Source organism: Streptomyces sp. NPDC127068 (genome assembly GCF_042724695.1).
GTDB lineage: Bacteria > Actinomycetota > Actinomycetes > Streptomycetales > Streptomycetaceae > Streptomyces.
The window spans coordinates 1-57,350 of record NZ_JBHXEN010000050.1; the positions used below are offsets into that span (position 1 = coordinate 1).

The following is a 57,350-nucleotide window of genomic DNA, read 5'->3' on the forward strand; positions in this document are numbered from 1 at the left end:
CCGGGCGCCCCGCGCGGCCGGCCGAGCGCGCGGCCGGTGCCGCACCCCCGCGGGCCCGGCGCTCCCCCTCGGCCGCGCGACCCCCGCACCCCGCACAGCCCGCACCGCAGCGGGCCCCCGGCCCCCGTCGCCGCACCGTCTGAGCGGTGCCCGGCGCCGGCCGGCGAGCACACCGTCGCTCCCCGCCGGACTGGGGCGGGCACCCCGTAGACTGTGGGATCGGCCCGTGCCCCGGGTACCCCACCGGGGACCAGGAGACCAGGGCCTCCACCCAGCCTCTCGTACGGGAAGTCGCAACGTGTCGCTCACGATCGGAATCGTCGGTCTGCCCAATGTCGGCAAGTCGACCCTGTTCAACGCCCTGACCAAGAACGACGTGCTCGCGGCCAACTACCCGTTCGCCACGATCGAGCCGAACGTCGGCGTGGTCGGCGTCCCCGACCCCCGGCTCGGGAAGCTCGCGGAGGTCTTCTCCTCGCAGCGACAGCTCCCGGCGACCGTCGACTTCGTCGACATCGCGGGCATCGTCCGGGGCGCCAGCGAGGGCGAGGGCCTGGGCAACAAGTTCCTCGCGAACATCCGCGAGTCCGACGCGATCTGCCAGGTCATCCGGGCGTTCAAGGACGAGAACGTCGTCCACGTCGACGGCAAGGTCTCGCCGAAGTCCGACATCGAGACGATCAACACCGAACTGATCCTCGCCGACCTCCAGACCATCGAGAAGGTCCTGCCCCGCCTCCAGAAGGAGTCGCGGATCAAGAAGGACATCCAGCCGAAGGTCAAGGCCGTCGAGGCCGCGAAGGAGATCCTGGAGTCGGGCCAGACGCTGTTCGCCGCGGGCATCGCCCAGGGCACCGAGGCCGCCGAGCCGCTGCACGACCTCCACCTGCTCACCAGCAAGCCGTTCCTCTACGTCTTCAACGTGGACGAGGACGAGCTGACGGACGAGGCGTTCAAGGACGAGCAGCGCGCCCTGGTGGCGCCCGGCGAGGCGATCTTCCTCAACGCGAAGCTGGAGGCGGACCTCGCGGAGCTGGACGACGAGGAGGCCCTCGAACTGCTCCAGTCCGTCGGACAGGAGGAGCCGGGCCTCGCGACCCTCGCCCGCGTCGGCTTCGACACCCTCGGCCTCCAGACCTACCTGACGGCCGGCCCGAAGGAGGCCCGCGCCTGGACCATCAAGAAGGGCGCGACGGCCCCCGAGGCGGCCGGGGTCATCCACACGGACTTCCAGAAGGGCTTCATCAAGGCGGAGGTCATCTCCTTCGCCGACCTGGTCGAGACCGGCTCGGTCGCCGAGGCCCGCGCGAAGGGCAAGGCCCGCATGGAGGGCAAGGAGTACGTCATGCAGGACGGGGACGTGGTGGAGTTCCGGTTCAACGTGTAGTCGTGCACTTGCTGCATGTGAGCTGTTGAGCCAAACGCACACGTCAGAAGGGGTCGGGCTCTGTCGAGCCCGACCCCTTCGTCGTCCCCGTGCCGGATGGGTGCTGGATGTTCTGACGTGTGGTCAGCGGTGGTCAGGTGTCGTAGACGGTGGACCGGTGCCCCACATGAACGACCCAGACCACCAGTTCCCCGTTGTCGATCGTGTAGACGACGCGGTAGTCGCCAACCCGTAGGCGTCGGCGATCTGGCTGGGACACGAGTGCCGTGGTGTTGTAGCCGAGCGGATCGCTTTCCAGCTCGGTCAGCTTGGCCAGGATGCGCAGTGCCATCTCGCGCGGGATCTTCCGAAGCTCGGCCTGCGCCTCGGGGCGGAAGACGGTTCGGTACTCACTCACTGCGCGCCAGCGTCTCCCTCATGATGTCCTCGATCGGGATGCCGGGTGCCGGGTTGGCCATGCGCTCGTCGATGATCCGGTTGATCTCGCGCTCTTCCCACTCCTGGTACTTGCGCAGCACTTCGATGGAGACCACGGCGGCCACTTCCCTGCCTCGGCGAGTGATCACCGTGGGTACGTCGTCGCGGTCGGCGCGCTCCACGACCTCGGCCAGATGGGCGCGCACGTCACGGATGGACTCTACGGGCAGTGGCTGCGTCATGCGCTCAAGTGTACTGAGTGTCCCATGTGTACACAACGGCTGGAGTGCGCGATGATCCTTTGCTGCGCGCCGGGTGAAGTCGCACCGTGCTGGATGTTCTGACGTGGATGCACGCGTACCCCCTTCCCAGCAGGCCGCCGAGGCCGAACTGGTCCGGGCCGCCGACGCAACGAAGTTGAGTACCGGTCTTCGGAGGCCCCCGCCGTGATGCCGGAGGAGGTCGCGGCCGACCTCTCGAAGGTGGAGGCGCTCATCGAACTCGCGGAGAAGGCCGTCCCGAACATGCCGGGCTACTGAGGTCCCGGTCTCCTGTCGGGCCTTCCCTTCAGGCGCGGCGCGGTGGCGTGAGCTTGTCGAGGTCCAGGTCGACCTCGAAGGGCACCGGGCGTTGGAGGGTGCCCCGGAAGATGCCGGCGGGCGCGTAGGCACCGGTGGGTTCGTCGAGCTCGTAGACGTGGACGACTGGTGCCCCGTCCTCGTCCTCGATGCACCAGTAGTGCGGGATGCCGGCCTCCGCGTACTTGCGGAGCTTTACTGTGCGATCGCGATGGGCGGACTCGGGAGAGACGACTTCCACGACCAGCAGCACTTCGTCCGGTGCGAACCAGGTGCGGTCGCCGTCGAAGTCGGCCATCGTCACCAACAGGTCGGGTTCCGGCCGGTTGCGCGGATCGAGCTTGACGGTCATCTCGCGGCTGACTCTGACGCCGGCGGGTGTCTGCTCCATGAGGGCGACGGTGAGCATGGTGACGAGGTGGCCGTGCCACCACCGCTGGGGGGACATCATGAAGACGAGCGCTCCGTCGATCAGCTCGGTGTGGCGGGGTGCCTCGGGGAGGCGGTCCAAGTCCTCCGCGAACCAGCCTTCCGCGCGCGGCGGGCGCATCCAGTCGGGCAGTGCGGTCATGCGTCCACGGTAGCCGCTCGGCTCGTGCGGGTGGTGCCCTCGCCGGTGCTACGGCTGCCGCGGCGGCGGGCGTTCCGGGGCGTCGGCCAGTTCGGCGATCACCTGGGCGTGGCAGGGCAGCGGTACGCACCAGCAGCCCAGGCGGTGACCGCGCAGCCCGGGCAGGAGGGCGAGGAGGTCGGGGCGGGACAGGAGGTGCTCGCGGTACCGGGTCAGGACCTCCTCGCGGCTCCCGTCCGGACCCGGACGGTACGGGCTGGCCAGGGGCGACCCGGCCAGGTGCCAGCCGCCGCGGTGCATCGCGCGTCCCACGTACACGACGTCGTCGTAGGCGGGGTCCCCGCGGTGGCCCTTCAGGTTCACGACCGTGGTGCGCGTCATGGCTCCATCGTGGCGCCCGGACGCGCCCGCCGCCCGCCCCGCGGCACTCCGCCTCAGCTCAGTACCAGTGCCGTGGCGATGCCCGGGCCGATCGCGCCGCCCAGCTGGTACGTCAGGGTGAACAGTCCGATCGCCGTGGGGCGCAGGGGTTCCGGGGCCGCGCCCGCCGCGTGGACCGAGAGGTTCGCGTTGCCCGCCGTCGCGGTGAAGACGGACGCGCCGGCGACCACCAGCAGTGGCCACGGCGATCGGGCGAGCGCGGCCGTCGTCAGGGCGGTGGCCGTCACGGCGAGCAGGAACGTCCGGATCGCCGTGCGGCTCAGCCGGTGGGCCGCCGCGGCCAGCAGCCAGGACAGCGCCGAGCCGGTGACCAGGGCGACGAGCTGTCCCGTGCCGATCGCCTGGGTGGACCAGCCGGCGCGGTCCGCCATCAGTCGGGGCACCGCGAACAGCAGCACGAAGTACTGGGTGGAGAACACCGCGATCAGCGCGCAGGACAGGGTGAACGTACGGCTGCGCAGCACGCTCAGCGGGACGAAGCCGTCGGGGCGGCGCCGGACGTGCACCGCCAGGAGCACCGCCGAAGCGCCCGCTGCGAGGAGGGCGGGCGCGGGGAGGGCCGGGATCAGGGCCAGCGCCGACGCCAGTACGGCCAACAGCGCGGCGCCCCGGGCGTCGAAGGGGCCTTCGGCGCGGGGCGCGGGGCGGGCGTAGCGTGCCACGGCGGGTACGGCGAGCAGGGTGACGGCGGACACCGCGAGGGCCAGTCGCCAGGACACCGCATCGGACAGTTGGGCGCCGACGAGGGGGCCGGCCGCGCCGAGCGAGCCGAATCCGGCGGTCAGGACGCCCATGCGACGGGTGGTGCCGGCGAGGCTCATCGCCACGGTGACCAGTCCGGCTCCGCCCGCGCCCTGGGCGGCGCGACCCGCCAGCACCAGGGGTAACCAGGGGGCCACCGCGATCAGCAGGGTGCCGCCGGCGAGGAGCGCGGCGCTCAGTCGGAGTGCGGCGCGCAGCCCGCGCCGTCTGAGCAGCCCTGCCACCAGGGGGGTGCCCACCGCCATGGCCACGGCGAAGACGGTGACCAGCCAGGCCGCGGTGGGCACGGTCGCGTCGAAGGCGGCGGCGACGTCGGGGAGCGTGAGGACGACGGTGTTGGCGCCCGCCGCGGTGGGGGTGGCGAGCAGCACCAGCCACAGCACGGGCACCGCGCCCCGGTCGGTCGCTCTCGGGCGGGCCGCTGCCGCGGTGTCGCGTCCGTCCGCGTCCCGTGCGGGACGAGTGGAGTGTTCGGGCATGGGTCCACCCCTCATTAGGTCAAGATTGATAATCTTAACGTTGAGATAAAACCTCGCCCGAGTCGACGGCGTCAAGCCCTTCGTGCTGACATGCTCACGGGCACAGCAGCGACACGTGCATGGCAGGAGCGCGTGCATGGCAGGAACGCGGCACAGCAGTACGGGCAGGGCAGGAACGTGGGCGGAACGCCTGCGTGCGAGGAGGGACGCGGCATGGCGGACTGGGTCGACGGGGTCGTGGGGCAGTGGGAGCGGGAGCGGCCCGATCTCACGGCGGCCTACGGTCCGCTGGAGGTCCTGATGCGCATCCAGCGCCTCAACCGCGTACTGGACCGGGAGCTGAAAGCCTTCTTCGTCGAACACGACCTGGAGGTGGGCGAGTTCGACGTGATGGCGTCGCTGCGTCGCGCGGGGCCGCCCTTCACGCTCACCGCCGGCGCCTTCCTGAAGGTGTCCCTGGTGACCTCCGGCGCCATCACCAACCGGCTCGACCGGATGGAGGCCAAGGGCCTGGTCGAACGGGTCCGGGACGGCTGCGACCGGCGGACCGTCCACATCCGCCTCACCGACCGGGGGCGACGCCTCACCGACCGGGTGCTCGGCGCGCACCTCGACAACTACGCCCGCCTCCTGGAACCGCTGGAGGCGGGCGAGCGGGAGCAGTTGGCCACCGCGCTGCGCAAGCTGCTGGAGGCCCACGGGGACACCACGCCCCCCGAGGGCTGAGCCGTACCGGCTACTCGACCACCACCTCGGTCACCGCCGCGTCCGCCGACCCACCGGTCAGCGTCACCCGCACCCACCGCGCCGCCCCGCCCGGGGCGAACGGCTCCCAGTGCCGTCCGTCCGCGGACAGCTCCGTCCGGTGGGCCTCGGTGGCCCGGACGGTCACCGCACTCACGGGGCGTTCCCGGCCCAGGTCCACGGTGAGGGACGCCCCGGCGACCCCGGGCCGCCACGCGGTGGCCGCATTGCCGTCGACGGCCGCCACCGCGTACGCACCGGGCTCCTCGTCCGTGGCCGTCACGGGACGGCAGCGGGCCAGGTCGGAGGTGGGCGTCAGATCGGGGCGACGGGTCGTCAGGACGGCGGGCGCGTCCCGAGTGACGGTGAGCCGGCCCCGAGGGGAGTCCACGGGCAGCGGGGCGCCGGAGCGCAGGCGCACCGTGGTCTCGCGCGGGCCGATCACCACGTCGTACTCCCGGCCGCGCCAGCGCAGCCCGCGCAGGGTCACCCCGCGGTCCCCGTCGACGAGTTGCGGGGGCAGCGTCGGATCGAGGTGCACGGCGTCCGGGCGCAGGCGCATCCCGGTCAGACCGTGGGTGAACACCTGGAGGAAGCCGCCCTTGCCGGTGAGGAAGTCCTGTGCGGGGGAGCCGGACAGCGGGTCGTCGGCGCCCGCCTTGTCCCCGCGGGCCTCGGAGAACAGGGCGAACGGCCCCCGGAAGAAGGGGCGCGAGGCCCGTTCCAGGAAGGTGTACGCGGCGCAGCCGGGTTCGTCGGTCGTGGCGGCGGCGATCGCGTAGACGGAGTCCGTCATCGCGGGACCGTCGGGGTCGGTGCGGGCCACGTAGTAGTCGAGGGTGGCCGCCGCCGCGCCGCGGGGCATGGGCCACTCCAGCGGGTAGACGAGCAGCACCGTGTCGGCCTGCTTGATCCGCGACCCGGTGTACCCGTCGTACTGGAGGAACACCTTCCGCCGCGCGTCGTACGGGATGCGCAGCCCGTCGGCGATCCGCGTCCAGAGGGCGGGCGCCTCGTCGCCCACCTCGCGGGCGGCGTCCACCGCGTACCGCAGGGCGGTGGCCGCGACGGCGTTGGTGTAGGCGCCGTCGTCGACGCCGTTGCTGTACTCGTCGGGCCCCGCCACCTCGTTGACGGAGTACGTGCCGTCGGGGTTCGCGGTCGTCCGGGAGGCCCAGTACTCGGCGGTGCCGCGCAGCAGCGGCCAGCCGTGCGCTCGCAGCCAGGCGCGGTCCCCGGTCGCGAGGTGGTACTGCCACACGGCGAGTGCGATGTCCCCCTGGAGGTGGTTCTGGGTCAGGCAGTGGGGCGGGTTCCAACTCTGGCACTCGGCCCACAGATCGCCGTCGCGGGCGCTGGTCCACGGGTAGAACAGGCCCTTGACCCAGGTCCGTACGGCGTTGGCGGCGGCGGCCGGGCGGGTGCGGTCGCGGTAGTCGACGACGGGTCGGGCGAGTGCGGGGCGGGTGGCCAACAGCCCGGGGTACATCCAGGTCTCGGCGTCCCAGAAGACCATGCCGGCGTAGTCGTCGCTGCTCAGGCCGGTCGGCGCCACGCTGTTGCGGGCGCCGGGGCGCAGCGCGGTGAGCAGTCCGTACTGGGTCGAGCGCAGCCACCGTTGCACCTGTGCGTCGGCCGGTGTCTCGACGTCCGCGGCCCACAGGGCGCGCCAGGCGGCGGTGTGCGCGGCGAACAGGGCGTCCCAGCCCCGTTCGGCCGCGCGCGCGGAGTGCGCGCGGGCGCTTTCGCGCGGTGAACGGGAGGTGAGTCCGGTGTCCACCCCCACGTACTTGGTGATCTCGTAGGTCCGGCCGGCGCGGACGTCCAGGGTGGTGGACTGGCTCGCGGTGAGGTCCCGGGGCGGGGTGGCGGAGCGCGAGCGCCCGGGTGCGCGGAGGGTGGAGACGAGCGCCCCCTCGGTGGGTTCGCGCCCCTTCGCCCCCGCTGCCTCGCGTGCCTCGTGCTCCTCCGTGCGGAAGGCGACGGCCATCGTGTCCGGGGCGAGGGCGCCCCCGACCGCATCGACGGACGGGGCGATCCGGCGGGCGCCCCGTCCGTCGATGCGGTCGGTGATCCGTGCCGTGCCGTCCCAGTGCGGGGTGATGCGCAGTCGGACGGCTCCGACGTGCGGGGAGGTGCGGTCGGTGAGGACGTCGTACACCAGGTCGGTGCGGCGGCCGTCCGGAGCGGTCCAGGTGAGGGAGGTGCGCAGGAAGCCGCAGCGCAGCGAGAGCGCCTGCCGGTAGTCGGTGGTCCCGGAGGTGGCCGTCCCGTAGGTGTGCTGACCTGCCGTCACCTCCAGTCCCGTCCAGGTGGGGAGGGCGACGACGGCGTCCCGGCCCCCGGTGCTCGCCGGGCCCCGGGCGTAGAGGCCGGAGACGAACGCGCCGTCGTAGCGCGGGGTGTACAGCGGCCAGCCGGTCGCGCCGCCCGGCTCCGCGTAGCCGCTGCCGGCGGGCGGGACGCGGACGCCCAAGTAGCCGTTGCCGAGGTGCGGGTGGTACGCGTCGGTGGGCGCGGGGACCGCGGTGGCGGCGGGCGTCCAGTCGGGGGAGTCGAGGGCGCAGTCCCGCTCCCCGGGGCCCGTACCGGGGCCCGTACCGGGGCCCGCGCCGGGGGTGGCCGGGGTGCCGGCTCCGCTCGCCGCCGGTGCCAGGGGGAGCAGCAGGGCGGCGGCGAGCAGGGTGGTGGCGAGGCGCGGTGTGCTGCGCCGACGGCGGCGCGCGGGGGGCCGGCCAGGAGGCCCGGCAAAGGGTGTGGCGACGGGGGCATCGGTGGAAGCGGTGGTCGGGGTGTCCATCGTCCGACCTTGGCCCGGTTCGTGGACGCGGTCGGGTGTGCGCGCCGGGGTGTCCCACGTTCGGGCGGGGTGCGCCGCAGCGCGGTGGCGCGAAGCCGCGCGCGGTGGCGGGGGGCCGTCGCGGGGGGCGGTGAGGTGCAGTGACGGGGGCGGTCGGGTGCGGGCACGCCGGGCCGTGTGTGGTGTGGGTGCGCAGGCCGGGGGTGGTGTGACGGGTGGGGCACGACGGTGGATGAGTTCACGTCATGAAGGGTGCGTGGCCTCAGTGTTACATCCGCGCACAGCCCTTGTGGATTCCTCTGGGTCGTTCAATCATTCCTCGGGCGACGTGGTTGACATGACCCTGTCGCTTGGCGGGCGTCGCTCCCTACGGACGTCCGTCGACCGCCTCCCGCGTGCACCCCGGGCGGGACGGCACCCGAGCGGTACCGCACGACGCACCACCCCCCACCAGCGCTCCATCGATGAGGAGGAACCCTCGGATGGCACTGCAACGTGATGCCGGGCACCGCACCACGAACCCCGTGCGACGCAGAGTGCTCGGCACCCTGGGAGCCGCCGTCACGGCCGCCCTCGCCCTCGGCGCCGTCACCGCGCTCCCGGCCACGGCCGCGCCCGACCCCAAGGAGGGCCGTATCCTGAACGCCGGTGCTCCCGGCACGATCGACAACAGCTACATCGTGACCCTGCGCAGCAGCGAGGCCCGCGCCGGTTCGGCGGCCGGCAAGGCGCTCGCCAAGGAGTACGGGGCGAAGATCCAGCGCACCTACACCAAGGCCCTCAACGGGTACGCGGTCACGCTCTCCGAGGCGCAGGCGAAGAAGTTCGCCGCCGACCCGGCCGTGGCCAGCGTCGCGCAGAACCGGACCTTCACCACCACCGCCACCCAGGTCAACCCGCCGTCCTGGGGCCTGGACCGGATCGACCAGCGCAACCTGCCGCTGGACAGCAAGTACACGTACCCGGACGGCGCCGGCCAGGGCGTCACCGTGTACGTCGTCGACACCGGGGTGCGCATCTCGCACAGCGACTTCGGCGGGCGGGCGGCCAACGGCTACGACGCCATCGACAACGACAACGTCGCCCAGGACGGCCACGGCCACGGCACGCACGTCGCCGGGACCGTCGCGGGCACCGCCCACGGCGTCGCCAAGAAGGCCAACATCGTCGGTGTGCGGGTCCTCAACAACTCGGGTTCCGGCACCACCGCGCAGGTCGTCGCCGGGATCGACTGGGTGGCCAACAACGCGGTCAAGCCGGCCGTCGCCAACCTGAGCCTCGGCGGGGGTGCGGACGCCACCCTCGACGCCGCCGTCCGCAACGCCATCGCCTCCGGCGTCACCTTCGCCGTCGCGGCGGGCAACTCCAACGCCAACGCCTCGAACTACTCCCCGGCGCGGGTCAGCGAGGCCATCACCGTCGGCTCCACCACGAACACCGACGCCCGCTCCTCGTTCTCCAACTTCGGTTCGGTGCTGGACATCTTCGCGCCGGGCACCTCCATCACCTCCACCTGGAACACCGGCGACTCGGCGACCAACACCATCTCGGGCACCTCGATGGCCAGCCCGCACGTGGCCGGCGCCGCCGCGCTGTACCTCCAGGCGAACCCGACGGCGACCCCCGCGCAGGTGTCCGCCGGGCTGGTCTCCGCCGCCACCAACGGGGTGGTCGGCAACCCGGGCACCGGCTCGCCCAACCGCCTGCTGAACGTGGGCGGCGGCACCACCAACCCGCCGGGCGACCGCTTCGAGAACCTCGACGACCACGCCATCGCCGACAACGCGACGGCCGAGTCGCCGATCACGGTCACCGGCGTCTCCGGCAACGCCCCCGCCGCGCTCGGCGTCGAGGTCGCCATCCAGCACACGTACATCGGTGACCTCCAGGTCCAGCTGATCGCCCCCGACGGCACCGCGTACACCCTGAAGGGCTACGGGGAGGGCGGCTCGACGGACAACATCAACACCACGTACAGCGTGAACGCCTCCGCCGAGACGGCCAACGGCACCTGGAAGCTGCGGGTCAGTGACAACGCGGCCCAGGACGTGGGGAAGATCGACTCCTGGGCGCTCCAGTTCTGACGCCCACCACGCGTGAATCCGGTGTGCTGAGCGGGCCCGCCCGCTGACCGGACACCCACCTCGTCCCCGTGACCCGCGGCCCGCGCCGCGCACGGGGACGAGGCACGTCACCCCGCATACCGACTGCCGCCCCTGCCGCACCGCCGCATACGATGCGTGGGCCATGCACCGCCGTCGCCCCCGGGTGACCGGCCGCCCCGGCCCGAACCCAGGAGCACCGCACCCGTGTCCATACCCCCGCCGCCCGGCCCGGGCACCCCGCAACAGCCTTGGCCGCCGCGCTCCGGGGAGCCGGGCGGCAATCCCTTCGCGCCGCCCGTCGCGGGTGGCCCGCCTGGTCAGCCACAGGGCCCGGTGGGGTACCCCGGCGGCCCCTACGGTCCGCCGGTCGGCGTTCCCGGGGCTCCGGGCGGTCCGGGCGGTCCGGGCGTGCCGGGCCCGCCGTACCCGCAGTGGCCGGGCGGGCCGGGCGGTTGGGGCGGCCCGCCGCCGCGTCCCCCGGTGAGCGGGCTCGCGATCACGGCGCTGGTCTTCGGCATCCTGTGCTTCCTGCCCGCGGTCGGGCTCGTCCTCGGGGTCGTCGCGCTCTCCCGCATGCGCCGCACCGGTGAACGCGGCAAGGGGATGGCCGTGTGGGGGATCGCCCTGTCCTGCTTCGGCCTGCTGCTGCACCTGCTGGTCCTGCTCGGCGGCGGCTGGGACGACGTCCGGGCGGGGGTGCGGGACGCGGCGTACCCCGTCTTCGCGGTGGACAAGGGCGACTGCTTCACCACCCCGGAAGGCGGGCTCGAAGGGGTCACCTACGACGTCGACGAGGTGTCCTGCGCCGAGAAGCACGACGGCGAGGCGTTCGGCAGCTACCGGGTGAGCGGCGCGGACGGCGCCTACCCCGGTGACAAGGCGATCTCCGCCGAGGCCGACGTCAAGTGCTACGACCTGCGCTCCGTCTACGCGATGGACCTGTGGGCGCATCCCCCCGACGTCGACGTGTACTACTTCACGCCCACCCCCGAGAGTTGGAAGCTCGGCGACCGCGAGGTCACCTGCATGTTCGGCAGTTCGGACGGCAAGACCCGGCTCACCGGGTCCCTGCGCAACGACGCCGCCATGCAGACCGGCGACCAACTCGTCTACCTCCAGGCGGCGCGGCACCTGGAGGACGCCCTGGAGGCGATCCCCGAGGCCGCCTACGTCGAGGACGACCTGCCGGGCCACCGGGAGTGGGCCGCCGAGATGTCCGAGGCCCTGGTCGCGCAGACCGACCTGCTCCGTGACCGCAGCTGGCCGCAGCGGAGCGCGCCGGCCGTCGCCGCGCTGGTCAAGGACCTCGAAGCGGCGCGCAAGGAATGGGACCGAGCGGCCCGCGCCACCGACGCGGACACCTTCTACCTCCACTACGACAAGGGCATGGACCTGGTCGAGCCCGCCGGCGCGGTGCCGTCCCGGGAGGCGCTCGGCCTGGGGACGACCCCGCCGCCCCACCTCGTGAGCGATCCCGAGGAACCGGGCGACGGAGGGGCCGAGGGAGACAAGGGAGATCAGGGAGACCAGGGGGGTAAGCGGGACAAGGGGGACGCGGGTCCCGGGGTCGGGGCGGCCGTGTGATCCGCGGCCGAACGGCTCACGGCCGGCGGCTCGCGGCGCTATACCCGGGGAAATGACCTGGGTAAAGGCATGTCATCACTTCGGGTGATTCTCTGGCCCTTGGTTGCACGGCGCCACCCACAGTTGCGAATCTGTTGCTGTGCGTCAACCCGTTGGGAGGGGCCAGTGACATTCGGTGACCAGCCGGCGTATCTGCGGGTCGCGGGCGATCTGCGCAGGAAGATCACCGACGGCTCGTTGCCCCCGCACACCCGCCTCCCCTCGCAGGCCAAGATCCGTGAGGAGTACGGCGTCTCCGACACCGTCGCCCTGGAGGCCCGCAAGGTCCTGATGGCGGAAGGCCTGGTCGAGGGCCGCTCCGGTTCCGGTACGTACGTCCGCGAGCGCTCCGTGCCGCGTCGCATCGCCCGCTCCGGGTACCGCCCCTCCGAGGGCCCCACCCCGTTCAAGCAGGAGCAGGCGGACTGCTCGGTGCGCGGCGCCTGGGAGTCCCGCAGCGAACAGACGGACGCCGACCCGGACGTGGCCGAACGGCTGCGCATCGACGTCGGGGACCGGGTGATGCGCACGCGGTACGTGTACCGGGACGGCTGTGACGCGATGATGCTGTCCACCTCCTGGGAACCGCTCGCCCTGACCGGTCGGACCCCCGTGATGCTGCCCGAGGAAGGGCCGCTGCGGGGTACGGGAGTGGTGCGGCGGATGGCCGCGATCGACGTCGTCGTGGACAACGTCACGGAGGAGGTCGGCGCCCGACCGGGGCTGGCGGACGAACTGCTGGCGCTGGGCGGGGTGCCGGGTCACGTCGTGATCGTCATACGGCGGACGTTCTACGCCTCCGGGCTGCCCGTGGAGACGGCCGACCTGGTCGTTCCCGCCGATCGGTACAGGGTGGCCTACCACCTGCCCGTTCGGTAGCGCCCCGGCCGGGCCCGGTCGTGCCCGGGGTCCGGTCGCGGGAGTGGGTGGAATCTGGCCGTTCTGCCGGGGCGCGGCCCGCGGTGGGGTGCGGGGAGTTGTTCGCTGACGCGTGAGGGGTGGGGGGTTTTGTGCGGACGGGCGGCGCGGTGTTGTGGGAGGGCGGTGGCAGGGAAGCGGCGGCTGCCGGGTGTGCAGGGCGTTCGGCATCCGGCAAGGGGGGCGCGCGGACGGAGCCGTGCCCCCTTGTCCATGGCTTGTTGCCTACCTCTTTGTGCAAAGGCATATCCGGTGCGTGAAGGTCGGGCGTAGGCTCGGGCATATGCAGATTGCGGTTTCCTTGGTGGACACGGCACGGATCGAGCCACGGGGAGAAAGGGGAGGGGCGCGATGACCGAAGGCACGGCCACCTTGCCCTGGCTCGTCATACGGGAGGACGACAACGGCAACCGCTACCGCGTGGGCCGGTACGCCACGCGCGCGGAGGCGGAACGGATCGCCGACAGCCTCGGCGCCCCGGGGCACCACCACCTCTACTGGGTGGAACAGGTCGGCCCGAGCAGCACCCCGTAACCCCGGCGCCCGGTGACCCCGGCGTCCAGCAACCCTGGTGCGTCGTCACCCCGGCACCCCGCCCAGCGTGATGCCGGTACCGATACCTCGGTGGAACGCCCTCCCAGGGCGCGGCCCGTCCGCTGCCCCGTGCGTCGCGGCGCGGCCCGCGCCCGCGGATAGGCTCCGGGGCGTGGAGGAACGAGTGGTGGTCGTCGCGGGGGCCCTGTACGCGGGGGAACGGCTGTTGGCGGCGCGGCGCAGCGCCCCGGCCGAACTGGCGGGGCGGTGGGAGCTACCGGGCGGCAAGGTCGAGCCGGGGGAGCCGCCGACCGACGCCCTCGTCCGTGAACTGCGCGAGGAACTCGGCGTCGAGGTCGGGGAACTGACCCGGGTGCCGGGCGAGTGGCCGCTCAAACCCGGCTACGTGCTCCAGGTGTGGCGGGCGCACCTCCTCGACGGTGAACCCCGCCCGCTCCAGGACCATGACGAGGTCCGCTGGCTGGGCCCGGGCGAGGTCTGGTCCGTCGACTGGCTGGATCAGGACGTTCCTGCCGTACGGGAAGTGCTCCGGTTCGCCGGATTCCCCGCTGACCCCACGTCCGTGCGGGCGTCTTGACGGGATTTTTGCCTTTCCGCTCCGGTGCCCGCCGTCGGGAGCCCGGATCGGTGTCCGATGCAGCGTTCCCTCAGGTCCCAGGGGTGCTGTGGGGTGCGCAGACGGAGCACGAGTCCACCTTTGTGCGCCCTGCACGGGCGCTGTTCGCGCTCCTCGACCTTCTGTGCGCCCCGCACGGGATAGAGGTCGGCGCATATCGGGTATGTGCCCACTAAGCACATGAATCCGGACGCGGTCGCGCGGGTGGCCAGGGAAGTGATGCGGCGTGATCGACACCGACCGGGACCGGGGCGATCCGGGTGACCGGAGTGAAGGCGACCGCGTGGAGTGGACGTTCCCCGCCGACCCGGGAGCCGTGCGGGACGCCCGGGCCAGGGTCCGCGGACAACTCGGCGACTGGGGGCTGGAATCCCTCGGCGATCTGACCGCCCTGCTCGTCAGCGAGCTGGTGACCAACTCCCTGCGGTACGCCTCCGGCCCCATCGGCGTCCGGCTCGTACGGCCCCCGCGCCCGCCCGGCGCCCTCCTGGTGGAGGTCTCCGACCCGCTGCCCCACCCGCTGCCCGAACCGCCCCCCGAGCACCACGCCGACGTCGACGAGGAAGGTGGCCGGGGACTGCGCCTCGTCGCCTCCACATCCAGCCGTTGGGGCATGCGTCCGGGCAGGTCGGGAAAGACGGTGTGGTTCGAGTTGGCCCTGCCTGGTTAGAAGGGAGAGAGGGCGCGGACCGGTCACCACCGGTCCGGAAAGTGTCGGGACCGAGCTGTGATCGTGAACACCGTGTTGCGCGGGGCCGTTGTGCTGGATACTGCGGGCAGCCGCCACCGGTGACCGGTACCGGGTGCGGTGAGCTGGAGGGGACGGTTCGCGTGAGCGAGATACCAGCGCAGGCCACTGTGCCCGGTCATTCGTCGGAGGGTGCGATGGGTGAGACGCGCGGCGACGCGATGTGGCAGGGCACGCCACCCGGGTCCATCTACGACTACCTCAAGGTGGCCTCCTTCTCGATCGGCCCGGACGGGCTGATCGAACAGTGGAGCACCCGCGCCGAACAGCTCTTCGGGGTGCCCGCTTCGGTCGCCGTCGGCAAGGACCCCATCGAGGCGTTCGTCCCGCCGGAACTGCGCGCCCGAGGCCAGCGCACCCTCGCGGAGATCCTCGACGGCCGGGAGTGGACCGGCGCGGTGCCCTTCCGGACACCGCCCGCCGAGGGCTCGGCCGCCCGGCCGCACCCCCGCCCGGGGCGTTACGCGCAGCCCGGCCACGACGGTGTGCGGGGCGTCGCCGCCACCGGGCAGCGCGGCGGGAACCCGGACGCACGGGGGGCCGCACCGGGCCGCGGCGCCCGCTTCACGGGCGACCACGGCGACCCCGGGAGCGTCGGCATCGCCGAGCTCTACGTCATGCCCACCGAGAACGCGAAGGGCGAACGCGCCGCCGTCTGCATCGTCGTCGACGTCCGCGCCCTGCGCCGCATCGAGACCGACATCGCCGCCTCGCAGGCGATTTTCGGCCAATCCCCCTTCGGGTTCGTGTTGTTCGGCGCCGAGCTACGCGTGCAGCACGCCAACCGACAGTTCGCCTCCGTGTTCGGCGGGCGGGCCGAGGACCACCGGGGTCGCACCGTCCACGACTACCTGCCCCGCCAGGAAGCCGACCGGATCTCCGCCGCCCTGCGCCGCGTCCTGGAGACCGGCGAAGCCGTCACGGACATGCAGATCGTCGGACCCGCCCCCGGTTCCAGCGACCGCCGCCACTGGTCCATCAACCTCTACCGGGTGCACAGCGGCAGCGGACGCCCCATCGGGGTCGCCGGACTGGGCACCGACGTCACCCGCCGCCACGCCGCCGCCCGCGAGGCCGCCCAGTCCCGCCGCAACCTGGCCCTCCTCAACGAGGCCGGCGCCCGGATCGGCAACTCCCTCGACATCGAGGCCACCGCACGGGAACTCCTCGACGTCACCGTCCCCGGCTTCTGCGACCTCGCCGCCGTCGACCTCTACCAGGGGCTCCTGGACGGGGACGGCGCCGCCCCCGGACAGTGGAGCGTCCCCGACTCCGGCGGCGGCAGCGGCGACCTGCGCCGGGTCGCCTACGCCAGCGCGGTCGCCGACGCCCCCTTCACCGACGGACGGGCCCCGGTCAAGGTCGGCGCGACCCACCACTTCGACTTCTCCTCCCCGTTCGCCGACGCCCTGCGCACCGGACGCCCCCGCCTCATCGACGGCGTGCCCGGGGGGCTCATCCGCTCCACCCTCGCGGTGCCGATGGTCGCCCACGACACGGTCGTCGGGCTCGTCCAGTTCACCCGTACCAAGGGCAGCGAGCCGTTCAGCGAGCGGGACCGCGCGCTCGCCGGTGAACTCGCCGCCCGCACCGCCGTGTCCATGGACAACGCCCGGCTCTACCGGCGCGAACACCAGCGCGCGCTGATCCTCCAGCGCTCCCTGCTCCCGCCCGACAACCCGGTGGCCGCCGGACTCGACATCGCCTGCCGCTACCTCCCCAGCAACGCCGCCACCGAGGTCGGCGGCGACTGGTTCGACGTCATCGAACTCCCCGGGCACCGCACCGCCCTGGTCGTCGGCGACGTCATGGGCCGCGGTCTGCGCGCCGCCGTCGCCATGGGCGAGCTGCGGACCGCCGTCCGCACCCTGGCCCTGCTCGACCTCGAACCCGCCGAAGTGCTCTCCGCCCTGGACGAGGTCGCCCGCGGCCTCGGCACCCCCGGCGGCGTGCAACAGGCCACCCGGGCCGCCCGCACCTCCCGCGACGCCGACCTCTCCGAGGTCTACCTCGCCACCTGCGTCTACGCCGTCTACGACGCCGTCACCCGCCGGGTCACCTTCGCCAACGCGGGCCACCTGCCGCCGGTCATCCTGGAACCCGGCGAATCCGCCCTGATGCTCGACGTGCCGCCCGGCATGCCGCTCGGCGTCGGCGGCGAACCCTTCGAGGAGGTCGAGGTCGAACTCGCCGAAGGAGCCCTGCTCACCCTGTACACCGACGGCCTCGTCGAGTCCCGCGACCACCCCCTCGACGAGGGGCTGCACGCCCTCGTCGGCGCCCTCACCGCACCGGACCGCCCGCTGGAGGACGTCTGCGACCACGTCCTCGGCGCCCTCGACACCCACCACGGCGAGGACGACATCGCCCTCGTCCTGGCCCGGGTCCAAGGGCTGCCCGCCGAGTCCGTGGGCGACTGGTCGCTGCCCCGCGAACCGCAGAGCGTGGGCCGCGCCCGTGAGTACGCCCGCGCCCAGCTGGAGTCCTGGGACCTCGAAGCGCTGGTCGACACCACCGAACTCCTCGTCAGCGAACTCGTCACCAACGCCCTGCGCTACGGCGAGGGCGAGATCAGACTCCGGCTGCTGCTCGACCGCACCCTCGTCTGCGAGGTCTGGGACGCCGGACTGGTCCAACCCCGGCGCCGCCGCGCCCGCGCCACCGACGAGGGCGGCCGGGGGCTCCAACTCGTCGGCCTGCTCAGCGCCGGCTGGGGATCGCGCAGGACCCACCGGGGCAAGACCGTCTGGTTCGAACTGCCCCTCCCCGACGGCGAGGGCGGCCAGATCGACGTGGCGGAAGCACTGATGAGCATGTTCTGAGCGGCCGGGACGCAGCCGTGGCGCACCTCCGACCCGTCAGCCCCCGGACTTCAGGGCGGTGAGCCGGGCCTCCACCTCCGCGGTGTCGCCCAACGCGTCCAGCCGCTCGAACTGCGCGTCCAGCGACGAGGCCGCCAACTCCTGCCTGCCGAGCGCCCGCGCCTCCTCCCGACGGACCTTCTCCTCGAAGCGGCCCAGGTCACTCGTCGGATCGAGCACGTCGACGTTCTTCGCCGCGTCCAACATCTGGTTCTGCGCCTGCGCGGTACGCGACCGGGCCACCAACTGGTCGCGCCGGGACTGGAGCTCCGACAGCTTCCGCTTCATCTGGTCCAGGCCCGACGTCAACTTGCCGACCACCTCGTTCTGCGCGGCGATCACCGGCTCCGCGTCCTTCGCCTCCCGCTCCGCCTGCAACTGCCGCTCCAGCGCCACCCGGGCCAGGTTGTCGAAGGTGTCCGCCTCCGGGGCGTCGCCCGCCGTCCGCAACTGGTCGGCCTTGCGACTGGCGGCGAGCGCCTTGCGCCCCCACTCGGCCGCGGCGTCGACGTCCTCCCGGTGGTCCTGCTCCAGCATCCGCAGATTGCCGATCGTCACCGACACGGCCTCCTCCGCCTCCCCGATGTGGGCGGTGTAGTCACGGATCAACTGGTCGATCATCTTCTGCGGGTCCTCGGCCTGGTCGAGGAGGGCGTGGATGTTCGCCCGGGCCAACTGGGTGACGCGGCCGAGGACGGTCTGCTTGCTCATCGGAGGGCCTTTCGGGTGAGGGCGCCGTGGTGGAGCCGGGACCTGGTGTCGTCGCGAAGTTCCGCGGCCGGTGCCGCAACCGCTGTCAGAACCGTCCACCCCCGCCCCTGCGGCCCCGGGTGGCACCGCCGCCGAAGCTCCCCGGACCGAAACCGCCCCGCCCCGCCCCGCCGAAACCGCCCGGACCACCGGAACGACCGCCCGCGGCCCGGCCGAGACCGCCCAGCACCTGGCCGAGGATGATCCCGCCGAGCACCGCGCCGCCCGTCCCCCCACCGCCACCGGGGCGCCCGCCGTACGGGGCGCCGCGCGCCCGCACGTCCTGCTCCGCCAACTGCCGGGCCTCCCGGGCCAACGCGTCCGCCCGCTGGGCGTCGGCGAGCGCGCCCGCCGGGTCGCCCGTCGCCCCCTGCGCCCGCGCCAGATGACGCTCCGCCTCCGCGAGCCGGGTCCGCGCCTGGCTGCCCACCGCACCCCGGTGCGTGGTGACGTAGTCCGCCGCCGCGCCGACCGCGCTGCGACCCGTCAGCAGTGCCTGCCCGAGCAGTGACCGGGCGCGCACCTGTGTCGCCTCCCGCTCCCGCGCCCCCGTCAACGCCGCGTCGAGCGCCCCGTCGGCCTCCTCCAACCTCCGCAGTGCGCCGATCGGGTCGTAGGGGCCCGCCGCCCGCTCCGCCCCCACGTCGTGCAGCACCGCCTCGGCGCGGGCGACCCGGCCCCTGAGGTCCGCCGTGGGCTCGCCCGCCACCGTGCCGTCGAGCATGCCGCGCGCCTCGGCGAGGTCCGTCTCCGTCTCCGTCAGGGCACCCGGCACGGCCCGGTCGGCCGCCGCGATCTCCTCGGCCAGCCGCTCCACCGCCGCCACGAAGGTCCCCGCCTGGTCCAGGGCCCCCTCGGCGGCCCGCAACCGGACGGCGGCCCGACCGTTGTCCCCGGCGGCCACCGCCTCGCGGGCACCCGCCAGGCCCGCCGCCGCGAACACCAACCGGTCCTTCGCCTGCTCCACATGGCCCGCCACCGGCACCGAAGCGGCCGGTGCGTACGCGGTGCCGAGCCGGTCCAGGGTCTCCTGCGCGCCTTCCGTCCGGCTGCTGACCTGCTGATACACCCCGTCGGCGTGCTCCAGCGCCGCGGGCGCCGACTGCTCCAGGGCCCGCAGTCGGTCGAACGCCGCCGACTCCGCGTCCAGCCGCCGGTTCGCCTCCGTGCAGCGCGCGACGATCTCGTCCAGCATGCGCCGTCGGGTGGCGTCGTCCTCCGGGAACGCGTCGTCGAGCTGCTGGCGCAGCCGGAACGCGGCCGTCAGCTCCGTACGGGCGTACTCCAACGCCTCGGTGAACGGCCGGGTGGCCTCCTCGCCGAACTGCGCCGTGGCGAAGCCCAGCTCCTCCGCACTGGTGCGCACCGCGTCGTCGGTCGTCACCAGCAGCCGCCGGGCCCGCCCGTCCCACTCGGGCAGCGGGACGGGACCCGGCGCGCCCGGGGCCCTGGCCCCCCACTCGGGGCCCTGTCGCACCGTCTTCGCACGCCGCCGCTTGCGGGCGACCGCGTACACCGCGAGCGCGCCGGCCGCGCCCACCGCGACCACCGGGAGCACGAAGTCCCCGGTGCCGACGTCCGGACCGACCAGGCTGCCCGGATCGGGGTCGCCGGGCGTCAGCGACGGCACGGGGACGGGCCGCCCCGACAGCACCGCGTCCATCCCGTCGGCGGCGCCGATCCCGGCGCCCGCCCAGTCGTTCGCCCGGAGCGCCGGCTCGATCGCCGTCCGGGCGACCCCAGCGAGCTGCGCATCGGTCAGCCGGACGTCCTGGTCCACCGAGTACGCGTACTGGCGGTCGTGCGTGGCGACGGCGAGCAGCAGGTCGTCCAGCCCGAGGCCGCCGCGGTCCGCGGTCGCGTCCGCCCAGCTCTGGGGCGTCCGCCCGGAGAAGTCGCGCACGTACACCAGGTACAGCTGGAGGCCCTGATCGCGGTCCAGGCGTTCCAGGGCGGCGGCGACCTCGTCGCGGCGGTCACCGAGGGCGCCGACCGTGTCGGTGATCTGCCCGGTGCGGGACAGCGGTACGGGATCGTCCGCGCGGGTGACCCCGGCGGCACCGAGCACGAGCCCCAGCCCGACCAGCACCGCCAGCGCGAGCAGGGCCACCGGCCCCCCGCGCGCGCTCACGGGCCCGGCCCGCCGCACGGTCCGTCGAGGGTGCGCCGGCCACCCCGGCGCGCCCTCCCACCTGCCCGGACCCCGCGGGGGCCGACTCCTGGGCGACGTCACATCCTTGAACATATGACCCCGAACCCGGCGCCGCGACCGCGATCGGCCCGCCCGCGGCACCGCGGGCGGGCTGCCGGGGCCCCGCGCTGTCAGTGGGGGCGGCCATCCTGGACGCCATGACCACCCCGACACTGATCACCACCTGGCGCACCCTCCTCGCCGACCCCCACAAGACCTGGGCCCTGTTCGAGCACGGCACCTGCGTGGTCCTCGCGACCGCGTCCGGTGACCCCGCCGGCCGGGCCGCCGACCTCCTCGCTCAGTTCGGTCCGGTGGGCGCGGGCTCGGCCGCGGGGGACTTCGGCGTCATCACGCCGGACGCCGTCGAGGGCTGGGTGGTCACCGGCCACCACCCGGACGTCCTCACCTACGTCGCGCCCCGGGAGGTGGCGGAGCCGACGGACCTGTCGATCGGTCTCTACGGCCGCACCAAACGCGCGCTGGACGCCGTCGGGCTGCGGATCGTGCACCTGGAGAACGGGCGCGGCGACGGCTGAGCCCGCGCAGCCGGCGCTCAGATGCTGAACCGCTCCCGGGCCAGCAGCGGCCTGACCCGGGAGGCGAACCCGCCCGTGCGGAACGGGCGTTGGAGCAGCCCGGGCCGCAGCTCCTGGGCGAGCGCGGCGGCGATCATGCCCTGGTCCAGGGCGAGGACGAAGTCGCTGACCCGCCCGCTGCGGACGTCCACGGAGTCCCGGAACCCGTACCCGTCGTCGTAGGCGCCGAAGTCCCGGGCGAGCGCGCGGAGGTTGGCGACGGCCTCGCCGCGCGCCTGGGGCAGGGCGAGGAACGAGGCGTGCGGGGTGACCACCCCGTGCGACAGGTACCCCTCGGTCTGCATGCCCATCGCATCCACGCCGTACTCGCGGTAACCGCCGTCGGGCACGTTGGACGGGGAGAAGCCCCAGTACCCGTACTCCTCCTCGACCAGTCCGTGTTCGATCTGGCCGCGCACGTAGTGCTCGTGGGAGCGGCCCCAGGCGTGCGGTGACCACGCCGACTCGGGGACGAACAGCGGCACCATCAGCGCCTCGAACATCGAGCCGCCCCAGCTGGGCACCAGCTTGCGACCCCGGTAGGAGTAGTGGCCGTTCCACACCCGGACGCCGTCCACGGTGACGTACGAGCCGCCCGGCGTCTGCTCCTGCTCCCACTCGGGCAGCATCGTCCGGTACATGCACCAGTAGTGCTGCGCGGGCAGCGAACCGTCCGCGATGCCGAGGTAACTCGCCATCCGGGGCTCGGTGTTCAGGGCGCCGTAGTGGTGGCCGGTGGGCTCGTCGGTGTCGGTCCAGACGCCGCCGCGCAACTGGCCCGGACGCTGCGCCGGGTCGGCCGCGTCGTACGGGGTGTAGAAGAACGACCAGTCGGCGGTGGCGAGGACGCGGGCGATGCGGCGGCGCAGCGAGGGGTCGGCGTCGGCGGCGATCCGCAGCCCGGCGACCAGCCAGGCGTTGTCCACGGAGGAGAGGAACGGACGGACGGCCGCACCGGTCTCCGGCCACTGCGTCAACGTCGAACCGTCGTACGCGTCGTACCAGTTGAGCCAGAAGCCGTGGTGCCGTTCCAGCTTCTCGACGGCGGCGACGGTACGGGCGAGGTCGCGGCGCATGGTGCCCCGGCTGATCACCCCGAGTCCGGCGGCGGCCACCGTGGACCACAGACCGCAGCCGATGTTGGTGGGCGAGGTCTGGCGGGAGGGGACCGGGCGGCCGGGCCGGCTGAGGTCCGTCTTGTCGGCGGTGAGCCCGAAGTCCGTGGTCATCGCGTCGAGGGAGCGGTAGGTGTCGCGGAACCACCGGTGCAGCAGGGGCGCGTCGGCGGCGGGTGCGCGGGACGGGGAGCGGTGCGCGGCGGCAGCCCGGGTCGGTGCGGCGGCCAGGGTCAGGGCGGCGGCCCCGGCTCCGGCGGTGGTGAGGAACGATCGACGGTGCATGCGGATGCGGTCCATGCGGTTCCAGCTCCTGGTGTCGGGAGGTGTGGAGTCGTGCGGAGGGCCGGGCGGGTGGTGGGGGACCGGGGGGACGCCGTCGGCCCGGCGGGGCTGCGACGGACCGACGGCGTCGTTCGGTGGGGCGCGGGGCGGCGGAGGGGGCCGCCCCGCGCCCGCGGCTCACTCCCCGGTGGGGAGTTCCCGGGTGCGGCCGAGCCCGCCGAGCCAGACGGCGGAGGGCTTGGCGGTCCGCTCGAAGGTCACCGGGTCGTAGGAGATCAGCCCGAAGGTGGGCGCGAAGGAGCCCCACTCGTAGTTGTCGAGTGCGCTCCAGTGCAGGTAGCCGCGGATGTCGAGCCCGTCCCGCAGCGCCGCTTCGACCTCCTCCAACGCGCCCTTGGTGTAGGCGATGCGGCGGTCGTCGTCATCGGTGGCGATGCCGTTCTCGGTGACGATCAGCGGGACGTCGCCCACCACGTCCGCGGTGTGCCGCAGGGCGTAACCGACGGCCGCCGGGTAGTACTCCCAGCTGGTCAGGGTGCGCTCGACGTCCTCGGGCGCCGGGATCGGGCCGTCGACGCCGATCCTGGTCCGGGTGTAGGACTGGACGCCGATCCAGTCGTCGCCGCGGGCGGCCTCGATGAACACGTCCTCGCGCGGGTGCCGGTAGGCGGCGGTGACCTCTTCGGCGCCGGGAAGCGCCTGGTAGACCTGGTTGGCGATGGTCCAGCCCACCTGGATGTCCGGGTTGACGGCCTTGACGGCCTTCGACGCGGCGTGGTGGACGGCGATGATCGCGCGGGTGGTGTCCTCGTCGGGCGTCGGCAGCCCGGCCGGCGGGAAGCCGATGTCCCCGGCCTTGGCGGCCCCGGCCATCACGGCGATCATGTTCGGCTCGTTGATGGTGCAGACGTGGTCCACGCCCTCGGCGATGACCGGGGCGGTGGCCTCGACGTACCGGGTGAACAGGTCGACGGCCTCGTCGGCGGTCCAGCCGCCCAGGTCCTCGAACCACTGCGGGACGGTGAAGTGGTGCAGGGTCACCATCGGGCGCAGACCACGGGCCCGGGCGCCCTCGACCATGCGGCGGTAGTGGGCGATCTCGGCGTGCGAGAAGTGGCCGCGGGCCGGCTCGATGCGGGCCCACTCGATGCTGAACCGGTAGTCGGTGAAGCCGAGCTCCGCGAGCAGGTCCATGTCCTCGGGCCAGCGATGGTAGCTGTCGGCCGCGTCCAGGCTCGGTGCCTGGATGTGGGAGGTGCCGCTGTGCTCCTTGCGCCACCAGTCGCTGTTGGTGTTGTTGCCCTCGATCTGGTGGGCGGCGGTGGAGGCCCCCCAGAGGAAGCCGTCGGGGAACCGTGTCGGGGCGTGCGTCATCGTCCTGTCTCTCTGGTGGGTGCGGGCGCGGTCCGGCCCGGGGGGTGGGGGAGCGGCCCGGCGTGCGGGGGGAGCGAATCGGAAACGAGAAGGGGGGCGGGCGGGGCTACTTCATGCCGGCGGTGGCGATGCCCTGGGTGAAGTGGCGCTGGAGCACTGCGAAGACGAGCAGCACCGGCAGCACGATCAGGAAGGAACCGGCCATCAGCATGCCGTTGGAGCCGGCCGACTGGTTGGGGTCGGTGGCGAAGGTCGCCAGGGCCACCGGGAGCGTGTACTTGTCGGGGTCGTTGGTGGCGATCAACGGCCACACGAAGTTGTTCCAGGACCCCAGGAAGGTGAAGATCGTCAGCGTGGCGAGGGCGGGCTTGACCAGCGGCATCACGATCCGCCAGAAGATGTACCACTCGCCGGCGCCGTCCATCCGCGCCGCTTCCAGCAGTTCGTCCGGGATCGACTGCATGAACTGCCGCATCAGGAAGACCCCGAAGGCGCCCGCCGCGAACGGCAGCACCAGACCGGCGTACGAGTCGATCAGCTGCAACTTGCTCATCAGCACGAACAGCGGCAGCAGCATCAGGTTGCCGGGCACCATCAGCGCACCGAGCACCAGCCCGAAGAGCTTGTTGCGGCCGGCGAACCTGAGCTTGGCGAGCGCGTAGCCGAGCATCGAGCAGAAGAGCAGGTTGGAGACGGTGACGAGGGTCGCCACGATCACCGAGTTGAGGAAGTAGCGCGGGAGGTCCAGCCGGTCCAGCAGTCGCTCGAAGTGCGCGAGCGTCCACTCGGTGGGCAGCCACACGGGCGGTGAGGCGCTGAGTTCCTCGTTGGTCTTGAAGGCCGACAGTGCCATCCACAGGAACGGCGCCGACATGATCAGCAGACCCAGCGAGACCAGTGTGTACACCAGGACCCGGCGCAGTCGCGGACCGTTCGACCGCGGCGGCGCGGCGCCGGTCGGGGCGGGCGGGGCGACGGTCGGGGTGGACTTCGTGGCGCTCATGCCGTGTTGTCCTTCAGCAGTCGGAGCTGGAGCACGGTGATGCCCATGATCACCACGAAGAGGACGTACGCCATCGCGCTCGCATAGCCCATGTGGAAGAAGTTGAAGCCCTCGCGGTACATGTGCAGCGAGACGGTGAGCGTGCTGTCCGAGGGACCGCCCTGGGTCATCACGAACGGCTCCTCGAACACGTTGAGGTAACCGATCGTGGTGATCACGGTCGCGTACAGCAGGGTCGGCCGCAGCAACGGCACGGTGATGCGGCGGAACTCGCCCCAGGTACCGGCGCCGTCGAGCTTCGCGGCCTCCCGCACCTCGGTGGGGATGGCCTGGAGCCCGGCGATGAACAGCACCATGACCGTGCCCATGTTCCGCCACACCGCCATCAGGATCAGCGACGGCATCGCGAGCTTCTCGTCACCGAGGAAGTCCGGCGCGGTGAGCCCGACCTCGGCGGCGAGACCGGCGATCAGCCCGTCCGCCGGGTCGAGGACGAACCGCCACACCACGGCGACGGCGACGATCGAGGTGACCACGGGGGCGTAGAAACCGACGCGGAAGAAGGTGCGCGCCCGGTCGATGCCGTTGTTGAGGAGCACCGCGACCAGCAGACCGAGTCCGATGGTGAGGGGAACCCCGATGACGACGAAGTAGGCCGTGTTGAAGAGGGCGGTGAGGAACTTCTCGTCGCTGAAGAGCTTCGTGTAGTTCTCGAAGCCGATGAACTCGGCCTCCCACGGATCGGTCACGTTGCGCAACCCGAAGTCCGTGAAGCTCATGACGAGCGTCGCGAGGATCGGGAAGGCCATGAAGACCGCGAACAACACGAGGAACGGGGTGGAGAACAGCCACCCGGCGAGGTTCTGCGTGCCCAGCCGCGGCGTGCGGCGCCCGCGGCCCCGGCCGTCGGCCCCGCTGCCGGGTGTCGCCCCGCCCGGGCCGGGACTGCTGCCCGGCCCGGCCTTCGCCCTGGCCGCGCCGGAGGCGGCGGGTCCGGTCGTGGTGCTCATCGTGTCTACTCCACGAGGCTTTCGACCTCGGACTGCGCCTTCTTCGCGGCGTCCTCGGCGGAGGCCTTGCCCTGGGTCACGGACTCGATGGCGGTGTCGACCTTCGAGGTGATCTCGGACCACTCGGCGAGCGGCGGCGAGGTCTTCGCGGTCTCCATCTGCTTGCGGAAGACCTGGAGGTTCGGGTCCTCGGCCAGGGCGCCCGACTCCCAGGCGGCGGTGGCGGCCGGCAGGTCACTGGTCCGCTCGAACCAGTCCTCCTGGCCCTTGGTGTCCGTGAGGTGCTTGATGAACTCCTTGGCGGCCGGCTTGTTGTCGCTGTCCTTGGAGATCACCAGGCTGGAGCCGCCGGCCATGGACACCGACTGCTCGCCGGTGGGGACGGGGGCGACGGCCCACTTGCCGTCCAGGTCCGGGTACTGGGTCTTGAGCATCGACATGATCCACGGGCCGGAGAAGAACATCGGCACGTCGCCGGTGTTGAAGTCCTTGGTCACGTCGTAGCCGGGCTGGACGCTCTTCTTGGCCAGGCCCTCGTCGAAGTACGCCCCGTACTCCTCGAACGCCTTCACCGCGGCCGGGCTGCCGATGGCCGCCTTGCCGTCCTCGCCGACGATCTCGCCGCCCGCCGAGTACAGGAACGGGTAGAAGCTCTGCACCGTGTCCAGGCCGCTGGGCTGGATCGACAGCCCCCACTTCGTCCCGGCCTCGTCCTGGTACGCGGCGGCGGCCGACCGGAGCTCCGCCCAGGTGGCGGGTGCCTCGTCGATGCCGGCCTGCTTCGCGAGGTCGGTGCGGTAGTAGAGGACGCGGGTGTCGACGTACCACGGCACGCCGTACGCCTTGCCGTCCACGACCCCCTGGTCCCAGCCGGCCGGGAAGAAGTCCTTCCGGTCGAACATCTCGGTGTCGACGGGTTCCAGGGCGTCGATCGCGGCGAACTCGCCCATGTAGGTCCCGCCCATCTGCGCGATGTCCGGGAGGTTGCCCGCGGCAGCCGCGGCGACGAGCTTCTGGTGGGCGACGTCCCAGCCGACGGGGGTCACCTTGACGGTCACGTTCGGGTTCGCCTCGGTGTACTCCTTGGCGACGTCGCCGAGCTTCTCGCCCTCGGCGCCCATGGCCCACACGGTGAGCGTCTGCTTCGCGTCGGCGGCGACGCTTTCACCGCCCGACGTCCCGCAGGCGGTTATTCCGAACGCCGTCGCGAGGGCGATGGCGACCGTGGCGGTTCTGGCGGCGCGGTGCATGGACGGCTCCTCCTTGAGCTTCCCGGGCCTTGCTGGCGTCCCTGACTCCTCGCGCCCGAAGACCCCTGATCGTCTTCGGGTACCCAGGACGCCCGCCCGTGATGTATGCGCTGTCTGTAAGCGCATACATCACTCTGCGCCAGGCGTTCCGGGATGTGCAAGGGGGCTTTACATCACACTCCGGTAACGGCGCCCGCGGGTCGTCCGCCCCCGGGCGTGCGTCGGCAGGGACCCGCCGGGTGGGGGGGGGCGTGCGGAGAGCGGGTGCGGAGTGTCGTGCGAGGTCTGTCGCATGGGGTGGGGGCTCACGGCTCGGGGGTGGGGGGATATGTATGAGTTGCGGCACCTTGCACGCTAGATCGGATGTTTGCGCACGGAAAGGGAATGTGGCGCACAACGCTTTCACCCCGCCCGGTCGGGACCGTGGCGGGGTGGGGCGGGCTGCTGGGGCGGGGGTGCCCGGTCAGGGGGTCCGGGGGGTGCGGTCCCCGGGTCCCTCGGGGGTCCGGGGCGTCCCGGCGGTGCGGGGCGCCGGGTCGTGCGTGACTCCGAGCGCCCGCAGGGTGGCCGTGCGGTGCGCGGCGGCGGCTTCGTCGACGGTCATCCGCCCCGCGGTGACCTCGCCCCCGGCCGCGTGACCCAGTGCCTTGACGACCGCCGCCAGCCAGTGGGCCGGGGGTGCGGGGTCGAACTCCCCGGCGGCCTGCCCCCGTTCGATCAGTTGCCGCAGCCGGGCGTCCACCGGTTCGTGCAGCGCTTCGTCCGCGTCCGGTCGTGCGGGGCGCGTGGGTCGGTCGGTCGCTCGGCCGACGGTGGGGTTGCCCTCGAAGAACTCCCACCCGATGTCCTGGAGTCGTAGCAGCGCGTCGACCGCCGGGCCCTCCTCCAGTCCGGCGGCGTCCATCGCGGCCACCGCCCGGCCCGTGACCCGTTCGGTCACCGCGTCCAACAGTGCTTCCCGTGAGGGGTAGTGCGCGTAGACGGTCTGTCGGGTCACGCCCGCCATCTCGGCGATCTTGCGCAGTCCGGCGTCCGGCTCGGTGGCGAAGAGGGTGACCGCCGCGTCGAGGATGGCCGCTCGGCTGCGCTCGGCGTCGGCCCGGCGTGGTCGGGGGGTCGAGGAAGACATGAACTCTTACAACCTTGTCAGAATTGACGAGCCCTGCATATCTTACAGATGTGTAAGACATCGTACCCGGGGTCACGCCCGAAGGAGCCTCGCCATGCCCTTGCCCTCGTCGCCCTTGCCCTCGCCCGACATCCTCACCACCGCCCCCGAACGTTTCCTCGCCGACTTCTTCGCCTCCTTGACCGAGGCCGTCCTGACCGGTGACGGAGGCCCGGAGGAGCCCGTCGACCGCCACTTCACCCCCGACATCGTGCAGCTCAGCGACGGCATCCGACTCGACCGGGACCGGCTCGTCGCACACCTGCGTCCGGTCCGCAAGAACGCCGTCGCCTGCCACTACGAGATCCACGAGGCGATCGCCGACGGGCCGCGGGTGGCCGCCCGGTTCACCGTGCACGCCCGGATGCGCAAGGGGCGACTCCTCTCCACGGAGGTCCACTTCTTCGGGGACTTCGCTGCTGACGGCCGGATGCGCCGGGCCCACCAACTCACCCGCGCCCTGCCGGATGCCGGCGTCCCGGGGGAGGCGGACCGATGACCCGCACCACCACGTACCCGGTCGCCGGCATGGTGTGCGGGCACTGTGCCGGGACGCTCACCGAAGAACTGGACCGGGTCGCCGGCGTGCTCCACGTGACCGTCGACCTCCAGGCCGGCACCGTCACCCTGACCAGCGACGACCCCCTGCCCACCGAAGACGTGCGCACAGCCGTCGAGGAAGCCGGCTACGCACTCGGAGCGCCGTGCACCTCCTGACCACCGCACACCGCCGGGTGCCGTTCGTGCAGGGCTTCGCCCTCCTCGCCACCGGACTGCTCACCGGCGCGTTCGCCTACGGGGCGCTCAACCTCGCGCCCACCTTCGACGCCGTACCCCTGGACATGCGGCTGGACTTCCACGCGAAGCTGATGCGGATGAACGGCATCACCGTGCAGTCCGCGATGGTGACGTCCGCACTGAGCTCCCTGCTCCTGGCGGTCCTCACCCAGGGCCGGGCCCGGGCGCTCGCGGGCACGGCCGCCGCGCTGGCCCTGGCGTCCTTCCTGATCACGCGGTTCGGCAACGTCCCGATCAACGGCCGGATCAAACAGTGGGCGGCGACCTCGGCCCCCGCCGACCACGCGGAAGTCCTCGCCCGCTGGGAACTCTTCAACTACGCACGCACGCTCGCCGCGTTGCTCGCCTTCGTCCTGCTGATCGTGCACGCGGTGGGTGGGTACGCGCGGGTCGGACGCCCGCGGGACTGAGACGGGCGCGGACGCGGCCCTAGGCTCCGACCATGCCCGTACCGCCCCTACCGTCCGTACCGCCTGCTCCCTCCCGCTCGGCGCCCGCCGCCGTGCCGGAGCGGGCGCCGGACCTGCCGCACCCGTTCCCCTTCGACCCGGCGTACGGGTACGACCCGGCCAGGCTGCTCGCCGTGACCCCGCCGCCGGAGCCCGCCGGCTTCGACGCGTTCTGGCGCTCCCGGTACGCGGCGGCCCGCGCCGTCGACCCCGAACCCGTCGTCGGCCCGGCCGAGGACGAACGGGACGGCGTACGGCTCCACCCGCTCACGTACGCCTCCACCGGGGGCGTCCGCACCGGCGGCTGGCTGGCGCTCCCCGCCGACGGGCTGCCCGCCCGGTACGGGTTCGTGATCGGACACGGTTACGGGGGCCGGGACACCCCGGCACCCGCCCTACCGCTCCCGCTGCCCGGGTCCGCCGCGATCCTGCCCTGCGCCCGCGGACTCCCCGCCCGGGGACTCCAGCCCGACGTGCCCGACACCGCCGATGCGCACGTCCTGCACGGGATCGGCTCGCGCGACACCTACGTCATCGGCGGCTGCGTGGACGACCTGTGGTGCGCCGCCTCCGCGCTGCTCCGACTCGTCCCCGAACTCGCCGCGCCCGGGGCGCCCCGACTCGGGTACGCGGGCGAGAGCTTCGGCGGCGGCATCGGCGCGCTGGCACTGCCCTCCGACGAACGCTTCGGCGCCGCCCAGCTCACGGTGCCCACCTTCGGGCACCACCCGCTACGGCTCACGATGCCGTGCACGGGCAGCGGCGAGGCGGTGCGCGCCCACCACGCCCGGCACCCGGAGGCCACCGACGTCCTCGCCCACTTCGACGCGGCGACGGCGGCGACCCGGCTGCGCACCCCGACCCTGGTCGCACCCGCTCTGTTCGACCCGGCGGTGCCGCCGGGTCGAACAGTTCGCCGTGCACAACGCGGTGGCCGGGCCGCGCGAGTCGTACGTCCTGACGGCCGGGCACTTCGCGCACGAGGGGACGCGGGCCGAGTACGCGGGGCTGGACGCGGCCCGGCGGCGGTTCTTCGCCCACTGGCTGGGGGCCTGACCCCCGTCGTACGTCAGCAGCCGCAGCTCGCGCGCCGGGCCACCGTCACCGGCAGCATCAGCGAAACGGGCACGCCCGGGGCCACCTCCGGCACGCCGGGCACCCGTTCGCTCCCGTCGCCGCCCAACCTGCGCACCAGCAGTTCCACGGCCGCCTCGCCCATCTGCCGCATCGGCTGACGGACGGTGGTCAGCGCGGGGCGCACCAGGCGGCTGAGCGGAATGCCGTCGAACCCGGTCACCGCGACGTCCTCCGGCACCCGCACGCCCCGGCGCTCCAGCGCGTGCAGCGCGCCCACCGCCATCTGGTCGTTGGCGAACAACATGCCCCGCGGCGGCGGTTCACCGTCCGCTTGCGCGCGGTCGAGCAAGGCGTCGGCTGCGCGGGCGCCCTCCGCGCGGGTCATCATCGGAGCCCGCAGATCGGGTTCGTCCCGCACCGGGACGCCGGCCTCCTCGCAGGCCGCCCGGTACCCGCGGAAACGGGCCGCCACGTCGGGGGAGTCCTCGGCGCTCCCGATGAACGCCAGCCGCCGCAGCCCGTGGTCCACGATCAGGTGCCGGGTCAGCGCGCGCTCGCCGTCCTCGTTGGCCGCCTCGATGTGGTCGAGGTGGTCCAGCTGCTCCGACTCGCGCGGGCCCGCCAACATCACCACGGGCAGCCGTCGCGAGATGACCTCCAGGTCCTCGGTCGGTACCGTCCGGGCCAGCACCGCGAAGCCGTCCACCCGGCCCGCGACCTTCGCCACCAGGCTCTCCGGGCCGCCGGTCAGCGAGGCGGCGATGAGCAGGGCGTACCCGTGGCGGCGGGCGGCACGTTCCATGCCCCGGATGATCTGGTCCGAGTAGAGCATCGCGGCGTCATCGTCGTCGGACTCGCCCGCCTCGTGCTCGGCGTCGGGGTCCGAGTAGTCCGGGAAGCAGAGGCCGAGCACGCCCGTGGAGCGGCTGGCCAGGCCCCGGGCGTTCCCGCTCGGCACGTAGCCGAGTTCCCGCGCGGCGGCGAGTACGCGGTCGCGCGTCTGCTGCCGTACGGAGTCGGGGTTGCGGTACACCCGCGACACCGTCGCGATCGACACTCCGGAGCGCTCCGCGACGTCGTACACCGTGGGGGCTGTGCTCACCCGACTGACCGCCTGCCTGTCCGTACGAATCCCCTGGTGGGTGCGCCGGCACGGGGGTGCCTGCGCTGATGAAAGCGCATTCACAGTAGGTCGCGGGGCGGGGTGCGGGCAAGGTGGGCCCGGGGCGGTGCCCCGGGGGCGGGGTGCGCTTGGGGCCCCGCGGAGCGGGGATCGCTGACCGGCGCGGACGCAGGTACCGCCGCGGTTGGGGCTACCCCCGCACGCGCGGGGACGACTGGTGGCTGAGGGCAAGGATCAGCGCGAGGCCGGGGCCACCCCCGCACGCGCGGGGACGACCAGACCAGGGCGAGCAGGGCGCAGCAGCAGTGGGGACCAACCCCGCACGCGCGGGGACGACCCCTCTCGTGAGTAGTCCACGCGGCAGTTGCAGGGACCAACCCCGCACGCGCGGGGACGACGCACTCGCAGGGCGCGACGCCGACTCCATCACGGGACCAACCCCGCACGCGCGGGGACGACAGAGGGCTACCGAATTTACAAAGCGGCCGGGAAGGACCAACCCCGCACGCGCGGGGACGACCACGGTACTCAACCCGTCCTCCTGTCCCCGGAGGGACCAACCCCGCACGCGCGGGGACGACATTCCCTTGGTGTACACGAACTCGATTACGAAGGGACCAACCCCGCACGCGCGGGGACGACAGCCTGAGCGTGCCGGTCACGATGTTCGAGGACGGGACCAACCCCGCACGCGCGGGGACGACCCCTACAGTGCTGCGCCCAGGGCCCGCGGTCTGGGACCAACCCCGCACGCGCGGGGACGACGCTCTCTGAGATAGGCGCGGCTGTCGACAAGCGGGGACCAACCCCGCACGCGCGGGGACGACTTGGGGATCCGCACGACGACGAGCCCTCCTCAGGGACCAACCCCGCACGCGCGGGGACGACACCACGTGGACCGCCCAGGACGCGTGGACGGCGGGACCAACCCCGCACGCGCGGGGACGACAGGTCGCGACCTGGGCTTTTACTGGCCGGGGGAGCTGTTTTTCATGAGAAGTAGAAGGTCCGGCAAATCAACCAAAAGGCGTGTATCGGCTCGCCGTCGAAGCATCTCGCCCCCGTGGACGTTCGTGTTCACCCCGGACCCTGCGCGTCCGGGTGCTGGCACCGTACCGGAGGGCCGGGGTCGCGTTCGGCGGTATCGGGGAGATCGTTCCGTTCGAGGCGGCGGGGCCGTGGGTGACGGGACTGAGGTGGTCGATGGCGGCACTGGCATCCATACCGTGAAGCTAAGGCGCACGCCCCCGTGGCCGACAGTCACGTTCCGTGGCACTCGTCGCCGCCCGCAGCGGCACGGGGACCACGTTCCGTGTCCTTTACTGGGTCCCGAAGAAGGCGGCCAAGTCCCTTTGACGTTGCGAAAGGTGGCGCCGTCTGGTGCCGCGCGTCACGTCACCGAAGGTGTCCGAGGCCATGCGCTGGTGGCGCAGCCACTCCGGGGTCGCGTCGAGCAGTGACCACAGGACGTCGGACGCGTCGTCGTACTGCCGGAGCATCACGTGCGCCTGCGCCACGTCCAGGAGGTGCCTGCGCATGAAGGTCCGGCCCTTCGTGTCCGTCGGTGGCCCCACCCGGGCCGCCAGGCCGAGAACCCGTTCGGGGCGCTGGGCCACGAGCTGGTTCTCGATCGCCTGGAAGGCGACCGTCCGCCGGTCGAAACGTCCCCAACTCGACACCTCGACGGCCTGCCGGTCACCCAACGCGGTCCCGGCCGCACCCGCCAACCGGAGGATGTCCCGCGCCTCCCGGGGCCGGTTGTTCCGGGCCGCCGCGGCGCTCGCGTGCACCAGCAGCTTGCCCCACGCACCCAGCGCCGAGCGGGTGGCCCGGGACATGCGGGGCTCGATGGCTTCGGCGGTGGCCACGCTCACCTGTTCCGCCTCGTCCAGCCGGCCCTGCCGCATCAACAGCCATCCCTGCTGGTAGACGGCTGCCGCGACGCCCGCGGAGTCGTCGACGCGCAACGCGTCCTCGATGGCGTCCCGCAGCGCGGTGTGCGCGAGGTCGTAGGCACGCACCTGGGTGAGGTAACGGCCCGCCATCTGGAACACGTTGGACCGGACGCGCAGGGCCGCGTCGTGCTGGCGCCCGCCGCCGTGGAACTCGACTGCGGCGTGGGCCGAGCGCACGAGGAGGGGCAGCGCGGCGGCCACGTGGGCGTAGTCGTCCCGGTGGTAGGCCGCACCGGTTCCGTGCGCCGCTGATCGCAGCCGCTCCAGGTCGGGTTCGTCCCCTGACGGGCCGTGGCCCACCTCGATGCGTCCCGTGAAGGTGACGGGTGGTGCGATGGCTTGACGCAGCGGCATCAAGTCGATGTTGTCGTCATCCGAACGGGTGGTCGCGTGCGGACCCGAAGGGTCGAAGATCCGTGACGTACGAACGCCGGAAGTGTCGGTGTGCTTGGGCATACTGACTCCCCTTGCGTTGCTGACACTCGCAATGTACGCGGAGCGGCACGTGCCGGGGACACCGAGGAAGGCCGAACATCTGGCGGGTCCGCCGGGGACGGGCAGCCGTCGACGGGGGTCGGAGGACGGCAGTGATCGAGGCGGAGTTGAAGGCGTACGTGGGCGAGCCGGAGTTGATCGGGCGGCGGCTGGACGCGCGTGCCCCCGCTCGGGTCGAGGTGTACCGGGACACCTACTACGACCGGCCGGACGGCTCGCTGGACCGGGCCGACCAGGAGTTGCGGTTGCGCACCGTGCACGGTGCGCACGGGACGCGGACCCTCCTGACGTACAAGGGCGCCGCCGTGGACACGGAGTCGGGTTCCAAACCGGAGTACGAGACCGAGGTCGCGGACGCCGCAGCGGCGCACGCCATCCTCCGGTCCCTCGGTCACGTCGAACGCATCGCCTTCGAGAAGCGTTGCCGCAACCACGCCTTCGAGGCGTACGGGCGGCGCATGCTCGCGACCCTGGTCCGGGTGCCCGAGCTGGACGGCACGTACCTGGAGGTCGAGACGTTGGTCGACGAGGCGGACGTGTCCGCCGCGCTGATCGACATCCGCGCCGTACTGGCCGAGTTGGGCATCGCGGCGGACGCCCTGACCAGCGACACCTACACCGACGCCGTCCGGGCCCGCCGCGGAGGTTGACGTACACCACCGCGACGGGCCGGACCCCGTACCGCGCAACCGCCCCGTACGGACGTACGCCCCGTACGGGCTACTCGCCGCGGCGGCGGATCTTGTTGCCGAGCCAGACCAGCGGGTCGTACTTGCGGTCGGCGGCCCGCTCCTTGAGGGGGATCAACGCGTTGTCGGTGATGTGGATGCCCTCCGGACAGACCTCCGTACAGCACTTGGTGATGTTGCAGTACCCGAGCCCGTGCTCGTCCTGCGCGGTGGCCTTGCGGTCGAGACCGGCGTCGGCCGCGGCGTCCAGCGGATGCATGTCGAGTTCGGCGACGCGCATCAGGAACCGCGGACCGGCGAACGCCGCCTTGTTCTCCTCGTGGTCCCGGACCACGTGACAGGTGTCCTGGCACAGGAAGCACTCGATGCACTTGCGGAACTCCTGCGACCGGTCCACGTCCTCCTGCTGCATGCGGTACTCGCCGGGCGCCAGATCCGGGGGCGGCACGAAGGACGGGATCTCGCGGGCCTTGGTGTAGTTGAAGCCCACGTCCGTGACGAGGTCCCGGACCACCGGGAACGCCCGCAACGGGGTCACCGTGATGGTTTCGTCGCGGTCGAAGACCGACATCCGGGTCATGCACAGCAACCGCGGACGCCCGTTGATCTCGGCGCTGCACGAACCGCACTTGCCGGCCTTGCAGTTCCAGCGGACCGCGAGGTCGGGCGCCTGGGTGGCCTGGAGGCGGTGGATGATGTCGAGGACCACCTCGCCCTCGTTCACCTCGACCCGGAAGTCGCCCAGGTCGCCGCCGCCGGAGTCCCCGCGCCAGACCCGGAAGTGTGCCTCGTAGCTGGTGGATGCGGAGGTCGTCACTCGTACAGCTCCTCTTCGGCGAGGTACTTGACCAGCTCCTCCTTGTCGAAGAGGGCCAGCAGATCGGAGCGGATGGGGTCGGTCTCGACACGGGTGAGGTCGATCTGTGCCTCGCGGGGGTCCCGTCCGGCGCTCAGGGGCCCGGTGAGCGAGCACAGCAGGTTGACGTTGCGCCAGGAGCGGTCCATGCCCGGGCGGTCCTCCCGGGTGTGGCCGCCCCGGCTCTCGGTGCGTTCCCGTGCGGCCCGCGCCACGCACTCGCTGACCAGCAGCATGTTCCGCAGGTCGAGCGCGAGGTGCCAGCCCGGGTTGAACTGTCGGTGCCCCTCGACGGTCACCCGGCGCGCCCGTACCCGCAGGTCCTCCAGCCGCTCCAGCGCCCGGGTCATCTCCGCCTCCCGGCGGATGATGCCCACCAGGTCGTTCATCGTCTGCTGGAGTTCCTGGTGCAGCGTGTACGGGTTCTCCGGCGGCACCGACGCGTCCGACGTGCCTGATGAGTCCGCCGCCTCGGTGTCCTCCTCGCCGAACGGCCGGAGCGCTTCGGCCACCGCCTCCTGGACCTGTGCGTCGGCGGCGACCGGGCGTTCGTCCGTCAGCCGGGCCGCGTACCGGGCCGCGTGCAGTCCCGCCCGGCGGCCGAAGACCAGCAGGTCGGAGAGGGAGTTGCCGCCGAGCCGGTTGGAGCCGTGCATGCCGCCCGCGACCTCGCCCGCCGCGAACAGTCCGGGCACCCCGCGGGCCGCCGCCGTGTCGGATTCCACGGAGACGCCGCCCATGACGTAGTGGCAGGTGGGCCCGACCTCCATCGGCTCGGCCGTGATGTCGACGTCCGCCAGCTCTTTGAACTGGTGGTACATCGACGGGAGGCGGCGCCGGATGACCTCCGCCGGCATGCGGGTGGAGACGTCGAGGAACACTCCGCCGTGCGGGGAGCCGCGGCCGGCCTTCACCTCGGAGTTGATCGCCCGGGCCACCTCGTCGCGGGGGAGCAGTTCCGGTGGGCGACGGTTGTGGTCGGGGTCCTCGTACCAGCGGTCGCCCTCCTCCTCCGTCTCCGCGTACTTCTCCTTGAAGACGTCGGGCACGTAGTCGAACATGAAGCGCCGGCCCTCGGAGTTGCGCAGGACGCCGCCGTCCCCGCGCACCGACTCGGTGACGAGGATGCCCTTCACCGAGGGCGGCCAGACCATGCCCGTCGGGTGGAACTGCACGAACTCCATGTTCACCAGGGGCGCCCCGGCCATCAGCGCCAGCGCGTGCCCGTCGCCCGTGTACTCCCACGAGTTGGACGTCACCTTGAAGGACTTGCCGATGCCCCCGGTCGCCAGGACCACCGCGGGGGCCTCGATGACGACGAAACGACCCGTCTCGCGTTCGTAGCAGAAGACGCCGGCCACCCGCCCGTCCGGAGCCTTCAGGATGCGGGTGACCGTGTACTCCTGGAACACCTTGAGGCAGCACTCGTGGTCGCCGGACTCGGTCGCCGCGGCCTGCTGGAGGGAGACCACCTTCTGCTGGAGCGTGCGGATCAGCTCCAGACCGGTGCGGTCGCCGACGTGGGCGAGGCGCGGGTACTCGTGGCCGCCGAAGTTGCGCTGCGATATGCGGCCGTCGTGGGTGCGGTCGAAGAGGGCGCCCCAGGTCTCCAGTTCCCACACCCGGTCGGGTGCCTCCTGGGCGTGCAGCTCCGCCATCCGCCACTGGTTGAGGAACTTGCCGCCGCGCATGGTGTCGCGGAAGTGGACCTTCCAGCCGTCGCCCGAGTTGACGTTGCCCATCGCCGCCGCGATGCCGCCCTCGGCCATCACCGTGTGCGCCTTGCCGAACAGCGACTTGCAGATCACCGCCGTCCGCAGGCCCTGTTCCCGCGCCTCGATCGCCGCGCGCAGTCCGGCGCCACCGGCGCCCACCACGACAACATCCCACTGCTGCCGTTCCACCTGAAGCATCAGAACAACCTCGGATCGTCGAGTGCACCGCTCGCCAGGAGGTACACGTAGAAGTCGGCGAGCCCCACGCTCACCAGGGACGCCCACGCGAGCTGCATGTGACGGGCGTTGAGCTTGCCGACCCACCCCCACAGCCGGTAGCGGACGGGATGTTTGGAGAAGTGTTTGAGCCGTCCGCCCACGATGTGCCGGCACGAGTGGCAGGACAGGGTGTACGCCCAGATCAGCACGATGTTCACCAGGAAGACGAGGGTGCCCAGGCCCATGTGCCCCCAGGCGTAGTCCGCGTCCCGGAACGTCAGGGCGGTGTCGTAGGTGAGGACGACGGCGACGAGGAGCGCCGCGTAGAAGAAGTACCGGTGGAGGTTCTGGAGGACCAGTGGGAACCGGGTCTCACCGCTGTACTTCTTGTGCGGTTCGGCCACCGCGCAGGCGGGCGGCGAGGCCCAGAAGCCCCGGTAGTACGCCTTGCGGTAGTAGTAGCAGGTGAGGCGGAAGCCCAGCGGGAAGACCAGGACGATCAGCGCGGGGGACAGGCCCCACCAGCCGCCGAGGACCTCCCAGTTGGGGCCGCCGCGCATCGGGGCGCAGTTCTCGGCGAGGCAGGGGGAGTAGAAGGGGGAGACGTACGGGGCCGCGTAGTAGTCGGTGTTCGCGAACGCCCGCCACGTCGAGTAGACGATGAAGGCCAGCAGCCCGGCCGCGGTGCCGGCGGGGGCCAGCCACCAGCGGTCGGTGCGCAGGTGCGGGGCGTCGATGGCGGCGCGGGTGCGTGTTCTGACACCGCCGCGGGGGATGGGGGGTTCCGTGCCAGTGGCCAACGAGGACTCCACTCGGGTCGGGACTCGGGCTCGGGGCGGGGTCCCCGGGCCGCGAGCGACTCAGGGGCCGTGACGGTGCAGAGCGCCGAGTCCCTCGTCGTCCGCGTCCGTCCACAGGGTGCTGTCGTACGGGGTGTCGGGAATCCGTACGACGTCCGGCCCGGGGGCCGGTCGGTGCGGGGCGGCGGTCGGTCGCCGGTGCGTACCGCCCTTGGTGCCGGGTCCACCGTCCGCCGTGTGGACCTCCCTCAGGAGGTCGATGCTCTCCCTGAGGTGAGCGGCGTCGGTACGGACCCGTCGGATCTCCAGTCCGTCCCGCCCGACGTGCTCCGCCAGCCGTCCGACGGTTCGGGTCAGGTCGTCGATGCAGCGCTGCACAGCCGTCAAGTCGTCGTGGACAGACATGATTTGCCCTCATTTCCGCGATGGCGGGCGGCAATGTTCATGCGCTGAGAGTGTTCCGTGTCACATCGCGACTTGGGAAGACGCCGGCCGCGCTTTCTTGACACTGTCCGGTAGTGGTGGTGGGCGTGGGGTGAGAGGGGTCTCACGTGCGCAGGTGGCGCCCGGTCCGCCGGTCGACCCGGGCGCGGTCCGGTCGGCCGTCCACTGACTGGATTGCTTCCGGTCACCCGGGGGGTGATGGTGTCGCCCCACCGCAGGTCCGCGCCCCTGAGGTGGGTGCGATGTGCTCGACGTGCGCTGCTCGGTGCGGTGTGCGGTGACTTCGCGCAGTTCCCCGCGCCCCTGAACCGGTGCGTCCCGCTCGACGTGCGAGGCACGAGCCACGACGGACGGGGGCGCGGACACAGCGCACGTCCGGTGGGTCGTACCGAAGGGGCGCGGGGAACTGTGCGAGACCACCGCGCACGGCACGGGACAGCGCACGTCCGGTGGGTCGTACTGAAGGGGCGCGGGGAACTGCGCGAGACCACCGCGCACGGCACGGAGCAGCGCACGCCCGGCGGGTCGCACCAAAGGGGCGCGGGGAACTGCGCGAACGGGCCCGCACTGAGCCTCTGGCCGCCCCCCCCCGGGGGGTTCTCGGGGCGCCGACCGGGCTAGGGGTCCCTACCGACAGCCCGCCGCAGGCGAATCGTTCCGCCGCCTGAGTGAGCTTCACGCGTCCCCCGACGTGTCGCGGTCGAGGGCCGTTACGGGTCGGGTTCCGTGGGGCCATAGATCTGATCAGCTCCAAATATCACCACACGTGATCACACCGACCCCCGCCGGGAGGCCCCGTACCTCCGGGGGACGGGCGACCCCGGAGGTACACGGATGTCCCACGACGGCCTCAGACTGCGCACGGTCATGCGCTCGGTCGCCTTCCTGATGGCGGGCGCCCTCACGCTCCCGGTCCTCACCGCCTGCGGATCGGGCGACGACCGCGACTCCACCCCCGCCGCGGCCCAGGACATCGCCCTCGCCGCCCGCACCGAGGTCGCCGACGGAGGCACCCTCACCTGGGCGGTCGACGCCTTCCCGGAGACCTTGAACACCTTCCAGGCCGACGCCGGCCCCGCCACCGGCCGGGTGGCGCAGGCGACCCTCCCGTCGATGTTCCGGCTCGACGCCCGGGGCCGCCCCGCGTACAACCCGGACTACCTGGAGTCCGCGAAGGTCGTCTCCACCGCGCCCAAGCAGGTGGTCCTCTACAAGCTCAACCAGCAGGCCGTGTGGAGCGACGGCCGGGAGATCGGCGCCGACGACTTCCTCGCCCAGTGGCGCGCCCTGTCCGGCAAGGACACCGCGTACTGGACCGCCCGCAACGCCGGGTACGAGCGCATCGAGCGGATCGAGCGCGGCGCGAACAACCTGGAGGTGCGGGTCACCTTCGCCAAGCGGTACGCCGACTGGCGCTCGCTGTTCTCCCCGCTGTACCCGAAGGACGTCATGGGGACGCCGGACGGCTTCAACGACGGCGCCCGCGGCAAGCTGAAGGTGTCGGCGGGACCGTTCGCCGTGGAGCGCGTCGACGAGAAGGGCGGCGAGATCACGCTGCGCCGCAGCGCCCGTTGGTGGGGCCGGCCCGCGAAGCTCGACGAGATCGTCCTGAAGGCCGTACCGCGCGAGAAGCGGGCCGCCGCCCTCGCCGACGGCAAGGTGGACCTCGCCGAGATCGGCCCCGGCGACGCCCGCCGCATCGGCCTCGCCGCACGCGACAAGGGCGCGTCGGGCCCGCTCGCCCACGGCCCGGGCGCCGCCACGAGCCCGGGCCAGGCCCTGCGTTCCTGGGCCATCGCGCACGGTGACGACGAGGAGGCGGCCGAGGCGGAGCAGCTCGCCCGCGCCAAGACCCGCAAGGCCATCGAGAACTACGCGGACGAACAGGCGGGGCTGCGCAACTTCGCCGTCCGCAAGTCGCTGGAGCCCGCGTACACCCAACTCGCCCTCAACGGTTCCACCGGGCCCCTCGCCGACGAGCGGGTGCGGCGGGCGGTGGCCCGCGCCCTCGACCGGGAGGAACTGGCCTCCGTCGTCCTCCAGCCGCTCGGGCTGCCCGCGGAACCGGTCGGCAGTCATCTGGCGCTCGCCGGGCAGGCCGCGTACGCCGACAACAGCGGTGCGCTGGGGGAACAGGACACCGCCGAGGCCCGCGCCCTGCTCGCCGACGCGGGCTGGGTGCCCGGCGGCACGGTCAAGGACACCAAGGACACCAAGGACGCCAAGGACGCCAAGGACGGCGGGGAGCGGACGGAGGGCGACGCCAAGAAGCCCGACGCCGCGGGCGAAGGCACGCTCCGGGACGCCGACGGCGAGGGGGTGTACATCGTGGGCCGGGACGACCCCAAGCCCGGTGACCGCGCCCCCGCCGACGGCACCGCGTCCGCGGACGCGGTCCTCGCCCCCGCGTCCAGCACCGCCGCGCTCCAGCAGTTGGCGGTCAAGCGCCAGGCCGCCCGGTTCGCCACGGCGGCTGAGGACGGCGGCGAACAGGCCGGCCGACAGCGGGTCGGGCAGGGCGGCGCCCCGGGGGCGTACGCACCCAAGGGCACCGCCGCGCCGAACACCCCGGCGCCCGACCCCACCTCGGCCGCGGGTGCGGCGTCGGGGCCGCTCGCCAAGGACGGGAAGCCACTGGCCCTGCGGTTCGTGCTGCCGTCCGGGCCGGGCTCGGAGGCGCTGCGGGCGGTGGGGGAGCGGATCTCGCGGATGCTGGAGCGGATCGGCATCCGCACGGAGACCACGAAGGTCGCCGACGACAGCTACTTCCGGGACCACGTGGCCTCCGGCGGTTACGACCTGGCCCTGTACTCCTGGCCGGCCACCGCGTACCCGGCCACCGACGCCCGGCCGATCTACGCCAAGCCGGTCCCGGCGGCCGACGGGTCCCTGAACGTCGAGCAGAACTACACCCGGGTGGGGACCGACCACATCGACCAGCTGTTCGACCAGGCGGCCGGTGAGCTGAACGAGAAGGAGGCCCGCGAGCTGGTCCGGCAGACGGACGCCCGGATCTGGGCCGCGGCGGGCTCCATCCCCCTCTACCAGCGCCCCGAGCTGGTGGCCGCCCGCAAGAACCTGGCCAATGCGGGTGCCTTCGGCTTCGAGACCCCCCGCTACGAGGAGATCGGCTTCACGAAGGCCGTGGTCCGAAAGCCCTGAGCCCGCGGCCCGGCCCCGGCCGACCGCACCCGAATCCTCAGATGATCCTCAAATCTCTTGCCGCTCCGCGCATCAGCACTGCACTGTCGGACCACCCATTGGCCCCGGAATGCTCCCGGAATCGCCCCCGGACCAGCGGATTACCCCCAGATCCGCCTCCCCGCCCCGCGGGGTGGGTGGCCCCGTCCCCCACGCACCGCGGCGGCCACCCCCCGCGGGGCCACGTACGATGGGGTGAGGCCGTGGCGTGTCCAGCCCGGCAGGCGTCGTACAGCAAGTCGTACGAGTAGCCGTCCACTCACCCTGGGAGAAGCGCCGCACTATGGCTGTGACCGCAACACGTCACGACATCCGCAACGTCGCCATCGTCGCCCACGTCGACCACGGCAAGACCACCCTTGTCGACGCCATGCTCAAGCAGGCGGGCGCCTTCGCGGCCCACCAGCAGGTCGACGACCGGGTCATGGACTCGAACGACCTGGAGCGTGAGAAGGGCATCACGATCCTCGCCAAGAACACGGCGGTGAAGTATCACCCCAAGGACGGCGGCGAGCCGATCACGATCAACATCATCGACACCCCCGGCCACGCCGACTTCGGCGGTGAGGTCGAGCGCGGCCTCTCCATGGTCGACGGCGTCGTCCTCCTGGTCGACGCTTCCGAGGGTCCCCTGCCGCAGACCCGCTTCGTGCTGCGCAAGGCACTGAGCGCCCGGCTGCCGGTGATCCTCTGCATCAACAAGACCGACCGCCCGGACTCCCGGATCGACGAGGTCGTCAACGAGACGTACGACCTCTTCCTGGACCTCGACGCGGACGAGGAGCAGATCGAGTTCCCGATCGTCTACGCCTGCGCCCGGGACGGCATCGCCTCGCTGACCAAGCCGGAGAACGGCACGGTCCCCGCGGACAGCGACAGCCTGGAGCCGTTCTTCTCGACGATCCTGGACACCATCCCGGCCCCCTCGTACGAGAAGGACGGCCCGCTCCAGGCCCACGTCACCAACCTGGACGCCGACAACTTCCTCGGCCGCATCGCGCTGCTCCGCGTCGAGCAGGGCGAGCTGCGCAAGGGCCAGACGGTCGCGTGGATCAAGCGCGACGGTTCGGTGTCCAACGTCCGCATCAGCGAGCTGATGATGACCGAGGCGCTGACCCGCAAGCCCGCCGAGGTGGCGGGTCCCGGCGACATCTGCGCGGTCGCGGGCATCCCGGACATCATGATCGGTGAGACCCTCGCCGACCCGGAGAACCCGGTGGCGCTCCCGCTGATCACGGTGGACGAGCCCGCCATCTCGATGACGATCGGTACGAACACCTCGCCGCTGGTGGGCCGGGGCGCGACCGGCAAGGGCGCCTCCACCTCCGTGGTCAAGGACCGCAAGGTCACCGCCCGGCTGGTCAAGGACCGCCTGGAGCGCGAGCTGGTCGGTAACGTCAGCCTGCGCGTGCTGCCGACCGAGCGCCCGGACGCCTGGGAGGTGCAGGGCCGCGGTGAGCTGGCGCTGGCGATCCTGGTGGAGACCATGCGCCGGGAGGGCTTCGAGCTGACGATCGGCAAGCCGCAGGTCGTCACGAAGGACGTCGACGGCAAGGTCCACGAGCCGATCGAGCGCATCACGATCGACGTGCCCGAGGAGCACATGGGAGCGGTCACGCAGCTCATGGGCACCCGCAAGGGCCGGATGGACAACATGTCGAACCACGGCTCCGGCTGGGTCCGCATGGAGTTCATCGTCCCGTCCCGCGGTCTGATCGGGTTCCGTACGGAGTTCCTGACCAACACCCGCGGCACCGGCATCGCCCACTCCATCCACGAGGGCCACGAGCCGTGGTTCGGCGAGCTGAAGACCCGTAACAACGGCTCGCTGGTCGCCGACCGCTCCGGTGCGGTCACCGCCTTCGCGATGACCAACCTCCAGGAGCGCGGCGTCCTGTTCATCGAGCCGGGCACCGAGGTGTACGAGGGCATGATCGTCGGCGAGAACTCCCGCGCCGACGACATGGACGTCAACATCACCAAGGAGAAGAAGCTCACCAACATGCGGTCGTCCACGGCCGACGTGTCGGAGTCGATCATCCCGCCGCGCAAGCTCTCGCTGGAGCAGTCGTTGGAGTTCTGCCGCGACGACGAGTGCGTCGAGGTGACCCCCGAGGCGGTGCGCATCCGCAAGGTGAACCTGGACGCCCGTGAGCGGGCCCGTGCGGCCAGCCGGGCCAAGCACGGCTGATCCACGGCCTCTCCCGCACCTTCCGAAGGCCCCCCGCGTCCACGGGGGGCCTTCGGCGTTCCCGCACCCCCGCCCGGCCGTGGGCGTGTCAGGTGCATGGTGCACTACGGAGCGTGATCGTCGTCTCGACTGACCGGCGGGTCAGCATGCGGTCACTCAACGCGGTTGCGGGGGTGCGGAGTTGTTCCCGTGTGCGAGCGAATCCCTCGTACGGGGTGGGTCCGGGAGTGTTAGCGCGGTGCCGCCGGGGTACCGTTCTACGCGCGGGGACCCCACCTCTGCCTGCGAGCCGCTCCGCCCGACCGCGGGCGAGTGTTGCTTATCTCACCTCAGGCCCACCTGCGCAACTGGCTTTCCTCCCGAAGTTGTCCGAAATGCGGACAGTGTTGACCGATAGATATGTAACACGTCCGTTTCGCGACCATCTATATCGGATCGGTTTGTCCGGATTTTGGGAGAAGTAGATGACAGGTGTGATCTAACCGAGACCAAAAGGGTGTGGTCGGGCCGGACCCCATGGCTAATAGTTGACCGCGTAGAGCTCGGGTCAATGGGTCATGCGCTGTGGGGAGCGCCGACTCACGAGCACACTGGGGCACTCGATCTTCGCCGTCAGGGGTGTCGGCGTGATCACACGTGCCCCCTTTCGCAGTGAAACAAGTGGACTCATGAGGAGGAAACCCATGCGCGGTGCCAAGAGCGCCAAGTGGGTCGCCATAGCAGCGGTTGTGGCGCTGGGTGCTACCGCCTGTGGCGGCGGCGAGAGCGACAGTGGCAAGGGCGACGGCGGCAAGAAGGGCCCCGCCAACGCCAACGCCAAGTTCTCCGTGGAACTCGGCGAGCCGGAGAACCCGCTCCAGCCGGCCAACACCATGGAGTCCAACGGCAGCCTGGTGACCAGGGCCCTGTTCTCGCAGCTGGTGGGCTACGACACCAAGGGCACCATCGAGATGGTCAACGCCCAGTCGGTGGAGACCAAGGACAACACGACCTACACGGTCAAGCTCAAGCCGGGCTGGAAGTTCCACGACGGCACCGCGGTCACCGCCGAGTCCTACGTCAAGGCGTGGAACTGGGCCGCGAACCCGAAGAACAAGCAGAAGAACAGCGCTTGGTTCTCGGACATCAAGGGCTACGACAAGGTCTCCACCTCGAAGGCGACCGAGCTGTCCGGCCTGAAGGTCGTCGACGAGACCTCCTTCACCATCGAGCTCTCCACCCCGCTCCCGTACTACGTGTACAAGCTGGGCTACGAGGTCTTCTCGCCGCTCCCCGAGTCCTTCTACGCGGACCCGGCCGCCGCGGGCCAGAAGCCGGTCGGCAACGGTCCGTACAAGTTCGTCAGCTGGCAGCACAAGAAGCAGATCGAGGTCGCCCGCAACGACGCGTACCAGGGTCCGGACAAGGCCAAGAACGGTGGTGTGATCTTCAAGAACTACACCAACCTGGAAACGGCCTACGAGGACCTGAAGTCGGGCAACGTCGACGTCCTGCGTCAGATCGCCCCGAAGGACCTGCCGGTCTACAAGCAGGACCTCGGTGACCGCGCGGTCGACTCGGCGAACTCCGCCATCCAGACGATCGCCCCGGCGTTCTACACCAAGCAGTTCAAGGACATCGACCCCAAGGTCATCAAGGGCCTGTCGATGGCGATCGACCGCGAGACGATCACCAACACGGTGCTCCAGAAGACCCGTGAGCCGGCCACCGGTTGGGTCGCCCAGGGCGTGCTCGGCTTCCAGGAGAACGCCGCCGGCGAGGTCACGACCTACGACCCGAAGAAGGCCAAGGCCCTCATCGAAGAGGGCGGCGGCGTCCCGGGCAACAAGATCTCCATCCAGTTCAACGCGGACGGCGGTCACAAGGAGTGGGTCGAGGCCGTCTGCGGCTCGATCACCAAGGCGACGGGCGTCGCCTGCACCGGGGACTCCAAGGCCGACTTCCAGGCCGACCTCCAGGCGCGCGCCGCCGAGCAGGTCAAGTCGCTGTACCGCAGTGGCTGGAACCTGGACTTCCCGATGAACTCCAACTTCATCCGTGACCTCTACGCCACGGGTGCGGACGGCAACCAGAGCGGCTTCTCCAACAAGGAGATCGACAAGCTCATCAAGGAAGCCGACAGCGCCAAGACGCTGGAGGAGTCCACGAAGCTGTACCAGGAGATCGAGAAGAAGCTCGTGGAGTACATGCCGAGCATCCCGCTCTGGTACTACAAGGTCAACGCTGGTTACTCGGAGAACGTCAGCAACGTCAAGTACAACCAGAAGGGCGACCCCATTCTGACGGACGTCCAGGTGACGAAGTAACCGCAAACAGCCCGTGACCCCCGGGGCCGGCCCACCAAGGGCCGGCCCCGCCGGGGACGGATGCGCGGCCGGGGGGCCCTTCTCCCGCGAACTCCAGCAGGTTCGCGGGGGCGGGGCCCGTACGGCTGCCGCTGTGACTGACATGGAGGCACGATGGGGCGATATGTCGCACGACGACTGCTCCAGATGATCCCGGTTTTCATCGGGACGACCCTGCTGATCTTCCTCATGGTCTACGCCCTGCCCGGTGACCCCGTGCGCGGGCTGTTCGGCGACAAGGGCGGCAGCGAGGCGACGATCGCCGCGCTGAGACGTGAGTACGGTCTGGACCAGCCGATCATGGTCCAGTACTTCAACTACATGAAGGACATGATCCTTCACGCCGACTTCGGCACGCAGATCGCCAGTGGCCGACCGGTCACCGACGTCCTGAGCGAGGCGTTCCCGGTGACGGTCCGGTTGGCCGCCGTCGCGTTCGTCATCGAGGTCATCGTCGGCATCGGACTCGGCATCGCCGCCGGCATGAAGGCCGGCAAGCTCACCGACACCGTGATCCTGCTGTTCACGATGCTGCTGATCTCCGTTCCGGTGTTCGTGCTCGGCTTCATCTTCAAGACCGTGTTCGCGTTCGAGCTGGGCTGGCTAGAGCCCAACGTCACGGACTCCACGAAGCTCAGCGAGCTGTTGATGCCGGCGATCGTGCTGGCCGCGATGTCCCTCGCCTACGTGGGACGGCTCACCCGTACGTCCATCGCGGAGAACCTGCGCGCGGACTACATCCGCACCGCCGTCGCCAAGGGCCTGCCCAAGCGGCGGGTCGTCGGCGTGCATCTGATGCGCAACTCGCTGATCCCCGTGGTCACCTTCCTCGGCACCGACATCGGTGCCCTGATGGGCGGCGCGGTCGTCACCGAGGGCCTCTTCAACATCCAGGGCGTGGGCGGCACGATCTTCGAGTCGATCCAGCGCCGCGAGGGCACGACCCTGGTCGGTCTGGTGACCGTCCTGGTCCTCGTCTACCTCGCCGCCAGCCTGATCGTCGACCTGCTCTACGCGGTCCTGGACCCGAGGATTCGCTATGCCTGACCTGACCAAGACCGCGGCCGACACCGCCGTCCAGGACGCCGTGCCCTCGGTGGACCCGGCTCCGGAGCCCAAGGCGAAGTCGGAGAAGGCGCGCAGCCTCTGGGGCGACGCCTGGCAGGACCTGCGCCGCCGTCCGATCTTCATCGTCTCCTCGGTGATGATCCTGATCCTGCTGACGATCACCGCGTTCCCGGGCTGGTTCACCAGTGCCAACCCCACGGTGGGCGATCTGCAGAACCACTTCCTCCAGAAGCCCCAGCTGGGCAAGGTCTTCTCACCGGAGTGGCTCGGTTATGACGCTCAGGGCCGCAGCGTCTATGCCCGGATGATCCACGGCACCCGTGCCTCGGTGCTCGTCGGACTCGGCACCGCCACGGTGGTGACCCTCTTCGGTGGCCTCGTGGGCATGCTCGCGGGTTACTTCGGCGGGGTCATCGACTCGATCCTGTCGCGCCTGACGGACGTCTTCTTCGGCATCCCGTTCCTGCTCGGCGCGATGGTCGTCCTGAACTCGTTCACGGACCGCACCGTCCTGATCGTCATCGGCGCCCTGGCGTTCCTGGGGTGGACCCAGACCGCGCGCGTGATGCGCGGTTCGGTGATCACCATCAAGCAGGCCGACTACGTCCAGGCGGCCAAGGCGCTCGGCGCGGGCACCCGGCGGATCCTCTTCCGTCACATCCTGCCCAACGCCGTCGCCCCGGTCATCGTCGTGGCGACCATCTCGCTGGGTGTGTACATCTCGGCGGAGGCGACGCTGTCGTACCTGGGCCTCGGCCTGAGCGGCGTCTCCTGGGGCACGGACATCTCCGCGGGCGGCAACCAGATCCGCGTGGCGCAGCACATCATGCTGTTCCCGTCGATCATGCTCAGCCTGACGGTGCTGTCGTTCATCATGCTCGGTGAGGCCGTCCGCAACGCCCTCGACCCGAAGACACGCTGAGGGAGGCGTACGTGACCACCATCGAGAAGACCGCACCGGTCCCGGGCCCCCGGGACTCCGCCGAACAGGGCGGGCCACTGCTGGACGTGCGGGACCTGCACGTCGAGTTCCACACGCGTGACGGCGTGGTCAAGGCCGTCAACGGCGTCAACTACACCGTCGACGCGGGCGAGACGCTGGCCGTGCTGGGCGAGTCCGGTTCCGGCAAGTCGGTGACCGCCCAGGCGATCATGGGCATCCTCGACATGCCCCCGGCGAAGATCCCGCAGGGCGAGATCCGTTTCCGCGGACAGGACATGCTCGCCATGTCCGCCGAGGAGCGCCGGAAGATCCGCGGCCGGAAGATCGCCATGATCTTCCAGGACGCGCTGTCCTCGCTGAACCCGGTCCTGTCCGTCGGCTACCAGCTCGGCGAGATGTTCCGCGTGCACCAGGGCGCCTCCAAGAAGGAAGCCAAGGCCAAGTCCATCGAACTGATGGACCGGGTGAAGATCCCCGCCGCCTCGTCCCGGGTGAGCGACTACCCGCACCAGTTCTCGGGCGGCATGCGTCAGCGGATCATGATCGCGATGGCGTTGGCCCTGGAGCCGGACCTGATCATCGCGGACGAGCCGACGACGGCGCTGGACGTGACGGTGCAGGCCCAGGTGATGGACCTGCTCGCGGAGCTCCAGCGCGAGTTCAACATGGGCCTGATCCTGATTACCCACGACCTGGGCGTGGTCGCGGACGTCGCCGACAAGATCGCGGTGATGTACGCGGGCCGGATCGTCGAGACCGCCCCCGTCCACGAGTTGTACAAGCGCCCCGCGCACCCGTACACCAAGGGACTGCTGGACTCGATCCCGCGCCTGGACCAGAAGGGCCAGGAGCTCTTCGCGATCAAGGGCCTGCCGCCCAACCTGCTGCACGTGCCGAGCGGCTGCGCGTTCAACCCGCGGTGCACCGCGGCGCAGGACGTCTGCCGGACGGACATCCCCGTGCTGCACCCGGTGACGGAGCGCGAGGGCGGCGAGCTGCCCGGCCGTCGCAGCGCCTGTCACTTCTGGAAGGAGACGATCCATGGCTGACTCCCCGAAGCTCTCGAAGTCCGGCGAGCTGCAGGACGCCGCCATGCCCAACGTCTCCGACGTCGAGGTGGTCGACGCCCGGTCCGAGGCCGAGGCGGTCGCCGCCGTCGAGGCCCCGGTCGAGCGCGGTGAGCCGATCCTCCAGGTCCGCGGACTGAAGAAGCACTTCCCGCTCACCCAGGGCATCCTGTTCAAGAAGCAGGTCGGCGCGGTGAAGGCCGTGGACGGGGTCGACTTCGACCTGTACCAGGGCGAGACGCTGGGCATCGTGGGCGAGTCCGGCTGCGGCAAGTCCACCGTGGCGAAGCTCCTGATGAGTCTGGAGCGGGCCACCGCGGGCGAGGTCTTCTACAAGGGTCAGGACATCACCAAGCTGTCCGGGCGGGCGTTGAAGGCGGTGCGGCGGAACATCCAGATGGTGTTCCAGGATCCGTACACCTCGTTGAACCCGCGGATGACGGTGGGTGACATCATCGGGGAGCCGTTCGACATCCATCCCGAGGTGGCGCCGAAGGGTGATCGTCGGCGTCGGGTGCAGGACCTGTTGGACGTGGTGGGTCTCAACCCGGAGTACATCAACCGGTACCCGCACCAGTTCTCCGGCGGTCAGCGCCAGCGCATCGGCATCGCCCGCGGCCTCGCGCTCAACCCGGAGATCATCATCTGCGACGAGCCCGTCTCGGCGCTGGACGTGTCGGTGCAGGCGCAGGTCATCAACCTGATGGAGAAGCTCCAGGACGAGTTCAACCTGTCCTACATCTTCATCGCGCACGACCTGTCGATCGTCCGGCACATCTCCGACCGCGTCGGCGTGATGTACCTCGGCAAGATCGCGGAGATCGGTACCGACACCGAGATCTACGAGCACCCGACCCACCCGTACACCCAGGCGCTGCTGTCGGCCGTGCCGGTGCCCGATCCGGAGGCCCGGCAGAACCGGGACCGGATCATCCTCACCGGGGACGTGCCCTCGCCGGCGAACCCGCCCTCCGGCTGCCGCTTCCGCACCCGTTGCTGGAAGGCCGAGGACCGTTGTGCGGAGGAGGTGCCCCTGCTGGCGATCCCCGAGCGGCTCCAGGGCACGGACAGCCTCGCCGCGCACGAGTCCGCGTGCCACTTCGCGGAGGAGAAGGACGTGGTCCACGCCGGCTAGCCCGGGTGGACGGCCACCGTCTCCGGACGGTGGTCGCATCCTTGCCGAAGCCCCCCGCTGACCTCAGCGGGGGGCTTCGGCGTTCTCCGGCACGGGGCGGACGAAGTCGTGCGTAACGTCCGGCGGTCCCCGGGCGTGCTTAAGGCAGGACGGCGGGAACGGCCGGCCACGGAGAGGGACGGGGGTGACGATGGCGACGACCTCAGCGGTGTCGGACGACTTCGACGTGTTCTACGCGGCCACGGTGAAGCGCCTGGTCGCCACGGTGTACGCGGTGACGGGCGACCTGGCGGAGGCGGAGGACGCGGTACAGGAGGCCTACGTCAGGGCGTGGCAGCGCTGGTCGAAGCTGCTCGCCGGTGGCGATCCCCTGCCGTGGGTGCGCCGGGTCGCGTTGCGTCTGGCGATCAGCACTTGGCGGCGCAAGCGCGGCCGGATACTGGCCCACTTCCGACACGGTCCGCCGCGGGACGTCCCGGAACCGACCGCGGACCGGGTCGCCCTGATGACCGCGCTGCGGCAGTTGACCCCGCAGCAGCGACAGGTCGTCGTGCTCCATCACCTGCTGGACCTCCCGGTCGAGCAGGTGGCGCACGAGATCGGGGCGTCCAACGGCGCGGTGCGCACCCGACTGAGCCGAGCCCGCAAGATCCTCGGCGAACGTCTGAGCGATAGGGAGGCGGAGATAGAGATGCGATACGAGTGGAGTGCTACGGGGGTGGTCGTGACATGACCAGAGTGGAAGAACTGCTGGAAGACGCCGTGCTGCGGATGCCCGCGGCGGCACAGGTCCGGGCCCGGGCGGCCCGCCGCCGCACCCGCCGGCTGACCGCCACCGGCGCGCTGGCGGCAGCCGCGGTCGGTCTGGCCGGTTGGAACTACTCCCCGGGAGGGGACGTCCAGAAGGTCCAGGCGGCAGCCGTACCGGTGGCCAGCGAGGGTGCGGCGTCCTCCGCCAAGTCGGAGGTGGACGTGGCCGAGCCCTCGAAGACGGCGCCGCCCAGCGCGCTGATGCCGCCCAACCTGAGCAGCATGTCCGACCTGTGGCTCACGATGCAGTGCGACGAGACGAAGGCCGGTACGGGCCCCAGCCGTCACCACTCCCTGAGCACCAGCAAGGACACTGACGGCGCCGCTGTCATCGTGGAGCGCGAGGCCCACTACTCGACCGAGTGGGTGGCGCAGCAAGACCACAAGGACCTGCGCAACGTGCTGGCCGCGTGCGGGCTGACCACCAAGGACGAGGCGACCGGCCCGAAGCGGTCACCTCAGGCGCTGTACGAGGGCCGGGACGTGCAGGGCCGGAGCGTCACCGTCCTGGTCGCCCTCGACAAGACTCGACTGGAGGTCACCGAGACCGTCCGGGCGGCCCGGTAGCTCCGTCGGGAGGACCGTGCGTCGCCGGGGCCCATCGGGGGGTGGGCCCCGGCCCGGCACGGTCGAGTCGTCCCACCCGGTAGGTACACCCACCCGGGTGGCTGAATATGCGGAATGTCAGGAGTGAGGTGATATTTGGGCCTAAGTGAAGAGCGAACCTGATGAGGAGGCACTCCATGCGTGGAGTCAGGCGCGCCCCATGGGTCGCGGCGGCGACCGCCGTCGTCCTGGGGGTGACGGCGACGGCCTGCGGGGGCGGCGGCGACAGCGGTGGCGGTGGCGACGGCTCCGGGGTCGTGAGTTCCTCCTGGGGGGACCCGCAGAACCCGCTGGAGCCCGCCAACACCAACGAGGTGCAGGGCGGCAAGGTCCTCGACATGATCTTCCGCGGCCTCAAGCGCTACAACGCCGAGACGGGCGCCGCCGAGGACATGCTCGCCGAGAAGATCGACACCTCCGACTCGCAGAACTTCACCATCACCGTCAAGGACGGCTGGAAGTTCAGCAACGGCGAGGACGTCACGTCCCAGTCCTTCGTGGACGCCTGGAACTACGGCGCGAGCCTGAAGAACAACCAGAAGAACGCCTACTTCTTCGGGTACATCGAGGGCTACGACAAGGTCCACCCGGACTCCGGCGAGCAGAGTGCCGACACCCTCTCGGGGCTGAAGGTCGTCGACCCCAAGACGTTCACGGTGAAACTGAACCAGAAGTTCTCCACGTTCCCCGACACCCTCGGGTACGCCGCCTTCGCCCCCCTGCCCCGGGCGTTCTTCGACGACCACGCCGCCTGGCTCAGCAAGCCCGTCGGCAACGGCCCGTACGCCATCGAGTCCTACACCAACGGCTCGCAGATGTCCCTGCGGACCTGGGCCGACTACCCGGGCTCCGACAAGGCGAAGAACGGCGGCATCGATCTCAAGGTCTACACCGACAACAACACCGCGTACACCGACCTGATCGCGGGGAACCTCGACCTGGTGGACGACATCCCGGCAGCCCAGTTGGGCAACGTCGGCGCCGACCTCGGCGACCGGTACATCAACACCCCGGCCGGGATCATCCAGACCCTGGCGTTCCCCTTCTACGACTCGGCGTGGTCCGACGCGAAGGTCCTGAAGGTCCGCCAGGGCCTGTCCCGGGCCATCGACCGGAAGCAGATCACCGAAACGATCTTCCACAAGACCCGCACCCCCGCCACCGACTGGACCTCCCCCGTGCTCGGCGAGGACGGCGGCTTCCAGGACGGGCTCTGCGGTGACTCCTGCGACTACGACCCGGCGGCGGCCAAGAAGCTCGTCGAAGAGGGCGGCGGCCTCCCCGGCGGACAGGTGAAGATCTCGTACAACTCCGACACCGGCTCCCACAAGGAGTGGGTGGACGCCGTGTGCAACTCCATCAACAACGCACTCGGCAACAGCACCGCCTGCGTCGGCAACCCGATCGGGACCTTCGCCGACTTCCGCAACCAGATCACCGACCGGAAGATGTCCGGACCCTTCCGTGCCGGCTGGCAGATGGACTACCCGCTCATCCAGAACTTCCTCCAGCCGCTGTACTACACCAACGCCTCCTCCAACGACGGCAAGTGGTCCAACGACGACTTCGACAAGCTCGTCGACCAGGCCAACGCCGAAACGGACCAGGCCAAGGCCGTCGGCCTGTTCCAACAGGCCGAAGAGGTCGTCCGGGACAACATGGCCGCCATCCCGCTCTGGTACCAGAACGGCAGCGCCGGCTACTCCCAGCAAATCTCCCAGGTGAAGCTGAACCAGTTCAGCGTGCCCGTCTACAACGAGATCGAGGTCAGCTGACGCCGGCGCCCGGCCACCGGTCCCGGCGCCGCCCGCCCCGCGCGGCGCGCCGGGACCCCACCCCGGACACCACGACCCCTGGAGCCGTTCATGGGACGTTATGTGATCCGGCGTCTGCTGCAGATGATCCCCGTCTTCATCGGCGCCACCTTGCTGATCTTCCTGATGGTCAACGTGATGGGCGACCCCATCGCCGGCCTGTGCGGACAGCGCGCCTGCGATGCGGCGACCGCCGCCCAGCTCAAGAAGGAGTTCGGCCTCGACAAGCCCGTGGTGCAGCAGTACCTCACCTACATGGGCAACGTCTTCACCGGCGATTTCGGCACCGCCTTCAACGGACAGCCCGTCACCGAACTCATGGCGTCGGCGTTCCCGGTGACCATCCGGCTGACGATCGTCGCGATCCTCTTCGAGATCGTCATCGGCATCACCCTCGGGGTGCTCACCGGGCTCCAGCGGGGCCGCCCCTTCGACACCGGGGTCCTGGTGCTCACCCTGATCGTGATCTCCGTCCCCACCTTCGTCACGGGCCTGCTGCTCCAACTGCTCCTCGGGGTCGAGTGGGGCTGGATCCGCCCCTCGGTCTCCCCCGAGGCACCCTTCGACGAGCTGATCGTGCCCGGCCTGGTCCTCGCCTCGGTGTCCCTCGCGTACGTCACCCGGCTCACCCGGACCACCATCGCGGAGAACCGCCGTGCCGACTACGTCCGCACCGCCGTCGCCAAGGGGCTGCCCCGGCACCGGGTGGTCACCCGACACCTGCTGCGCAACTCGCTCATCCCGGTGGTCACCTTCATCGGCACCGACATCGGGGCCCTCATGGGCGGCGCCATCGTCACCGAGCGCATCTTCAACATCCACGGCGTGGGCTACCAGCTCTACCAGGGCATCCTCCGCCAGAGCACCCAGACCGTCGTCGGCTTCGTGACCGTCCTCGTCCTCGTCTTCCTGGTGGCCAACCTGGTCGTGGACCTGCTCTACGCCGTACTCGACCCGAGGATCCGCTATGCCTGAGCAACTGCCCGACGACGGCGCGATCGCCTCGACCGGCGCGGGCGGGGCGATGGACCTCGCCACCGCGGAGGGCGAGACGCTGGAGCGCACCCCGGGCGGGCCCCTCGGCACCGGACCCGCCGCCAAACCCCGCTCCCTGTGGTCCGACGCCTGGCACGACCTCCGGCGCAACCCGGTCTTCCTGCTCTCCGCACTGTTCATCCTCTTCCTCGTCTTCATCTCCCTGTGGCCCGGCGCCATCGCCTCCGGCAACCCCCTCAACTGCAATCTGGCCGACGCGCAGAAGGGCTCCTCGCCCGGCCACCCCTTCGGCTTCAACGGCCAAGGCTGCGACGTCTACACCCGGACCGTCTACGGGGCCCGCACCTCCGTCACCGTCGGCGTCTGCGCCACGCTCGGGGTCGCCCTGCTCGGCTCCACCCTCGGCGGCCTCGCCGGGTTCTTCGGCGGCACACCCGACGCCCTGCTGTCCCGGCTCACCGACGTGTTCTTCGCGATCCCCGTCGTCCTCGGCGGCCTGGTCCTGCTGTCCGTGGTGACCAGCAACACCGTCTGGCCCGTCATCGGCTTCATGATCCTGCTGGGCTGGCCGCAGATCTCCCGGATCGCCCGCGGCTCGGTCATCACCGCCAAACAGAACGACTACGTCCAGGCCGCCCGCGCCCTCGGCGCCTCCCACACCCGCATGCTGCTGCGCCACATCGCCCCCAACGCGATCGCCCCGGTCATCGTCGTCGCGACCATCGCGCTGGGCACGTACATCGCCCTGGAGGCCACCCTGTCCTACCTCGGCGTCGGGCTGAAACCGCCCACCGTCTCCTGGGGCATCGACATCTCCGCCGCCTCCCCCTACGTCCGCAACGCCCCGCACGCACTGCTGTGGCCCTCCGGCGCGCTGGCCGTCACCGTGCTCGCGTTCATCACCCTCGGCGACGCGGTCCGCGACGCCCTCGACCCCAAGCTGCGCTGAGGAGGCCGCCGCGATGCTGCTCGACGTACGCGATCTACGGGTGGAGTTCCGGACCAGGGACGGAGTCGCCCGGGCCGTCAACGGCGTCAGCTACACCGTCGACGCGGGCGAGACGCTGGCCGTGCTGGGCGAGTCCGGTTCCGGCAAGTCGGTGACCGCCCAGGCGATCATGGGCATCCTCGACACCCCGCCCGGGCGGATCACCGGCGGCGAGGTCCTGTTCCGGGGGCGGGACCTGCTGAAGCTCAAGGAGGACGCCCGCCGGAAGATCCGCGGCGCCGACATGGCCATGATCTTCCAGGACGCGCTGTCCTCGCTGAACCCGGTCCTGACGGTGGGCGACCAACTCGGCGAGATGTACCGCGTGCACCGGGGACTCTCCCGCAAGGCCGCCCGCGCCAAGGCCGTCGAGCTGATGGACCGGGTCCGCATCCCGGCCGCCGCGGAACGCGTGACCCAGTACCCGCACCAGTTCTCGGGCGGGATGCGTCAGCGGATCATGATCGCGATGGCGTTGGCCCTGGAGCCGGACCTGATCATCGCGGACGAGCCGACGACGGCGCTGGACGTGACGGTGCAGGCCCAGGTGATGGACCTGCTGGCCGACCTCCAGCGCGAGTTCAACATGGGCCTGATCCTGATCACCCACGACCTGGGCGTGGTCGCGGACGTCGCCGACAAGATCGCGGTGATGTACGCGGGCCGGATCGTCGAGACCGCCCCCGTCCACGACATCTACAAGGCCCCCGCCCATCCGTACACCAAGGGACTGCTCGAATCGATCCCGCGCCTGGACCAGAAGGGCCGGGAGCTCTTCGCCATCAAGGGGCTGCCCCCGAACCTCGCGCACATCCCGTCCGGTTGCGCCTTCCACCCGCGCTGCCCGATGGCCCAGGACGTGTGCCGCACCGACGTGCCGCCGCTGGCCGAGGTGTCCGACGAGCGCCGCAGCGCCTGCCACTTCTGGAGGGAGACGCTCCATGGCTGACGCCCAGGCCCCGGTCCCGGCCCCCTCCACCCCGTCCGACCCGTCCGACGAGGAGCGCGTCGACGCGTTGGAGACGCCCGTGGCCCGGGGAGAGCCGATCCTCGAAGTGCGCGGACTGTTCAAGCACTTCCCGCTCACCCGCGGCATCCTGTTCAAGAAGCAGGTCGGCGCGGTGAAGGCCGTGGACGGGGTGGACTTCGACCTGTACCAGGGCGAGACGCTGGGCATCGTGGGCGAGTCCGGCTGCGGCAAGTCCACCGTCGCCAAGACCCTCGTCCACCTGGAACG

At 71.4% G+C, this 57,350-nt stretch carries 48 protein-coding genes, 1 pseudogene and 1 CRISPR repeat array (1 of these 50 running past the window's edge); of the genes and pseudogenes, 29 read left to right on the forward strand and 20 right to left on the reverse strand.

The features are described from left to right. Positions 1-298 precede the first annotated feature (298 nt). The gene (gene ychF, locus ACFWIA_RS26940) at positions 299-1,387 is read left to right on the forward strand and encodes a redox-regulated ATPase YchF (protein WP_387009394.1); all 1,089 of its coding nucleotides are present in this window, start codon (positions 299-301) and stop codon (positions 1,385-1,387) included. A gap of 133 nt (positions 1,388-1,520) precedes the next feature. Here ychF and ACFWIA_RS26945 read toward each other — a convergent pair whose 3' ends face one another. The 5 genes from ACFWIA_RS26945 to ACFWIA_RS26965 form a co-directional block, all read right to left on the reverse strand. Beyond that, positions 1,521-1,784, reverse strand: coding sequence for a type II toxin-antitoxin system RelE/ParE family toxin (locus ACFWIA_RS26945; RefSeq protein WP_387009396.1), 264 nt, complete (start codon positions 1,782-1,784; stop codon positions 1,521-1,523). Next, positions 1,777-2,046, reverse strand: a complete 270-nt coding sequence (locus ACFWIA_RS26950) for a type II toxin-antitoxin system Phd/YefM family antitoxin (protein WP_387009398.1) — start codon at positions 2,044-2,046, stop codon at positions 1,777-1,779. Before ACFWIA_RS26950 ends, ACFWIA_RS26945 begins: the two co-directional genes overlap by 8 nt. Before the next feature lie 325 nt (positions 2,047-2,371). Next, the gene (locus ACFWIA_RS26955) at positions 2,372-2,953 is read right to left on the reverse strand and encodes a Uma2 family endonuclease (RefSeq protein WP_387009400.1); all 582 of its coding nucleotides are present in this window, start codon (positions 2,951-2,953) and stop codon (positions 2,372-2,374) included. A gap of 48 nt (positions 2,954-3,001) precedes the next feature. Beyond that, the gene (locus ACFWIA_RS26960; RefSeq protein WP_387009402.1) at positions 3,002-3,334 is read right to left on the reverse strand and encodes a DUF4326 domain-containing protein; all 333 of its coding nucleotides are present in this window, start codon (positions 3,332-3,334) and stop codon (positions 3,002-3,004) included. A 53-nt stretch (positions 3,335-3,387) separates the two neighbouring features. Beyond that, positions 3,388-4,635 carry an MFS transporter gene (locus ACFWIA_RS26965; protein WP_387009404.1) on the reverse strand — a complete coding sequence of 416 codons (1,248 nt, stop codon included), beginning with the start codon at positions 4,633-4,635 and terminating at the stop codon, positions 3,388-3,390. A 213-nt stretch (positions 4,636-4,848) separates the two neighbouring features. Between ACFWIA_RS26965 and ACFWIA_RS26970 the strand changes: the two genes are divergently transcribed. Continuing rightward, positions 4,849-5,361, forward strand: a complete 513-nt coding sequence (locus tag ACFWIA_RS26970; RefSeq protein ID WP_387009406.1) for a MarR family winged helix-turn-helix transcriptional regulator — start codon at positions 4,849-4,851, stop codon at positions 5,359-5,361. A 10-nt stretch (positions 5,362-5,371) separates the two neighbouring features. Here the strand turns inward: ACFWIA_RS26970 and ACFWIA_RS26975 are convergent, their stop codons facing one another. Beyond that, positions 5,372-8,179, reverse strand: coding sequence for a glycosyl hydrolase family 65 protein (locus tag ACFWIA_RS26975; RefSeq protein WP_387009408.1), 2,808 nt, complete (start codon positions 8,177-8,179; stop codon positions 5,372-5,374). 482 nt (positions 8,180-8,661) lie between these two features. Between ACFWIA_RS26975 and ACFWIA_RS26980 the strand changes: the two genes are divergently transcribed. The 7 genes from ACFWIA_RS26980 to ACFWIA_RS27010 all read left to right on the forward strand — a co-directional run bounded on the left by ACFWIA_RS26980 (position 8,662) and on the right by ACFWIA_RS27010 (position 17,566). Further along, the gene (locus ACFWIA_RS26980) at positions 8,662-10,263 is read left to right on the forward strand and encodes a S8 family serine peptidase (protein WP_387009409.1); all 1,602 of its coding nucleotides are present in this window, start codon (positions 8,662-8,664) and stop codon (positions 10,261-10,263) included. 501 nt (positions 10,264-10,764) lie between these two features. Further along, positions 10,765-11,868 carry a DUF4190 domain-containing protein gene (locus ACFWIA_RS26985; RefSeq protein WP_387009411.1) on the forward strand — a complete coding sequence of 368 codons (1,104 nt, stop codon included), beginning with the start codon at positions 10,765-10,767 and terminating at the stop codon, positions 11,866-11,868. Between the two features lie 165 nt (positions 11,869-12,033). After that, a complete protein-coding gene (locus ACFWIA_RS26990) occupies positions 12,034-12,786 on the forward strand; it encodes a GntR family transcriptional regulator (protein ID WP_387009413.1) in 753 nt (250 codons plus the stop codon). 390 nt (positions 12,787-13,176) lie between these two features. Further along, a complete protein-coding gene (locus ACFWIA_RS26995; RefSeq protein ID WP_387009415.1) occupies positions 13,177-13,359 on the forward strand; it encodes an SPOR domain-containing protein in 183 nt (60 codons plus the stop codon). A 172-nt stretch (positions 13,360-13,531) separates the two neighbouring features. Then, on the forward strand, positions 13,532-13,957 hold the full coding sequence (locus tag ACFWIA_RS27000) for a (deoxy)nucleoside triphosphate pyrophosphohydrolase (protein ID WP_387009416.1): 426 nt from the start codon (positions 13,532-13,534) through the stop codon (positions 13,955-13,957). Between the two features lie 265 nt (positions 13,958-14,222). Further along, positions 14,223-14,666 carry an ATP-binding protein gene (locus ACFWIA_RS27005; protein WP_385495989.1) on the forward strand — a complete coding sequence of 148 codons (444 nt, stop codon included), beginning with the start codon at positions 14,223-14,225 and terminating at the stop codon, positions 14,664-14,666. Between the two features lie 215 nt (positions 14,667-14,881). Continuing rightward, on the forward strand, positions 14,882-17,566 hold the full coding sequence (locus ACFWIA_RS27010) for a SpoIIE family protein phosphatase (RefSeq protein WP_387009419.1): 2,685 nt from the start codon (positions 14,882-14,884) through the stop codon (positions 17,564-17,566). A 36-nt stretch (positions 17,567-17,602) separates the two neighbouring features. On the opposite strand, the gene ACFWIA_RS27015 is transcribed toward ACFWIA_RS27010, so the two are convergent. Beyond that, positions 17,603-18,316 carry a PspA/IM30 family protein gene (locus ACFWIA_RS27015; protein WP_387009421.1) on the reverse strand — a complete coding sequence of 238 codons (714 nt, stop codon included), beginning with the start codon at positions 18,314-18,316 and terminating at the stop codon, positions 17,603-17,605. Positions 18,317-18,401: 85 nt separating this feature from the next. Beyond that, a complete protein-coding gene (locus ACFWIA_RS27020) occupies positions 18,402-20,486 on the reverse strand; it encodes a TPM domain-containing protein (RefSeq protein WP_387009423.1) in 2,085 nt (694 codons plus the stop codon). A 218-nt stretch (positions 20,487-20,704) separates the two neighbouring features. Between ACFWIA_RS27020 and ACFWIA_RS27025 the strand changes: the two genes are divergently transcribed. Continuing rightward, positions 20,705-21,085: a hypothetical protein gene (locus ACFWIA_RS27025; RefSeq protein WP_387009425.1), complete on the forward strand. Its 381-nt coding sequence runs from the start codon at positions 20,705-20,707 to the stop codon at positions 21,083-21,085. Positions 21,086-21,102: 17 nt separating this feature from the next. Here ACFWIA_RS27025 and ACFWIA_RS27030 read toward each other — a convergent pair whose 3' ends face one another. From ACFWIA_RS27030 to ACFWIA_RS27055, 6 genes are all read right to left on the reverse strand, one after another. After that, entirely contained in the window at positions 21,103-22,524 is a 1,422-nt protein-coding gene (locus ACFWIA_RS27030) for a glucoamylase family protein (protein WP_387009491.1), read from the reverse strand. Between the two features lie 177 nt (positions 22,525-22,701). Then, positions 22,702-23,898, reverse strand: a complete 1,197-nt coding sequence (locus ACFWIA_RS27035; protein WP_387009427.1) for a glycoside hydrolase family 1 protein — start codon at positions 23,896-23,898, stop codon at positions 22,702-22,704. 106 nt (positions 23,899-24,004) lie between these two features. After that, entirely contained in the window at positions 24,005-24,901 is an 897-nt protein-coding gene (locus tag ACFWIA_RS27040) for a carbohydrate ABC transporter permease (protein WP_387009429.1), read from the reverse strand. Then, positions 24,898-25,911 (reverse strand): carbohydrate ABC transporter permease, encoded by a 1,014-nt coding sequence (locus ACFWIA_RS27045; RefSeq protein ID WP_387009431.1) that lies wholly within the window; start codon positions 25,909-25,911, stop codon positions 24,898-24,900. Before ACFWIA_RS27045 ends, ACFWIA_RS27040 begins: the two co-directional genes overlap by 4 nt. Positions 25,912-25,916: 5 nt before the next feature. Continuing rightward, positions 25,917-27,161 carry a sugar ABC transporter substrate-binding protein gene (locus ACFWIA_RS27050; RefSeq protein ID WP_387009433.1) on the reverse strand — a complete coding sequence of 415 codons (1,245 nt, stop codon included), beginning with the start codon at positions 27,159-27,161 and terminating at the stop codon, positions 25,917-25,919. A 463-nt stretch (positions 27,162-27,624) separates the two neighbouring features. Then, complete coding sequence (locus ACFWIA_RS27055; RefSeq protein ID WP_387009435.1) at positions 27,625-28,290, reverse strand: TetR/AcrR family transcriptional regulator; 666 nt, start codon at positions 28,288-28,290, stop codon at positions 27,625-27,627. A gap of 94 nt (positions 28,291-28,384) precedes the next feature. Between ACFWIA_RS27055 and ACFWIA_RS27060 the strand changes: the two genes are divergently transcribed. From ACFWIA_RS27060 to ACFWIA_RS27075, 4 genes and pseudogenes are all read left to right on the forward strand, one after another. After that, positions 28,385-28,828: a nuclear transport factor 2 family protein gene (locus tag ACFWIA_RS27060; protein ID WP_387009437.1), complete on the forward strand. Its 444-nt coding sequence runs from the start codon at positions 28,385-28,387 to the stop codon at positions 28,826-28,828. Further along, complete coding sequence (locus ACFWIA_RS27065) at positions 28,825-29,046, forward strand: heavy-metal-associated domain-containing protein (protein ID WP_387009439.1); 222 nt, start codon at positions 28,825-28,827, stop codon at positions 29,044-29,046. Before ACFWIA_RS27060 ends, ACFWIA_RS27065 begins: the two co-directional genes overlap by 4 nt. Then, positions 29,034-29,537 (forward strand): anthrone oxygenase family protein, encoded by a 504-nt coding sequence (locus tag ACFWIA_RS27070; protein ID WP_387009441.1) that lies wholly within the window; start codon positions 29,034-29,036, stop codon positions 29,535-29,537. Before ACFWIA_RS27065 ends, ACFWIA_RS27070 begins: the two co-directional genes overlap by 13 nt. A 32-nt stretch (positions 29,538-29,569) precedes the next feature. Then, positions 29,570-30,632: pseudogene (locus tag ACFWIA_RS27075) on the forward strand (acetylxylan esterase). A 13-nt stretch (positions 30,633-30,645) separates the two neighbouring features. Here the strand turns inward: ACFWIA_RS27075 and ACFWIA_RS27080 are convergent. Further along, complete coding sequence (locus ACFWIA_RS27080) at positions 30,646-31,755, reverse strand: LacI family DNA-binding transcriptional regulator (protein ID WP_387009443.1); 1,110 nt, start codon at positions 31,753-31,755, stop codon at positions 30,646-30,648. Between the two features lie 207 nt (positions 31,756-31,962). Further along, positions 31,963-32,725: direct repeats of the CRISPR family, unit length 29 nt; unit sequence GGGACCAACCCCGCACGCGCGGGGACGAC. A 370-nt stretch (positions 32,726-33,095) separates the two neighbouring features. Beyond that, on the reverse strand, positions 33,096-34,187 hold the full coding sequence (locus ACFWIA_RS27085; protein ID WP_387009445.1) for an XRE family transcriptional regulator: 1,092 nt from the start codon (positions 34,185-34,187) through the stop codon (positions 33,096-33,098). 131 nt (positions 34,188-34,318) lie between these two features. Here ACFWIA_RS27085 and ACFWIA_RS27090 point away from each other — a divergent pair, with 131 nt between their 5' ends. After that, entirely contained in the window at positions 34,319-34,876 is a 558-nt protein-coding gene (locus ACFWIA_RS27090) for a class IV adenylate cyclase (protein ID WP_387009447.1), read from the forward strand. Between the two features lie 70 nt (positions 34,877-34,946). On the opposite strand, the gene ACFWIA_RS27095 is transcribed toward ACFWIA_RS27090, so the two are convergent. From ACFWIA_RS27095 to ACFWIA_RS27110, 4 genes are read right to left on the reverse strand one after another with little or no spacing between them, the layout of a single operon-like run. Next, positions 34,947-35,732, reverse strand: a complete 786-nt coding sequence (locus ACFWIA_RS27095) for a succinate dehydrogenase/fumarate reductase iron-sulfur subunit (RefSeq protein ID WP_387009448.1) — start codon at positions 35,730-35,732, stop codon at positions 34,947-34,949. Continuing rightward, positions 35,729-37,684, reverse strand: coding sequence for a fumarate reductase/succinate dehydrogenase flavoprotein subunit (locus ACFWIA_RS27100; protein ID WP_387009450.1), 1,956 nt, complete (start codon positions 37,682-37,684; stop codon positions 35,729-35,731). Before ACFWIA_RS27100 ends, ACFWIA_RS27095 begins: the two co-directional genes overlap by 4 nt. Beyond that, a complete protein-coding gene (locus ACFWIA_RS27105) occupies positions 37,684-38,505 on the reverse strand; it encodes a hypothetical protein (RefSeq protein ID WP_387009452.1) in 822 nt (273 codons plus the stop codon). The genes ACFWIA_RS27100 and ACFWIA_RS27105 overlap by 1 nt, the downstream gene beginning before the upstream one ends. Positions 38,506-38,565: 60 nt before the next feature. Then, positions 38,566-38,910, reverse strand: a complete 345-nt coding sequence (locus tag ACFWIA_RS27110) for a hypothetical protein (protein WP_387009454.1) — start codon at positions 38,908-38,910, stop codon at positions 38,566-38,568. Between the two features lie 873 nt (positions 38,911-39,783). Between ACFWIA_RS27110 and ACFWIA_RS27115 the strand changes: the two genes are divergently transcribed. From ACFWIA_RS27115 to ACFWIA_RS27180, 14 genes are all read left to right on the forward strand, one after another. Then, positions 39,784-42,111: an ABC transporter family substrate-binding protein gene (locus ACFWIA_RS27115; protein ID WP_387009456.1), complete on the forward strand. Its 2,328-nt coding sequence runs from the start codon at positions 39,784-39,786 to the stop codon at positions 42,109-42,111. A gap of 322 nt (positions 42,112-42,433) precedes the next feature. After that, positions 42,434-44,341: a translational GTPase TypA gene (gene typA, locus ACFWIA_RS27120; protein ID WP_387009458.1), complete on the forward strand. Its 1,908-nt coding sequence runs from the start codon at positions 42,434-42,436 to the stop codon at positions 44,339-44,341. A gap of 683 nt (positions 44,342-45,024) precedes the next feature. After that, a complete protein-coding gene (locus ACFWIA_RS27125) occupies positions 45,025-46,647 on the forward strand; it encodes an ABC transporter substrate-binding protein (protein WP_387009460.1) in 1,623 nt (540 codons plus the stop codon). 153 nt (positions 46,648-46,800) lie between these two features. After that, positions 46,801-47,733, forward strand: coding sequence for an ABC transporter permease (locus tag ACFWIA_RS27130; RefSeq protein WP_385494635.1), 933 nt, complete (start codon positions 46,801-46,803; stop codon positions 47,731-47,733). Then, positions 47,726-48,676: an ABC transporter permease gene (locus ACFWIA_RS27135; protein WP_387009463.1), complete on the forward strand. Its 951-nt coding sequence runs from the start codon at positions 47,726-47,728 to the stop codon at positions 48,674-48,676. The genes ACFWIA_RS27130 and ACFWIA_RS27135 overlap by 8 nt, the downstream gene beginning before the upstream one ends. 11 nt (positions 48,677-48,687) lie before the next feature. Then, on the forward strand, positions 48,688-49,746 hold the full coding sequence (locus ACFWIA_RS27140; protein WP_387009465.1) for an ABC transporter ATP-binding protein: 1,059 nt from the start codon (positions 48,688-48,690) through the stop codon (positions 49,744-49,746). Continuing rightward, positions 49,739-50,899, forward strand: a complete 1,161-nt coding sequence (locus ACFWIA_RS27145) for an ABC transporter ATP-binding protein (protein WP_387009467.1) — start codon at positions 49,739-49,741, stop codon at positions 50,897-50,899. Before ACFWIA_RS27140 ends, ACFWIA_RS27145 begins: the two co-directional genes overlap by 8 nt. Positions 50,900-51,089: 190 nt before the next feature. Beyond that, positions 51,090-51,632, forward strand: a complete 543-nt coding sequence (locus tag ACFWIA_RS27150) for a SigE family RNA polymerase sigma factor (protein WP_387009469.1) — start codon at positions 51,090-51,092, stop codon at positions 51,630-51,632. Continuing rightward, positions 51,629-52,276 carry a hypothetical protein gene (locus ACFWIA_RS27155; protein ID WP_387009471.1) on the forward strand — a complete coding sequence of 216 codons (648 nt, stop codon included), beginning with the start codon at positions 51,629-51,631 and terminating at the stop codon, positions 52,274-52,276. The genes ACFWIA_RS27150 and ACFWIA_RS27155 overlap by 4 nt, the downstream gene beginning before the upstream one ends. Before the next feature lie 176 nt (positions 52,277-52,452). After that, positions 52,453-54,090 carry an ABC transporter substrate-binding protein gene (locus tag ACFWIA_RS27160; RefSeq protein WP_387009473.1) on the forward strand — a complete coding sequence of 546 codons (1,638 nt, stop codon included), beginning with the start codon at positions 52,453-52,455 and terminating at the stop codon, positions 54,088-54,090. A 90-nt stretch (positions 54,091-54,180) separates the two neighbouring features. Next, positions 54,181-55,104, forward strand: a complete 924-nt coding sequence (locus ACFWIA_RS27165; protein ID WP_387009475.1) for an ABC transporter permease — start codon at positions 54,181-54,183, stop codon at positions 55,102-55,104. Beyond that, positions 55,097-56,074 (forward strand): ABC transporter permease, encoded by a 978-nt coding sequence (locus ACFWIA_RS27170; protein ID WP_387009477.1) that lies wholly within the window; start codon positions 55,097-55,099, stop codon positions 56,072-56,074. The genes ACFWIA_RS27165 and ACFWIA_RS27170 overlap by 8 nt, the downstream gene beginning before the upstream one ends. Positions 56,075-56,087: 13 nt before the next feature. Then, positions 56,088-57,062: an ABC transporter ATP-binding protein gene (locus tag ACFWIA_RS27175; RefSeq protein WP_387009479.1), complete on the forward strand. Its 975-nt coding sequence runs from the start codon at positions 56,088-56,090 to the stop codon at positions 57,060-57,062. After that, positions 57,055-57,350, forward strand: the 5' end (the start) of a protein-coding gene (locus tag ACFWIA_RS27180; RefSeq protein ID WP_387009481.1) for an ABC transporter ATP-binding protein. It continues 913 nt past the right edge of the window; only the first 296 of its 1,209 coding nucleotides appear in the window; the start codon lies at positions 57,055-57,057; the stop codon falls past the right edge of the window. Before ACFWIA_RS27175 ends, ACFWIA_RS27180 begins: the two co-directional genes overlap by 8 nt.

What these genes read in the sequence shown, in the direction of transcription:
- ACFWIA_RS27100 (WP_387009450.1), bottom strand. Translation starts at nt 37,684, where the DNA reads ATGCTTCAGGTGGAACGGCAGCAGTGGGATGTTGTCGTGGTGGGCGCC.
- ACFWIA_RS27060 (WP_387009437.1), top strand. Translation starts at nt 28,385, where the DNA reads ATGCCCTTGCCCTCGTCGCCCTTGCCCTCGCCCGACATCCTCACCACC.
- ACFWIA_RS27170 (WP_387009477.1), top strand. Translation starts at nt 55,097, where the DNA reads ATGCCTGAGCAACTGCCCGACGACGGCGCGATCGCCTCGACCGGCGCG.
- ACFWIA_RS26965 (WP_387009404.1), bottom strand. Translation starts at nt 4,635, where the DNA reads ATGCCCGAACACTCCACTCGTCCCGCACGGGACGCGGACGGACGCGAC.
- ACFWIA_RS27175 (WP_387009479.1), top strand. Translation starts at nt 56,088, where the DNA reads ATGCTGCTCGACGTACGCGATCTACGGGTGGAGTTCCGGACCAGGGAC.
- ACFWIA_RS27040 (WP_387009429.1), bottom strand. Translation starts at nt 24,901, where the DNA reads ATGAGCGCCACGAAGTCCACCCCGACCGTCGCCCCGCCCGCCCCGACC.
- ACFWIA_RS27160 (WP_387009473.1), top strand. Translation starts at nt 52,453, where the DNA reads ATGCGTGGAGTCAGGCGCGCCCCATGGGTCGCGGCGGCGACCGCCGTC.
- ACFWIA_RS27115 (WP_387009456.1), top strand. Translation starts at nt 39,784, where the DNA reads ATGTCCCACGACGGCCTCAGACTGCGCACGGTCATGCGCTCGGTCGCC.
- ACFWIA_RS27050 (WP_387009433.1), bottom strand. Translation starts at nt 27,161, where the DNA reads ATGCACCGCGCCGCCAGAACCGCCACGGTCGCCATCGCCCTCGCGACG.
- ACFWIA_RS27165 (WP_387009475.1), top strand. Translation starts at nt 54,181, where the DNA reads ATGGGACGTTATGTGATCCGGCGTCTGCTGCAGATGATCCCCGTCTTC.
- ACFWIA_RS27045 (WP_387009431.1), bottom strand. Translation starts at nt 25,911, where the DNA reads ATGAGCACCACGACCGGACCCGCCGCCTCCGGCGCGGCCAGGGCGAAG.
- ACFWIA_RS27085 (WP_387009445.1), bottom strand. Translation starts at nt 34,187, where the DNA reads ATGCCCAAGCACACCGACACTTCCGGCGTTCGTACGTCACGGATCTTC.
- ACFWIA_RS27035 (WP_387009427.1), bottom strand. Translation starts at nt 23,898, where the DNA reads ATGACGCACGCCCCGACACGGTTCCCCGACGGCTTCCTCTGGGGGGCC.
- ACFWIA_RS27015 (WP_387009421.1), bottom strand. Translation starts at nt 18,316, where the DNA reads ATGAGCAAGCAGACCGTCCTCGGCCGCGTCACCCAGTTGGCCCGGGCG.
- ACFWIA_RS27030 (WP_387009491.1), bottom strand. Translation starts at nt 22,524, where the DNA reads ATGCACCGTCGATCGTTCCTCACCACCGCCGGAGCCGGGGCCGCCGCC.
- ACFWIA_RS27025 (WP_387009425.1), top strand. Translation starts at nt 20,705, where the DNA reads ATGACCACCCCGACACTGATCACCACCTGGCGCACCCTCCTCGCCGAC.
- ACFWIA_RS26950 (WP_387009398.1), bottom strand. Translation starts at nt 2,046, where the DNA reads ATGACGCAGCCACTGCCCGTAGAGTCCATCCGTGACGTGCGCGCCCAT.
- ACFWIA_RS26980 (WP_387009409.1), top strand. Translation starts at nt 8,662, where the DNA reads ATGGCACTGCAACGTGATGCCGGGCACCGCACCACGAACCCCGTGCGA.
- ACFWIA_RS26970 (WP_387009406.1), top strand. Translation starts at nt 4,849, where the DNA reads ATGGCGGACTGGGTCGACGGGGTCGTGGGGCAGTGGGAGCGGGAGCGG.
- ACFWIA_RS27135 (WP_387009463.1), top strand. Translation starts at nt 47,726, where the DNA reads ATGCCTGACCTGACCAAGACCGCGGCCGACACCGCCGTCCAGGACGCC.
- ACFWIA_RS27150 (WP_387009469.1), top strand. Translation starts at nt 51,090, where the DNA reads ATGGCGACGACCTCAGCGGTGTCGGACGACTTCGACGTGTTCTACGCG.
- ACFWIA_RS26955 (WP_387009400.1), bottom strand. Translation starts at nt 2,953, where the DNA reads ATGACCGCACTGCCCGACTGGATGCGCCCGCCGCGCGCGGAAGGCTGG.
- ACFWIA_RS27110 (WP_387009454.1), bottom strand. Translation starts at nt 38,910, where the DNA reads ATGTCTGTCCACGACGACTTGACGGCTGTGCAGCGCTGCATCGACGAC.
- typA (WP_387009458.1), top strand. Translation starts at nt 42,434, where the DNA reads ATGGCTGTGACCGCAACACGTCACGACATCCGCAACGTCGCCATCGTC.
- ACFWIA_RS27010 (WP_387009419.1), top strand. Translation starts at nt 14,882, where the DNA reads ATGGGTGAGACGCGCGGCGACGCGATGTGGCAGGGCACGCCACCCGGG.
- ACFWIA_RS27055 (WP_387009435.1), bottom strand. Translation starts at nt 28,290, where the DNA reads ATGTCTTCCTCGACCCCCCGACCACGCCGGGCCGACGCCGAGCGCAGC.
- ACFWIA_RS26975 (WP_387009408.1), bottom strand. Translation starts at nt 8,179, where the DNA reads ATGGACACCCCGACCACCGCTTCCACCGATGCCCCCGTCGCCACACCC.
- ACFWIA_RS27145 (WP_387009467.1), top strand. Translation starts at nt 49,739, where the DNA reads ATGGCTGACTCCCCGAAGCTCTCGAAGTCCGGCGAGCTGCAGGACGCC.
- ACFWIA_RS26995 (WP_387009415.1), top strand. Translation starts at nt 13,177, where the DNA reads ATGACCGAAGGCACGGCCACCTTGCCCTGGCTCGTCATACGGGAGGAC.
- ACFWIA_RS27155 (WP_387009471.1), top strand. Translation starts at nt 51,629, where the DNA reads ATGACCAGAGTGGAAGAACTGCTGGAAGACGCCGTGCTGCGGATGCCC.
- ACFWIA_RS27130 (WP_385494635.1), top strand. Translation starts at nt 46,801, where the DNA reads ATGGGGCGATATGTCGCACGACGACTGCTCCAGATGATCCCGGTTTTC.
- ACFWIA_RS27125 (WP_387009460.1), top strand. Translation starts at nt 45,025, where the DNA reads ATGCGCGGTGCCAAGAGCGCCAAGTGGGTCGCCATAGCAGCGGTTGTG.
- ACFWIA_RS27065 (WP_387009439.1), top strand. Translation starts at nt 28,825, where the DNA reads ATGACCCGCACCACCACGTACCCGGTCGCCGGCATGGTGTGCGGGCAC.
- ACFWIA_RS26960 (WP_387009402.1), bottom strand. Translation starts at nt 3,334, where the DNA reads ATGACGCGCACCACGGTCGTGAACCTGAAGGGCCACCGCGGGGACCCC.